53 protein-coding genes (1 of these 53 only partly in view) are annotated in these 56,256 nt (G+C 66.6%); 18 read left to right on the forward strand and 35 right to left on the reverse strand.

The window, feature by feature from the left end; translation table 11 throughout:
• The 11 genes from GM672_RS11925 to GM672_RS11975 all read right to left on the reverse strand — a co-directional run.
• Positions 1–658 (reverse strand): lantibiotic dehydratase C-terminal domain-containing protein (locus GM672_RS11925; RefSeq protein WP_211517353.1); only part of this gene is annotated, 658 nt, incomplete at its 3' end.
• Complete coding sequence (locus GM672_RS11930) at positions 655–3,078, reverse strand: FtsX-like permease family protein (protein WP_155470751.1); 2,424 nt, start codon at positions 3,076–3,078, stop codon at positions 655–657. The genes GM672_RS11925 and GM672_RS11930, both read right to left, overlap by 4 nt.
• Before the next feature lie 11 nt (positions 3,079–3,089).
• Entirely contained in the window at positions 3,090–3,629 is a 540-nt protein-coding gene (locus GM672_RS11935; RefSeq protein WP_155470752.1) for a hypothetical protein, read from the reverse strand.
• A gap of 20 nt (positions 3,630–3,649) precedes the next feature.
• Complete coding sequence (locus GM672_RS11940) at positions 3,650–4,162, reverse strand: hypothetical protein (RefSeq protein ID WP_155470753.1); 513 nt, start codon at positions 4,160–4,162, stop codon at positions 3,650–3,652.
• Positions 4,159–5,289: a quinone oxidoreductase family protein gene (locus GM672_RS11945; protein WP_155470754.1), complete on the reverse strand. Its 1,131-nt coding sequence runs from the start codon at positions 5,287–5,289 to the stop codon at positions 4,159–4,161. Before GM672_RS11945 ends, GM672_RS11940 begins: the two co-directional genes overlap by 4 nt.
• Positions 5,289–6,719, reverse strand: a complete 1,431-nt coding sequence (locus GM672_RS11950; protein WP_155470755.1) for an MATE family efflux transporter — start codon at positions 6,717–6,719, stop codon at positions 5,289–5,291. The genes GM672_RS11945 and GM672_RS11950 overlap by 1 nt, the downstream gene beginning before the upstream one ends.
• Positions 6,716–9,214 carry a lantibiotic dehydratase gene (locus tag GM672_RS11955; RefSeq protein WP_229417695.1) on the reverse strand — a complete coding sequence of 833 codons (2,499 nt, stop codon included), beginning with the start codon at positions 9,212–9,214 and terminating at the stop codon, positions 6,716–6,718. The genes GM672_RS11950 and GM672_RS11955 overlap by 4 nt, the downstream gene beginning before the upstream one ends.
• Positions 9,214–10,446, reverse strand: coding sequence for a hypothetical protein (locus GM672_RS11960; protein ID WP_155470757.1), 1,233 nt, complete (start codon positions 10,444–10,446; stop codon positions 9,214–9,216). Before GM672_RS11960 ends, GM672_RS11955 begins: the two co-directional genes overlap by 1 nt.
• 1 nt (position 10,447) lies before the next feature.
• Positions 10,448–12,073, reverse strand: a complete 1,626-nt coding sequence (locus tag GM672_RS11965) for a YcaO-like family protein (RefSeq protein ID WP_155470758.1) — start codon at positions 12,071–12,073, stop codon at positions 10,448–10,450.
• Positions 12,070–13,641 (reverse strand): death domain-containing protein, encoded by a 1,572-nt coding sequence (locus GM672_RS11970; protein WP_155470759.1) that lies wholly within the window; start codon positions 13,639–13,641, stop codon positions 12,070–12,072. Before GM672_RS11970 ends, GM672_RS11965 begins: the two co-directional genes overlap by 4 nt.
• Positions 13,642–13,778: 137 nt before the next feature.
• The gene (locus tag GM672_RS11975; protein ID WP_155470760.1) at positions 13,779–13,937 is read right to left on the reverse strand and encodes a thiopeptide-type bacteriocin; all 159 of its coding nucleotides are present in this window, start codon (positions 13,935–13,937) and stop codon (positions 13,779–13,781) included.
• A 364-nt stretch (positions 13,938–14,301) separates the two neighbouring features.
• Between GM672_RS11975 and GM672_RS11980 the strand changes: the two genes are divergently transcribed.
• From GM672_RS11980 to GM672_RS11990, 3 genes are read left to right on the forward strand one after another with little or no spacing between them, the layout of a single operon-like run.
• Entirely contained in the window at positions 14,302–15,015 is a 714-nt protein-coding gene (locus GM672_RS11980) for a thiol:disulfide interchange protein DsbA/DsbL (RefSeq protein ID WP_155470761.1), read from the forward strand.
• Entirely contained in the window at positions 14,990–16,267 is a 1,278-nt protein-coding gene (locus GM672_RS11985; protein ID WP_229417690.1) for an efflux RND transporter periplasmic adaptor subunit, read from the forward strand. Before GM672_RS11980 ends, GM672_RS11985 begins: the two co-directional genes overlap by 26 nt.
• Before the next feature lie 33 nt (positions 16,268–16,300).
• Entirely contained in the window at positions 16,301–16,981 is a 681-nt protein-coding gene (locus tag GM672_RS11990) for an ABC transporter ATP-binding protein (protein WP_155470762.1), read from the forward strand.
• A 2-nt stretch (positions 16,982–16,983) separates the two neighbouring features.
• Here the strand turns inward: GM672_RS11990 and GM672_RS11995 are convergent, their stop codons facing one another.
• The 11 genes from GM672_RS11995 to leuS all read right to left on the reverse strand — a co-directional run bounded on the left by GM672_RS11995 (position 16,984) and on the right by leuS (position 32,601).
• The gene (locus tag GM672_RS11995) at positions 16,984–18,576 is read right to left on the reverse strand and encodes a tetratricopeptide repeat protein (protein WP_155470763.1); all 1,593 of its coding nucleotides are present in this window, start codon (positions 18,574–18,576) and stop codon (positions 16,984–16,986) included.
• Entirely contained in the window at positions 18,573–20,801 is a 2,229-nt protein-coding gene (locus GM672_RS12000) for a putative bifunctional diguanylate cyclase/phosphodiesterase (RefSeq protein WP_155470764.1), read from the reverse strand. Before GM672_RS12000 ends, GM672_RS11995 begins: the two co-directional genes overlap by 4 nt.
• Before the next feature lie 14 nt (positions 20,802–20,815).
• The gene (locus GM672_RS12005; RefSeq protein ID WP_229417691.1) at positions 20,816–22,954 is read right to left on the reverse strand and encodes an HDOD domain-containing protein; all 2,139 of its coding nucleotides are present in this window, start codon (positions 22,952–22,954) and stop codon (positions 20,816–20,818) included.
• A gap of 288 nt (positions 22,955–23,242) precedes the next feature.
• Positions 23,243–24,457, reverse strand: a complete 1,215-nt coding sequence (locus tag GM672_RS12010; protein WP_229417692.1) for a multidrug effflux MFS transporter — start codon at positions 24,455–24,457, stop codon at positions 23,243–23,245.
• Between the two features lie 154 nt (positions 24,458–24,611).
• On the reverse strand, positions 24,612–25,820 hold the full coding sequence (locus tag GM672_RS12015; protein ID WP_371867061.1) for a THUMP domain-containing class I SAM-dependent RNA methyltransferase: 1,209 nt from the start codon (positions 25,818–25,820) through the stop codon (positions 24,612–24,614).
• A 103-nt stretch (positions 25,821–25,923) separates the two neighbouring features.
• Entirely contained in the window at positions 25,924–26,523 is a 600-nt protein-coding gene (locus GM672_RS12020; protein ID WP_155470766.1) for a 2-hydroxychromene-2-carboxylate isomerase, read from the reverse strand.
• A gap of 13 nt (positions 26,524–26,536) precedes the next feature.
• Positions 26,537–26,965, reverse strand: coding sequence for a CopD family protein (locus tag GM672_RS12025; RefSeq protein WP_155470767.1), 429 nt, complete (start codon positions 26,963–26,965; stop codon positions 26,537–26,539).
• Positions 26,966–26,982: 17 nt separating this feature from the next.
• Positions 26,983–28,284 (reverse strand): glutamate-5-semialdehyde dehydrogenase, encoded by a 1,302-nt coding sequence (locus GM672_RS12030; protein WP_229417693.1) that lies wholly within the window; start codon positions 28,282–28,284, stop codon positions 26,983–26,985.
• A 2-nt stretch (positions 28,285–28,286) separates the two neighbouring features.
• Positions 28,287–29,303: a DNA polymerase III subunit delta gene (gene holA / locus GM672_RS12035; RefSeq protein ID WP_155470768.1), complete on the reverse strand. Its 1,017-nt coding sequence runs from the start codon at positions 29,301–29,303 to the stop codon at positions 28,287–28,289.
• Positions 29,304–29,308: 5 nt separating this feature from the next.
• Positions 29,309–29,956, reverse strand: a complete 648-nt coding sequence (locus tag GM672_RS12040) for an LPS-assembly lipoprotein LptE (RefSeq protein WP_155470769.1) — start codon at positions 29,954–29,956, stop codon at positions 29,309–29,311.
• Positions 29,957–29,958: 2 nt separating this feature from the next.
• Positions 29,959–32,601 carry a leucine--tRNA ligase gene (gene leuS, locus GM672_RS12045; protein ID WP_155470770.1) on the reverse strand — a complete coding sequence of 881 codons (2,643 nt, stop codon included), beginning with the start codon at positions 32,599–32,601 and terminating at the stop codon, positions 29,959–29,961.
• 74 nt (positions 32,602–32,675) lie between these two features.
• Between leuS and GM672_RS12050 the strand changes: the two genes are divergently transcribed.
• The 6 genes from GM672_RS12050 to GM672_RS28330 all read left to right on the forward strand — a co-directional run bounded on the left by GM672_RS12050 (position 32,676) and on the right by GM672_RS28330 (position 36,265).
• Complete coding sequence (locus GM672_RS12050) at positions 32,676–33,404, forward strand: helix-turn-helix transcriptional regulator (protein ID WP_155470771.1); 729 nt, start codon at positions 32,676–32,678, stop codon at positions 33,402–33,404.
• 71 nt (positions 33,405–33,475) lie between these two features.
• Positions 33,476–33,841: a VOC family protein gene (locus GM672_RS12055; RefSeq protein ID WP_155470772.1), complete on the forward strand. Its 366-nt coding sequence runs from the start codon at positions 33,476–33,478 to the stop codon at positions 33,839–33,841.
• A gap of 59 nt (positions 33,842–33,900) precedes the next feature.
• Positions 33,901–34,134, forward strand: coding sequence for a ParD-like family protein (locus tag GM672_RS12060; RefSeq protein ID WP_155470773.1), 234 nt, complete (start codon positions 33,901–33,903; stop codon positions 34,132–34,134).
• Positions 34,127–34,915: a type I methionyl aminopeptidase gene (map, locus tag GM672_RS12065; RefSeq protein WP_155470774.1), complete on the forward strand. Its 789-nt coding sequence runs from the start codon at positions 34,127–34,129 to the stop codon at positions 34,913–34,915. Before GM672_RS12060 ends, map begins: the two co-directional genes overlap by 8 nt.
• Before the next feature lie 137 nt (positions 34,916–35,052).
• Complete coding sequence (locus tag GM672_RS12070; protein ID WP_155470775.1) at positions 35,053–35,943, forward strand: hypothetical protein; 891 nt, start codon at positions 35,053–35,055, stop codon at positions 35,941–35,943.
• Positions 35,944–35,950: 7 nt separating this feature from the next.
• The gene (locus tag GM672_RS28330; protein WP_170300034.1) at positions 35,951–36,265 is read left to right on the forward strand and encodes a hypothetical protein; all 315 of its coding nucleotides are present in this window, start codon (positions 35,951–35,953) and stop codon (positions 36,263–36,265) included.
• A gap of 20 nt (positions 36,266–36,285) precedes the next feature.
• Here GM672_RS28330 and GM672_RS12075 read toward each other — a convergent pair whose 3' ends face one another.
• Genes GM672_RS12075 through GM672_RS12105 form a run of 7 tightly spaced genes read right to left on the reverse strand, consistent with a single transcriptional unit; the run spans position 36,286 to position 40,571 of the window.
• Complete coding sequence (locus GM672_RS12075; RefSeq protein WP_155470776.1) at positions 36,286–36,834, reverse strand: YbhB/YbcL family Raf kinase inhibitor-like protein; 549 nt, start codon at positions 36,832–36,834, stop codon at positions 36,286–36,288.
• Positions 36,815–37,744, reverse strand: coding sequence for an AraC family transcriptional regulator N-terminal domain-containing protein (locus tag GM672_RS30160; protein WP_155470777.1), 930 nt, complete (start codon positions 37,742–37,744; stop codon positions 36,815–36,817). The genes GM672_RS12075 and GM672_RS30160 overlap by 20 nt, the downstream gene beginning before the upstream one ends.
• Before the next feature lie 7 nt (positions 37,745–37,751).
• Complete coding sequence (locus tag GM672_RS12085) at positions 37,752–38,078, reverse strand: barstar family protein (RefSeq protein ID WP_155470778.1); 327 nt, start codon at positions 38,076–38,078, stop codon at positions 37,752–37,754.
• Positions 38,078–38,500: an ExbD/TolR family protein gene (locus GM672_RS12090; protein ID WP_155470779.1), complete on the reverse strand. Its 423-nt coding sequence runs from the start codon at positions 38,498–38,500 to the stop codon at positions 38,078–38,080. The genes GM672_RS12085 and GM672_RS12090 overlap by 1 nt, the downstream gene beginning before the upstream one ends.
• Positions 38,501–38,512: 12 nt before the next feature.
• A complete protein-coding gene (locus GM672_RS12095) occupies positions 38,513–39,169 on the reverse strand; it encodes a MotA/TolQ/ExbB proton channel family protein (RefSeq protein WP_155470780.1) in 657 nt (218 codons plus the stop codon).
• Positions 39,169–39,978 carry a 4-hydroxy-tetrahydrodipicolinate reductase gene (gene dapB / locus GM672_RS12100; RefSeq protein ID WP_155470781.1) on the reverse strand — a complete coding sequence of 270 codons (810 nt, stop codon included), beginning with the start codon at positions 39,976–39,978 and terminating at the stop codon, positions 39,169–39,171. Before dapB ends, GM672_RS12095 begins: the two co-directional genes overlap by 1 nt.
• An 11-nt stretch (positions 39,979–39,989) precedes the next feature.
• Positions 39,990–40,571, reverse strand: a complete 582-nt coding sequence (locus GM672_RS12105; protein ID WP_229417698.1) for an outer membrane protein assembly factor BamE — start codon at positions 40,569–40,571, stop codon at positions 39,990–39,992.
• Between the two features lie 163 nt (positions 40,572–40,734).
• Between GM672_RS12105 and fur the strand changes: the two genes are divergently transcribed.
• Positions 40,735–41,163 carry a ferric iron uptake transcriptional regulator gene (gene fur / locus GM672_RS12110; protein WP_155470783.1) on the forward strand — a complete coding sequence of 143 codons (429 nt, stop codon included), beginning with the start codon at positions 40,735–40,737 and terminating at the stop codon, positions 41,161–41,163.
• Between the two features lie 78 nt (positions 41,164–41,241).
• Here fur and hrcA read toward each other — a convergent pair whose 3' ends face one another.
• Together hrcA and GM672_RS12120 are read right to left on the reverse strand one after the other, a co-directional pair.
• A complete protein-coding gene (gene hrcA / locus GM672_RS12115) occupies positions 41,242–42,258 on the reverse strand; it encodes a heat-inducible transcriptional repressor HrcA (RefSeq protein ID WP_155470784.1) in 1,017 nt (338 codons plus the stop codon).
• Between the two features lie 67 nt (positions 42,259–42,325).
• Positions 42,326–43,048, reverse strand: coding sequence for an HAD family hydrolase (locus GM672_RS12120; protein WP_155470785.1), 723 nt, complete (start codon positions 43,046–43,048; stop codon positions 42,326–42,328).
• A gap of 110 nt (positions 43,049–43,158) precedes the next feature.
• On the opposite strand from GM672_RS12120, the gene GM672_RS12125 reads away from it, so the two are divergent.
• The 3 genes from GM672_RS12125 (at position 43,159) to GM672_RS12135 (ending at position 45,957) form a co-directional block, all read left to right on the forward strand.
• Positions 43,159–44,580, forward strand: coding sequence for a metallophosphoesterase family protein (locus GM672_RS12125; RefSeq protein ID WP_155470786.1), 1,422 nt, complete (start codon positions 43,159–43,161; stop codon positions 44,578–44,580).
• Positions 44,581–44,705: 125 nt separating this feature from the next.
• Complete coding sequence (locus tag GM672_RS12130) at positions 44,706–45,314, forward strand: hypothetical protein (RefSeq protein ID WP_155470787.1); 609 nt, start codon at positions 44,706–44,708, stop codon at positions 45,312–45,314.
• A gap of 58 nt (positions 45,315–45,372) precedes the next feature.
• Positions 45,373–45,957: a hypothetical protein gene (locus GM672_RS12135; protein WP_155470788.1), complete on the forward strand. Its 585-nt coding sequence runs from the start codon at positions 45,373–45,375 to the stop codon at positions 45,955–45,957.
• Positions 45,958–46,169: 212 nt separating this feature from the next.
• Here GM672_RS12135 and rsmA read toward each other — a convergent pair whose 3' ends face one another.
• From rsmA to GM672_RS12155, 4 genes are all read right to left on the reverse strand, one after another.
• Positions 46,170–46,949 (reverse strand): 16S rRNA (adenine(1518)-N(6)/adenine(1519)-N(6))-dimethyltransferase RsmA, encoded by a 780-nt coding sequence (rsmA, locus tag GM672_RS12140; protein ID WP_155470789.1) that lies wholly within the window; start codon positions 46,947–46,949, stop codon positions 46,170–46,172.
• A 60-nt stretch (positions 46,950–47,009) separates the two neighbouring features.
• Complete coding sequence (pdxA, locus tag GM672_RS12145; RefSeq protein WP_155470790.1) at positions 47,010–48,062, reverse strand: 4-hydroxythreonine-4-phosphate dehydrogenase PdxA; 1,053 nt, start codon at positions 48,060–48,062, stop codon at positions 47,010–47,012.
• 4 nt (positions 48,063–48,066) lie between these two features.
• Positions 48,067–49,470, reverse strand: a complete 1,404-nt coding sequence (locus tag GM672_RS12150) for a peptidylprolyl isomerase (RefSeq protein ID WP_155470791.1) — start codon at positions 49,468–49,470, stop codon at positions 48,067–48,069.
• Positions 49,471–49,568: 98 nt separating this feature from the next.
• A complete protein-coding gene (locus tag GM672_RS12155) occupies positions 49,569–51,797 on the reverse strand; it encodes an LPS-assembly protein LptD (RefSeq protein WP_155470792.1) in 2,229 nt (742 codons plus the stop codon).
• Between the two features lie 102 nt (positions 51,798–51,899).
• Between GM672_RS12155 and GM672_RS12160 the strand changes: the two genes are divergently transcribed.
• The 5 genes in view from GM672_RS12160 to GM672_RS12180 are tightly spaced (at most 13 nt apart) and all read left to right on the forward strand, a layout consistent with a single transcriptional unit that may run on beyond the window.
• Entirely contained in the window at positions 51,900–52,994 is a 1,095-nt protein-coding gene (locus GM672_RS12160; protein ID WP_155470793.1) for an aminoglycoside phosphotransferase family protein, read from the forward strand.
• A gap of 13 nt (positions 52,995–53,007) precedes the next feature.
• Complete coding sequence (gene murU / locus GM672_RS12165; RefSeq protein WP_155470794.1) at positions 53,008–53,715, forward strand: N-acetylmuramate alpha-1-phosphate uridylyltransferase MurU; 708 nt, start codon at positions 53,008–53,010, stop codon at positions 53,713–53,715.
• A complete protein-coding gene (pepP, locus tag GM672_RS12170; RefSeq protein WP_155470795.1) occupies positions 53,712–55,064 on the forward strand; it encodes a Xaa-Pro aminopeptidase in 1,353 nt (450 codons plus the stop codon). The genes murU and pepP overlap by 4 nt, the downstream gene beginning before the upstream one ends.
• A complete protein-coding gene (locus tag GM672_RS12175; protein WP_155470796.1) occupies positions 55,064–56,191 on the forward strand; it encodes an FAD-dependent monooxygenase in 1,128 nt (375 codons plus the stop codon). Before pepP ends, GM672_RS12175 begins: the two co-directional genes overlap by 1 nt.
• A 10-nt stretch (positions 56,192–56,201) precedes the next feature.
• Positions 56,202–56,256: the start of a secondary thiamine-phosphate synthase enzyme YjbQ gene (locus GM672_RS12180; RefSeq protein WP_155470797.1), read on the forward strand. It continues 359 nt past the right edge of the window; the window shows 55 of its 414 coding nt (coding positions 1–55); it begins with the start codon at positions 56,202–56,204; its stop codon lies beyond the right edge, outside the window.

Raw genomic sequence — 56,256 nt, forward strand, 5'->3', positions numbered from 1 at the left:
CGCTGGCGGCACGCAGGCCCGGCATGGCGCCCTCCAGCGCGGCGCCCATCCGCGCCCGCAATGACGCGCCCAGGTTGCCCTGCCCGGCCACGTCGTGGCACGCCGCCAGATAGGCGTCGAGCAGGCCGGCCTGCGCCAGCACTTCGTAGTGCACCAGGCAGCAGCCGAGCAGGATTTTCTCCATCGGCGCGCCGGCATGCCCGCGCAGCAGCGCCAGGACGGCATTGCTGTCGTCGACGAAGTAGCGCTCGCACGGCGCCAGCCCGGCCGGGCCGCCGTAGCGCGCCACCTCCGGCTCATAGGGGATGTAATGCAGCTCGCCGTTGCCGTGCCAGTAGTGGCGCGGCTCGGTGTGCAGCTGCGAGGCGAAGCGCCGGTAATAGCTGTCCGGCTCCAGGTCGGAGGCGAAGGCGTTCCGGGCCAGCCACGCGCGCACGTGCGCTACCAGCGCCGGCGCTGCATCCGCGTTCCGGAAACGGATGCGCACGTGCGGCCCGCCCAGCCAGTAGCGGACGAAAAAGGCGTCGGCCAGGAACTCGCGCGGCATGCCGGCAAGGCACTCGCACAGGAAGGCATCGAGCCGCGAGAAGTCGTGGATGAACACGTGCAGCGACGTCCAGGCCGGCGCTGTATGCGCTTCCTTCAGTACGGCGTTCATGTGCGCAGCGCCGCATTGGGACGCAGCGCCAGCGCCACGCCGATGCCGCGCAATACCGACGCCAGCGCCACCAGCGCGGCGATGACGAAGGCCAGCACGACGGCCCAACCCCAGTTGGGGGTGTGGTCGACGAAGCCGGCCAGGTAGTGGCGTACCACCAGCAGCGCTGGCGGAATGCCCGCCACCGCGCTGATGGCGACCAGCAGCAAGGTCTCGCGGCCCAGCAGACGCACGATGTCGGCGCGGCCGGCGCCGAACAGCCGGTGCAGCACGATCTCGCGGGTGCGCCGCTGCACGCTGTAGGCCGACAGCACATACACGCCCATGGCGGCGATGGCGATCGCCAGCAGCGCGGCGCCCGCCAGCAGCTTGACGCTGCGCACGTCGTCCGCATAGTGCGCCGCCAGCAGCGATTCCTGCCGCGTCATCTGCAAGGCCTTGTCGGGCAGATAGCGGCGCCATGCCGCCTCCACGGCCGCCTCGACCGCCGTCGCGCTGCCCTGGAAGCTCACCGTCAGAACGGGCGTGCTGCGACTCAGGCGGAACGCCACCGGCGATGCTTCCTCGCGCAGGCTCTGGAAGCGCAGGTCCGGCACCACGCCGATGACCTGGTAGGCCTTGCCGTCGCCGTCGACCGTGCGGCCCACCGCATCCTGCGGCGTGGCGAAGCCCAGCGCACGCACGGCCGATGCCGACAGCACCAGGCCGGCCGCCTTTTCGTCCTCCTTCACCTCCGCATCGCGCCGTTCCTCATGCAGGCGCCCGGCCAGCGGCCGCACGCCGTACACGGACAGGAAGGTGGGCGAGATGCCCTTCCATTCGATCGTGATGGGCGCGGCGCCGTCGCGCCGGAGCGCGCCCTTCTGCACGATGTCCTGGCGGCCCACGGCTTCCAGGCTCTGGCCGACGCCGTTCACGCCCGGCAGGCGCTGCACCGCCTCGACGAAGGAGCGCACGCGCGGATCGGGCGCTGCGAACGGCGCTCCCGCGTCGATCACCAGTTTCGAGCGGGCGTCGAAACCCGGGCTGGCGCTCAGCACGTGGTACGTCTGCCATGCCACGCTGAGCGTGATGCTGGCCAGCGCCATCGCACTGGCCAGTTGCAGCACCGTCAGCGCACGCCGTGCGCGCAGGCCGCCGGGGGTTTCCTGGTCATGCCGCCCCGCCAGCGCGGCGGCCGGCTTGACGCGCAGTGCCACCCAGGCCGGATGCAGGCCGGCCAGCACGCCCGTCAGCAGGCCCAGGCCCAGGAAGGCCGCCACCGCGGGCAGGTCGAGGAAGGCGCCGATGGGACGATTCATCAGTTCGCCGAACAGCGGCATCAGCTGCCATGCGCACAGCAGGCCGATCACCGTGGCCGCCAGCGCGATCAGCACCGACTCGGCCAGGAACTGCGCCACCACCTGCCCGGCCGGCGCGCCCAGGACCTTGCTGATGGCAATCTCGCGCTGGCGCCGCAGCGTGCGCACCGTTGCCAGGTTGACGTAGTTGATCGCCGCCAGCAGCAGGATCAGCAAGGCCAGTGCGGCCACGGCGAACAGCACGGGGCGGTCGCCATGCAGCACGGCGCCCTTGGCCAGGTCCGGGTCGAGGTAGGCGTCACGCAGGCGCACCAGCGCGACATCCATCAGCTTCTTATCGCCCAGCTGCGCCAGGAAGGCCGGATCGAGCTGCTGGTGCAGGGGCGAAGCATCGGAGGCGCGCTGCAAGGCCGCTGTCAGCGCCGCCGGGTCGGCCCCGGCATGCAGCTTGATGTAGACGCGGCCGAACAGTCGGCCCCAGTTCTGCGTGGCGTCATCGCGGTCCTGGCCGCCCCACAAGGTGGAGCCGGCGCCGGCCAGCAATTCGAACGGTACGGTGCTGGCGCTGGGCGGGTCGGCCACCAGGGCGCCGACCGCATGGCGCTCGCCGGCCACCGTCACCAGCTCGTCCACCACGCCGGTGGCGCGGCCGAACAGCTTGTTCGCAGCCGTCACCGTCAGCACGATGCTGTCCGGCCGCCGCAACGCCGCAGTGGCATCGCCCTCCAGCGTGCGCACGCCCATCATGGCGACAAATGCCGGATCGACCAGCGTCACCTGGGCGGCATGGGCCTGGCCGTCGATGGCCAGCGATGCCGGCACCTGGGCATACATCGTCACGTCGGCCGGCAGGCGCTGCTGCAGGATCGTGCCGCGCAGGGCCTGGGTCGCCTGCTCCGACCATTCCTCCGGCACGCCGGGGAAATGGAAGCGGGTCTTGACCAGGTGGACCCGGTCCGGATCGGGATGGCTGGTGTCGTAGCTGAACGAATGCATCACGAAGCCAAGCAGCAGGAAGCAGGCGGCGAAGCCCAGGGCCAGGCCGGCGATGGCGCTGCCGGACCAGCGCCAGTCCTTGGCCAGCAGGCGCCAGCCCACGCGGAAATCGGAGAGTTGCATGATGGTCCCTTTCAATAACGCGATGCCGGCGTCCGGGCTGCCGCTACGGGTGCCAGCGAGATCTGGCCGGCGCCCAGCTGAGTGCGCAGCGCCACGCCGTCCGGCTTCAACTGCGAGTCCAGTTCGGCGCCGAACAGCCAGCTGCGGCGGACGCCGGGCAGGCCGAAGATGTCGCCAATGCCCACCCGGGCGTGGATCGACGCCAGCTGCTGCATCGTCGAGCCGGTGAAGTCGATCTGCCCGGCCGCCATGTTGACGGTCAGGGTGCTGCTCCACGCCGGGTTCAGGCGCAGCTCGCCGTACGGATCGTGCCGGCACTGCGCCGCATCGACCTGGATTTCGTAGGCGCCGCTGTCCCTGCGCACGGCCGTCAGGGCCGGCGTGCAGGTGCCGGGCACTTCCAGCGCCGCCACGTGGAAGGTATCGATCGTGTCGTCCATGCGGATGACGAAATGGCCCCGTCCCAGTTCGAATGTGACGGCCAGCGCGCTACCTGGCAGCGCTGCCGCGGAAATCAGGCCGGCCAGGGCGGCCGAAGTCGTGGGTTTCATGGTGTTCTCCTTCGATTGAATCAACGTACCGAGATGCCGCCATACGTGACGCGGATGGCCAGGGTGCAGCAGCCCCGGTCGCGCCGGGCCGACGCTTCGGCGCCGACCAGCCATTTGCGCTGCGTGTGCCACGGCAGGTCCGGGCGGCCGCCGCTGATGCCGCCCACGCGGGTGGCGAACTGCATGTCGCGGTAGTTTTCCAGCCCGGCGCCACTGAGGAACACGCCGCCGGCCGTCAGTTCCAGCTCGAACGACGTCAGCGCCGACATGCGCAGCGTGAAGATGGTGCCCTCATGCTCGCCGGTGCCGTGGCAGCTCTTGATGTGACGCGCCGTGGTGACGTTGTTCTCGCGCGTGATCGCCACCTCCGGCTGGCACTTGCCCTGGGCCCGGTAACTCAGTTCGAACGGGGCATCCATCGGCGCATCGACCAGCTCCAGCTCGACGCCGCCGGCATCGATGCGGATCGTCTGCGGCGCGGCCTGCGCCGTGGCCTGCACGGCCAGTGCCGAGCACATGATCCACCGGTTCATGGCTGCCCTCCCCTCTCGTCGGCTGCATAGGAAAACACCACCTTGCCCTGGCGGCCCGGCACCAGCCACGTGCGTTGCACGAAGCCGGCCAGCCCGCCTGGGCCCGTGACGCTGTCCAGCGGCACCGGCAGGCGGCCGGCGCCATGGTCGGCCAGGGCTTCGGCCAGGTCGCCCGTCGTGCCCAGGTTATTGCCGACCAGGCTGATGTTCTTGCGGATGATCAGGCTGAACACCTCCGCCAGCGGCAAGCCCTGTTCCATGAAGGCGTCCGGCTCCTCCTCGCTGAACTGCTGGTACACGCCGCAGGTGATGTAGCTGCCGCCGCGCTGCAGGTGCCGCACCAGCTTGCGCAGGTAGATGTCCATGAACGGATCGACGACAGCATCGAACTTGGCCATGCCGTGCGCGGCCAGGTAGTCCTGCAGCACCGGGTCCGCGTCCTCCGAGCGTGCCAGCACGCAGCAGTCCTTCACGCCCATGGCGCGCAGGCGCGGCACGGCAGCGGCCGAGGTCGTCAGCGCATGGACCGCATGGCCGCGCGCCACCAGCGCCTGGATCACGAACAGCGACGTGTTCGACGTCGCGGCCGTGACGGCGATCTGGGCACCGCGCGCCGGATGGAGCCGGCGCACCATCGAATACGCCGTCTGCGCGCCGACGCTGAACGCGGCGGCATCGGCAAACGGCATCGTGGCGGGAAAGCGCATCAGCTTCGCGCGCGGCAGCACCTGCAGTTCCTGCGAGCCGCGCTGCGTCGACAGGCCGGGATGGGCCGACGTGGCATCGACGGCGCCGTCGCCGAAGACCCGGTCGCCCGGCTGCAGATCCTGCACGCCGCTGCCTACCTTGACAACGGTGCCGGCGAACTCGGAACCGAGCACCAGGTAGCCGCCTTCGGGCCGACGCGCCGCCTGCAACAGGCGCCCCTTCTCGCGGTAGTTGCACGAGAACGCATGCACCCTGAGCAGCACGTCCTGCGCATGCGCCGGGTCGGCGGGATCGAAGTCGATGTCGGGCCGCTGCACCAGCGCGAAGTGCACCACGCTGCCGTGCAGCTGGGCGCTGCAGCCTTCCAGCGCACGCACCTGGCTTGCCGAGCGCTCGCCCATGGCGACCAGGGCGCGCATCACAGTGCTCCCGATGCGGCCAGCTTGCCTTCGCCCTGGCTGCCGGTGTCTTCACGGTCCTGCTCCCCGTTCCATTCGCGCGCCAGCTGTTTTTCCTTGCGCACGTAGTACAGGTAGAAGCCGACGAAAATCAGCACGCTGGACACCGATTCCGCATAAGCCGCCAGAGTGAGGCTGCCGCCGAAGGCCATGCGGATGACGATGACGGGCACCAGGTTGCACAGGTACATGGACCATATCGTCAGCAGCAAGGTACCGCGCGTGTCGCCCAGGCCGATGATGGCGAACAGGAAGGGGAAGGACGCCATCAGCACGGCCCAGGGAATCGACGTGATGCGCACGTAGCTGATGGCGCGCGCGGCGATCTCCGGGTCGCTGACGAAGAAGTGGATGAAGTGCGGCGCCAGCAGGATGAACGGGATCATCGGCAGCGCGGCCAGCACGAAGGTGGCGCCGGCCATCCAGCGCACGCCGGTGCCGATATTTGCCAGCTTGCGCCCGCCCGCGTTCTGCGCCGTGAACGGAATGATGGTCGTAATGGCGCTCATCAAGACGGTCTGGAAGAAACCCGTCACGTACTGCGTCACCGTCACCGCCTCCAGCGTGCCGGGCTCGTAGAACGAGAACAGCAGGAACAGCAGGTAGAACGACAGACTGAGCGAGAACGAATTCAGGGTTTCGGCGCCGCCGAGCTTGACCAGTTCGCCCCATTGCGTGAACAGCTTGCGCGGCACGAAGTCGATGCCCAGCTTGAACGGGAAGACTTCGTGCTTCGCCATGTCGCGGCGGAGCACCAGCAGGCTCACCAGGCGCGATACCATCAGCGCGACGGCGGACGCCTCCAGCGCGCCGATGCCGAGCGGACCGGCCAGCCAGATGAAGGCGGGGCACAGCAGCACGCTGCTGACGAACGTGACGACCTTGAAGCGCTGGATCACCGACACGGCACCAGCCATGCGTGCCAGCAGGCCGCCATAGATATGCAGGATGACGAGCAGGTAGCCCAGCCAGAACACGTTCAGGTAAGACAGCACCTGCTGCTTCACCAGCGGCTCGACGCCGAACGCGGCGATCAGGTACTGCGTGCCGAAACGCCCCGTGACGGCGATGACGAGGGCGATGATGGCTGCCACGCCGAAGCCGAAGTTGAGCAGGTAGTTCGCCTGCGCGTGATCCTTGCGGCCGAAGGCCTGGTTGGCATACACGTAGACGGCGGCCAGCAGGCCGGTGAACAGCGCCTCGAGCAGTGCTACGGCAGCCACGGCGATACGGAAGGTCGCCGGCAGCTGCTGCAGGTCCGTCATCGCCATCAGCCAGCCCAGCGCGACAAACATGCCGATATAGTCGAGCACCGACAGCAGCATCATCGGCACGGAAAAATTGAACAGGGATTTGCGGACGTCGTCCGCCGTAAAGTCGATATTGTTCATGGCAGGTCCCCAGCTTGGTCCAGCGATTCGAAAATGATTTCATGGGCATAGCGCGCGCCGCCGTGCCGGGCGCGGTCGTCCTGCGCGTCCGGCAGCATTTCCTCGATCGACAGCAGGGCGAATGGCGTATTGAAGATGCGCCCGATCATGCGCGTCATGATGGGCGAGGAAAAGTCGACGAACAGCGGCTTCTTGGCATTGCTGACATCGCGGTCGAGTACCTTATCGGCCTCGTGCCGGCGTATGAAGACGCGTTGCGGCATGCCATGGCTGCGGCGCCACGCATCCAGGCGCGTGAACCAGCCGAAGGCATCCTCGCCGGCGGCGCGTACCGGCAGGAGCGCCTTCGGCACCCACCACTGCTCGCGCGAGAGCACGATGTCGCGGTAGCGCACGCGGGCGATGCGCACGATCTCGCGCGGCTCGGCGTCGCTGACAACCTTGTGCACGCCGAAGCGGAACGCAAAATACCGGGGCGCGTCGGCCATGCCCAGGCGCAGCAGCGTTTCCAGGATCTTCGGATACAGCTCCTTCGTAAACAGGCCGCTCTGGCGCAGGGCCAAGGCTTCGCCCGTATGCCGGTCGATCAGTTGCGGATAAGGCGTGCCCTCCGGCCACGTCAGCGCCAGGTCGGCCAGGGCCAGGTCGCCCGGCCGCGCCGCCGTCGGCGTGTCGCGCCAGATGCGCCGCTTGCAGATGCGGGGCCGCAGCGCCGTGTTGAAGCCGAAGCTGTCGTAGAAATCGCAGGCCTGCTCCAGCACCTTGCCATAACTTTCCCTGCAGGCCTGCAGCACGGCGCCGTCGCCGGCAAACGTGAAGAAGCGGGAAAAACAACGCAGGTAGCCGCTGTCGATGTTATTGAGCACGAAGAAGTCGCCGCACAAGTGGCCGTAGGCCGCGAAAGGGCGCGCGCCGGCGTTGCCCGGCCGTGACGCCGGTACCGGATCGAGCACGATCTCCCCTTCGTCGCGGCGCTCCCAGATCTGCTGGTACAGGCGCAGGATGGGCAAGGTGCCGCGCGCCGGGCCGGTGGTCTCGGCCGCCATGCAGCGCTGCATGCGCTCGTGGAAGTCGAACACGTCGACCTGCTCGCCGGGCGGCATCGCGGCGCGCAGCGCGGCCAGCTGTGCGTCGCCGAAGCCGCTGTGGAAGTTGACGCCCAGGTAGTGCGTGACGAACTCGCCGATCTGGCGTGCGTAGCCTTCCAGCTCAGCATGGTCCAGCGGCGCCAGGTCGGGCAGGCTGCTGTCGTGGTACACCAGCCCGGCCGTCTTCACCAGCGGGCAGTCCAGCAGCGTGGCAAGGTGCGCCATGCCGGCATGGATGTCGTCCAGCGCGGCCAGCAGCGCAGGGCCGGCCGCGCCTTCCAGGCTGGCCACGGCGCCGGCCATCCGGTCCAGCGCCAGCGCTACGGGCCGCGCCGCCGCGTCGTCGCCGGCCACGCGCCGGGCCACGGCGCCAAACTGGTGCAGCAGGTCGCCGCCTTCGTCGTCCAGCTCGGGCGAAGCATGCAGCAGGCCCGAGACCAGCCACTTCTCCAGCAGCGCTGCCGCATCCGTGCCGGCCGGCAGTCGCTGCGCCAGTACGGACCACGGCAGCCAGCCTTGCGCATCGGCGCCTTCGGTAAACAGCGCAGTCGACTTCACGCGGGCGGTGACGAAGGTGGTGCGGTAGGCGTAGTACTTCGGCTGGTCCGTGAACAGGTAGCCGCATTGATACTGACCTTGCCCATCCGCCCGCGCGCTGCGGTTGCCGGTCAGGCGAAAGCGGAAATGGTCGCGGTGGCGCAGCACGAAGCGGTCATACAGCTTGAAGAAGCCGGCCCGGTCCAGGCTGTAGCGCCCGGCCGTGGCGCGCCCGTTCAACAGCGAAGCGCGGGATGCCGATGCGGGGGCGGCTGGTGCCAAAGGCGCAAACCCCACCGACGTGAAGGTGGAAAACGGGCTGACCTTCGTCACGGCCCGCGCCAGGTAGCGGTGGATCGTCTCTTCGTCGTTGAGCTTTTTCTTGTCGTCCACATCGGCGCTTGTGCTGTAGGCGCGCGCCGTCTCGTACAACTGCGCCCGCGTCATCGCCATGCCCTGCAAGAACAGGGGCTCGGTGGCGAGCGCCTGCGAGAACTTGCGCGCCGCGTGCAGTTCCCGGTCGAACAGCGCCGCCAGCGCCGCTTCCTGGCGCAGCACGGCGTTGGCCCGGTCCAGCCATGCCTGCAGTTGCTCATCGCCTGCCAGCAGGCCGGCGTGACGGGCGGCGATATCGGCCAGCGGCCTGCCGTTGAAGATGGCCCGGCGCAGGTCGATATAACGGCGGTAGCGGGCGCCGTCGGCGGCTGCCAGCTCGTGCAGGCGATCGCACACGGCGTCCTGCATCCCGGCCAGCACCGTGCGCTCGTGTGCCAGCGCCGTCGCTGCCGCTTCCACCGCGTTGGACCCGGTCAGGCCGTCCAGCGCATCGAGCGGCAGGTTATTGGCGCGCACCACGGCGTAAGGCACCATCACCGCAGCACTCCCCACGCTTCACGGCAGCGGTTACGCGCCACCATCAAGCCGTAATAGGCCCGCTGGCCGTCGGCCGGCGTCTGCAGCAGCGTGTCGATGCCCAGCTGATCGTAGCTGCGGAACGGACGGCCCACCAGGCCATGCCCGCTCAGGTGCCGTATCAGCTGCTGGTTCAGGTATCCGAGTGCCATGTTCATCTCCAGGAAAGTGTCGTCGTGACAGTGATAGGCCAGTTCGTCCACGCACAGGAACAGCACGGCGGGAACGGTGCGGAAATTGAAGTTGTCGTAGTTGTAGTGGCGTTCGCAGGCATCGACGGGGTCGCGCGCGTCGAGACAGGTCATGGTGCTGCCATCGATGCGGTAGACCCCGGCCGCCACGCCATCACCGGCGCGCAGGCAGAGCCGCACGCCGACGGCCGGCGCCCCCGGCAAGGTGGCGGCCAGCGCCGCCTGCGCCGCAGCCAGCGCGGCCAGCACCTCGTCCAGGCGGCGCTGGCCGAACACGCACGGTGCCGGATAGAAGCCGCCGTAGAAACGGCCGCTGTTGCGTTCGCGCGCATAGCCCTGGTGCGCCAGCAGCGCATCGCGCCAGTCGCCGGGCGCGCCGTCGTCGTGGACGTCGAGCCGGATCGCCTGGCCGCCCACGACCGGCACGATGCGCAGGCCAGCGTGGGGCGCCAGTGCCGCCAGCTCGGACAGGAAGTGGCCCGCCTCCAGCGCGAACAGCGATTTGCGGAATAGGTTGTACAGGGGTGCATAGCGGGTGAAGTCGCAGCGCAGTTCCAGCGCCAGCGGCGTGCCGGTTGCAGCGCTCGTGAACTCCGGCCGCAGGCGCAGCGTGCGCATGTCAACCTGCCAGCGCGCCGCGCCTTCCTGCAGCACGAAGCGCAGCGGGTAATACGCGCGGGGCGACGGGTAGCTGGCATGCACGCCATAGCCCGCGCACGGCGTGACGGTGGCCGGCTGGTGCACCTGCAGCAGCAGCGCCAGCAGCCGGTCGCGCATGCTGCCGGTCGGCGCCAGGCCCAGGACGAGGGCGCGGAACAGCGGCGCGATGTCGATTGCGATGTCGATCGCGGCGTCGTCGTGCGTATTGGCTGGCACGCCGACCTGGTAGGTGCGTTCGACCTGGTCGAGCGCCCGTGCGTCGACGCAGGCATCGGCCGGCGCCAGGTAGCGGAAGCTGAATTCGTCGATGGCGCAGCGGCCCGGATGGAAGGCGTTCATGTCAGCCCAGTGGATGCAGTAAGGGTTGGGACAGGTCGGCATCGGCGTCCACCCATGCGCAATGGCGCGCGGCGCGTGCCGGCCGGCCGGGCGGCAGGCACAGGGGCTTGTCGCCGAAGGTCAGCGGCAGCGTGCCGGGAATGAAGACGCGGGCCCCGTGCAGGCCGAGGGCGGGCAAGCCAGGCGGCGTGATGTCGGCCACCACGAGTTCGTATTCGGCACGGGCGGCGTGCGCGCACAGCATCTGCCAGGCGGCGGCGGGACCGCGCAGCGCCGTGTCCGCGCTGCGCGCGTGGGCGGCGGCGAAGTCCTGCCATGCCAGCGTTTCCGGTGCCGCGGCGAGGAAGTCGAAGTGGTGGCGCTGGCTGGCCAAGCCATAGAACTGGGCCTGGGCGCTGTCGCGCAGGTGGTCCAGCGCGTCGTCGCCATGGCGGCGGCGCTGCCGCGCCAGGTTGCGCTCCGTGACACCCACCAGCGAATGGGCTTCGCCCAGCGCGGCGGCCATCGCCTCTTCGGGGTCGGGGTGGCATGCCGCCGTCACGAAGGCGGCCAGTCGCCCTTCGCCGCGGCCCAGCAGCAGCACCATCACGGCCGGCAGCGCGACCTCGGTGGTGATGTCGAAACACAGTACGTCGTAGCCGGCCAGCGCCAGCTGGCAGTAACGCTGCCGCAGCGGCGCGCTGGCGATGCTGGCGGCAGCGAAGCGGGGTGGCGCCGAGCGGCTGTACCACGCCAGCAGCAGGCCATCGCGCTCGATCAGTTCCAGCGCGCCGAACAGCGCCGCCTCCTCGGGCGTGCTGCCCAGCGCGCAGCCGTTGCTGTTCTGGCCATGGCTGAACGGCCGCTCGGGCGCCAGCAGGTAATTGATCATCGGTAGCGGCAGCAGGCGTTCGACACCCGCGTGCACCAGACGGCATGGCAGCCAATGCATGGGCTGCCCTGCATCGAAGCCGGGGAACAGCAGCGCCATCTGCCCCGGCGGCACGCCGGTCACCTGGTCGGGACGCCACGCCGCTTCGCCCAGTTCCGCGTAGGTGGCATGGCGCGCGGTGGGCGGAATCGTGCTGCCGGCCCAGCGTTCGCAGTATTCCAGCACGGCACCGCGCATGCGCTGCAGGTCGGTGCTGCCGCGGCCTATACCCAGCAGGCCCGTGGCCGGCTGGTAGCAGTGATAACTGTCGCCGCCCGGGCTGGGCTGCAACACCAGGCCCTGGGCCGAAGCGTTGCCGAACACGCGCACGGCACCATCGAGATCGGCCGTGCCCGTGCGGCAGTCGCGCCGGCCGGTGGCAAGGCCCGTGGCGGTGGCGCGCGCTGCCGGTGCGGGGAAGTAGCGTTTGCTGAACGCGCCTTCCAGATACAGGTAGACGCAGCCCCATTCCGGTTCGTGCGCGGCGAGCCGTGCCAGCAGGGCCGCCAGTTGCGCCTGCAGCATGGCGTGCCAGCGCCACCGGCGCTGGAAGGCGGGAAAGACACTGAACTGGCCGGCGAATGCGTCGAGTTGCGCCTGGCAAGCCGCATCCGCGCCGGGCAGCAGCGCCAGCGTCGACGGCGTCGCCAGTACGGTCACGGCGCCGGCGGGCGCCATACGGCGCACGAACCCGGTCAGCAGCGCCACGTCGCTCACGATGCCTCCGTCGGCTGCGCTGCGTCGATCGGCTGCGCGGGCAGGATGATGTCACGCGCCGGGGCCTGCTCGACTTGCCACAGGGCGCGGTACAGCGCCAGCAGACCCGCTTCGCGCTGGGCCGCGCTGGTGTCGCCATCGTGCGGTAAATAGATGGTCGCGCCGCCCGCGCACAGCACGGCGCAGCGCGGCCATGCTGCCGTTGCCAGCGGCACGTCGGCCCAGCGCACCCGCGTCCCGTAGGCCGCGTTGATGCAGAAATTCAGGTATTGCTCGCGCGCGGACAGGGCCGGCGCGTCTCGCCATGCCGGTGGCGCCGCGCGCAACGGTGCCACGGCGCGCCGTGCGGTATCGAGCTGCGCCAGGTAGCGGCCGATCGCTGCCCGCTCGGCCGGGGCCGTGTTGCAGAACCAATGACCGTGGATGTCGGCCAGTTGCACCAGCGCCTCGGCCAGGCATTGCGTACGCGTCATGCCCGCGCTGGCCAGCGTGACGGGGGTGTCGCGGCCGGCCAGCCACGCTTCGCACGTATAGAGCTTGATGCTGCTGCCGTCCGGAGTGTGCTCGACGGGCGAACGCAAGGGCGACAGGGGCGTGCGTAGCAGCTCTTCGGCGCGCGCGGCCACGACGATCGCATCATCGGCGCCGGGCCGGCCTTCGGCGAAGGGCCGCAGCGGATACAGCCCGGCGCTGTTCATCGGCACGTCGGCGTCCAGGCCGAAGTGCAGGTAGCGCCCCGTCGGCAGGAGCCGCACGCCGCACAGGTGGTCGAAGCAGATCATTGCCGCCGTCGCACCCGCGCAGAGGCCTTCGGGCGGCGTCACCGGCGTTCCCGCATGGCGCGGCGCCAGCAGCGGCAGGTCGGCGCCGTGTAGGGCGCACAGCTGCCCGTGCGCCACCAGCGCGACCAGGTGCTGCGCCCCGGGTAACGCGGCCATCAGGTGTTCGAAAGGGTAAGCCGGGCCATCGGCGCACTGCACCACACAGTCGTACCCGGGTCCGGGTGTGGTGACGACGTCGAGCGCGGCATCAGGCCACCGGGCCAGGCCGGCAAAGACGGCCTGCAATTCGTTTGCTTGCCAGGCGTCGCCCAGTTGCAGCACGCTCAGGCGGCGTGCGCCCAGGCAGGCAAAGGTCTTGATCGCGCTCGTCAAAGCGTAATCGCCGGCGGCGAGCAGGATTCGTGCGTCAAGAAAGCAGCGAAACGCGGCGGCGCTGTCGTCGACAAACGACCGTAAATACAGCAGCGCATCCTGGGCCGGCGCCAGCTGCGATTCCGCCAGCGGCGATTCGATCCGCAAGGCGGCGGATTTGGAAACAAGAAACTGCAGGAACTTTAATATATAGCTCCGGTGCGCGGAAGGAATATCTTCCATTGCCGCACCCAGTGAGCGCTCGCCGTCCAGCAGGTCGCAGAACCGATAGATATTGCGGATGCATTCCGGCTGCAGGCGCACGATGTAATTGTCGCCGGCATATTTAATATGAATCCGGTCTTCGGCACCGCGCAGGAAAATGTCCGGCCGCAATATATAGATATCATCCGGCTGTAAATTCGTCGTCAGCATTTTCCGCTCCGTAATCTGCAATAGCGAACGCGACAATTAATGGAATGGGGGAATGCGCTGCGCTCGCGCCAGCGAGGCAGCGCTCGTTCCGGTTCGACATCATTATTGGACGACGCCCCGGAAAGCAGACACGGCTATCAGCAGCCGCGTGCCAGCAGGCTCTGCTTGCTGCAGGTGGAGCCCGCGCAAACGGTCGAGGAAGCACCCATTTCTTCCATGGCGGTAGCTTCGTTGGTTTCCAGGATTTCGAAATCGAAGTCGATGTCCAGGTCCACGGTGGTGTCAACGTTTTGCATTTTAAATCTCCTAGTAGTGGATAAAGTGAAGCACTCGATGAAGTGCAGGGGAATCGTAATTCAGGATTTTTTTGAAAACAAGCCAATATGCAAAACTTATACAAAGTTTCGAAAAATCGTGAAACACCCGGATGAAACAGGGGATTTACTGCAGAAAGGAAATATGTTTACGGCAGAGTGATAAATACGTGCATAACTCATACAAATTCATGAAATCCGGCGACCCGCGCGGTGCTAACCTGCCCTTCCATCAATAGGACGGCATTAATTACTTCCGCCCTGCCAGCAAGGTACAAGCGGGCTCTGGAATATCCGGATTACTGATTACTAATTGTTGAGTTAAATAAAGTTGATAGGATTTCCCATGCAACTTTCAAGACGACATTTCATCCCCGTGGCGGCCGTCATCGTCGGCGCCGCCGTCCTGCTGAACGTATCGAGCGCGCCTGCCGACCCGGCCCGCCCTTATCAGGTGCTGCAGGCCCCACCGCCGCCGCCCGGCCCCATCGAGGTGGTTGAATTTTTCTGGTACAGCTGCCCCCATTGCCACGAGTTCGAGCCGGCGCTGCGCGACTGGGCGGCACGCCACCGGCGGGACATCGTGCTGCGCCGCGTCCCCGTCGGCATGCGCCCGCAGCAATTGCCGCAACAGCGCATGTTCTATGTAATGGAAGCGCTGGGCATGGGCGAAGACGCCGACCGGGAGCTGTTCCGCCAGATCCACGAGGCGGGCAAGCCCCTCGACACCCAGGCGGCCCTCGCCACGTTCGCGGCCGGCGCCGGCGTTACGCCGCAACGCTTCAACGCCGCGTGGCAGTCACCAGGCGTGCAGCGCAGGGTCGACGAGGCCACCCGGCTGCATCAGGCGATGCACGTGACCATGGTGCCGACGGTGGTGATCGGCGGGCGCTATGTGACGTCGCCGGCGATGCTGAGCGCGACCATGCCGATGTGGGGCCAGACGGTGGCCGGCAGCCACGAGGCGACGGTGAAGATGATGGATACCCTGCTGCATCGGGCGCGGCAGGACAGCAAGGCGGGAGGAACGGGACATGAACGCACCGCGCGAAGCGATTGACATCACCGGCGCCGGCATGGATGTGCGGCGCCCGCAAGCGCGCCGGCCTTGGCGGCGCTGGGCCGCAGTGGCCGGCATCTGCGCCACGCTGGCGGCTGCCGGCTGGGCCCTGGCACCGCGCGGCGTGCGCGTACCCGCCGACAGCGTGCGCATCGCGACCGTGGAACGGGGCGTATTCACGGACGACGTCGTCGTACGCGCCAATGCGGAGGCGCTGAACCAGGTGCTGCTCGATGCGGTGGAAGGCGGGCGTGTGGAAGAGGTGTACGTGCGCGACGGCGCCCACGTGCAGAAGGGCGACCTGCTGTTTCGCCTGTCGAACCCGCAGCGGCGCATGGAACTGCTGCAGCGCGAATCGGAACAGGCGCAGCAGCTCTCCAACCTGGCCAACCTGCAGGTGACGTTCCAGGTCGCGCGCAACGAGCATACGGACCGCATCGCCGACCTGCAGTTCGACGTGACGCAAGCCGAGAAGCTGTATCGCCGCAACCGCGAACTGTCGGCCAAGGGCTTCATTTCCAACGTGGCGCTGGAAGAATCGGCCGACAAGCTGGAACAGGCGCGCCGCAAGCTGCAGACCGAACAGAAAGGGGGCGACCGTGAATTCGCCGTGCGCCAGCAGGCCATGAATACGATGATGGCGGCCACGCGCCGGCTGGAATCGGGCATGGCGCTGGCCCATGCCACGCTCGACGGCCTGGCCATGCGGGCGCCGGCCAGCGGCCGGCTGAGCGACTTCGCGCTGCAGGTGGGTGAGGCGGTGCGGGTCGACCAGCGCGTCGGCCGCATCGACGATGCCCAGTTCAAGCTGGTCGCGCACATCGACGAGTACTACCTGAACCGCGTGGCGCCGGGCCGGCGCGGCGTGGCCACCTTGGACGGCAGCGACCATGCCGTGGAGGTGAGCCGCGTGTACCGCCAGGTCAAGGACCGCCGCTTCAGCGCCGAACTGCTGTTCGCACGCCAGCCGGCCGGCCTGCAGCCCGGCATGAGCGTCGACGTGCGCCTGACCCTGGGCGAACCCAAGCCGGCGCTGGTGCTGCCGAACGGCCCCTACCTGAACGACAGCGGCGGCGCCTGGGTCTACGCACTGTCCGGCGATGGCACGGACGCCAGCCGCCGCCCAGTGCGCACGGGCCGGCGCAATGCCGGCCAGGTCGAAGTACTGGGCGGGCTGGCCGCCGGCGAGCGCGTCCTCATTTCCGCCTATGCGCCGTACGGCCAGGCCGAGCGCCTGCGGCTGCAACGGTAAACGCGGCATCCCCCTGACAAAACTGGAGCCACCATGATCAAACTGTCCCGCCTGAGCAAGGTCTACGCGACCGACGACGTGCTGACCACCGCGCTGTGCGATATCAACCTGACGATCGAGAAGGGCGATTTCGTCGCCATCACCGGTCCTTCCGGCTGCGGCAAGTCCACCCTCCTTGGCCTGCTCGGCTTTCTCGATGCACCCGATTCGGGCGAATACTGGTTCAAGGGCAGCAATGTGGCCGGCCTGCCCGAGGACCAGCTCAATGCCATGCGCCGCAGCGGCGTGGGCTTCATCTTCCAGAACTTCAACCTGATCGACGAGCTCAGTGTTTACGAAAACGTCGAGCTGGCACTGAAGTATGCCGGCACGCCCGCCCGCGAACGGCGCCAGCGTGTGGAGGGGGTACTGGAAAAACTCGGCGTGCTGCACCGGATGAATCACCGGCCCTCGCAACTGTCGGGCGGGCAGCAGCAGCGCGTGGCCATCGCGCGGGCGCTGGTGGCGGAACCGAGCCTGCTGCTGGCGGACGAACCGACCGGCAACCTGGACTCGGCCCATGGCGACGAGGTGATGCAGATCCTGTCGCGCATCAATGCCGAAGGAACCACCATCGTCATGGTGACGCACTCGCCGGAATACGCCGCGCGGGCGCGCCGCATCGTGCGGCTGCACGACGGCCGCATCCAGGACCGGCAGGCCAGGGCTGCGTGAAGTTACGCGGGCAGGTTCGCGCCCAGCGGCACCAGCGGCGCCCCCTGCAGGCGGGCAGCGGCGTCGCGCAGGTAGCGTGCGGCGCCCGCCTCGCCCTGCCGTTCGGCCAGGGCGAGCCAGTGGCAGGCCTGGGCCATGTCGGCCCCGGTGCCCTGCCCGGCGTAATACATCAGGCCCACATTGAACTGGGCGCGGGCATGGCCTTGCCGGGCCGCTGCCAGGTACCAGTGGAAGGCTTGGCCAAAATCGCGCGGCATGCCCTGGCCGTTGTCGCAGCGCAGCGCGAGCGCGAATTGGGCCAGCGTGTGGCCCTGCCCCGCCGCCTGCCGGTACCACTCGTTGGCCTGTTCCACGCTGGGCGCGGGGCCGTCGTCGCGGTCGTGCAGCAGGGCCAGGTTGTATTGGGCGGCGGCGTAACCCTGTTCGGCCGCGCGCTGGTACCAGCCCAGGGCCGTGCGCAGGTCCTGCGCCACGCCCCGCCCCGTCTCGAAACGCAGCGCCAGGTCGAACTGGGCGCGCAGGTGGCCTTGCCCCGCCGCCTTGCAGTACCAGCCGATGGCTTCGGCCTCGTCGCGCGGCACGCCCGCACCGCTGTCATGCAGCAGCCCCAGATGGTACTGGGCGGCCGGAAAGCCCTGCTCGGCGGCCTGGCGGTACCAGCGCGCCGCTTCGGCGTGATCCTGCACCACGCCCTGCCCATGATCGTAGCGCTGGCCCACATTGTTCTGCGCCGCCGCGTGACCCTGGGCCGCCGCGCGCAGGTACCACGCCAGCGCCTCGCCCTCGTCGCGCGGCACGCCATGGCCCGTGTCGAAAATCAGTGCGAGGTTGAACTGCGAGCTGACATGGCCCTGTTCAGCTGCCAGGCGGTACCAGTGCACGGCCTGGGCACCATCCTGCGGCACGCCGTCTCCCTTGTCGTAGCGCAGGCCGAGGCTGAACCGGGCCGGCGCGTGGCCCTGTTCGGCCGCCTTGCGGCACCAGGCCAGCGCCTCGGCCGGATCGGCCGGCGTGCCTTGGCCGCTGGCACAGCGCAGCGCCAGATTGAACTGGGCCCGCGCATAACCCTGCTCGGCCGCCTTGCGGTACCACGCCGTCGCCAGCACGGCATCCTGCGGCACGCCCTTGCCCGTGTCGTACATCATGCCCAGGTTGTTCTGGGCGCCGGCATCGCCCTGCTCGGCCGCCTTGCCGAACCAATGACGCGCCCGCACGGTGTCCTGCGCGACGCCGTGGCCCTTGGCGTACAGCCAGCCCAGGTTGTATTGGGCCGCGGCATAGCCCTGCTCGGCCGCCAGCCGGTACCAGCTGGCGGCCTCGACGAAATCGGCGGCCACGCCCTGGCCCTTCTGGTACATCACACCGAGGTTGTACTGGGCCTGCTCCAGCCCCGCGTTGGCGGCCTGACGGTACCAGGCCAGTGCCAGCTCATGGCTTTGCGGCACACCTTCGCCGTTGAAGTACATGAAGCCCAGCGTGTGCTGGGCCGCCGGCACACCCTGCTCGGCCAGCGCGCGGATGCGTGCAGCCTCGGTCAACTGCGCAGCCGACTGCGCGGCCGGCGTTGCGCCGGCCGGTACTGCCGCCTGGCTCATGCCTGCACGGCGATCATCGAGACGGGCGCCTGCGGCCAGGCCTGGTCCTGCGCGTGCAGCACGTGGATGAACGATGTCAGCGACATCGGCCGGAAGTACAGGAAGCCTTGCATCGTCGTGCAGCCGTTGGCCTGCAGGTAGCGCGCCTGCACTTCCGTCTCGACGCCTTCGGCCACCAGGTGCAGGCCCAGCCCGCGCGCGATCGAGATGATGGCCAGGATCACCGGGTAGTGGCCGTTCTCGTCATGGATCTCCTTGACGAAGCTCTGGTCGATCTTGATGGTGTGGATGGGGAAGCGGTGCAGGTAGGCCAGCGACGAATAGCCGGTGCCAAAATCGTCGATGGCGACGGACACGCCCAGCTGGCACAGCTTGTTGAGCTGCTCGATCGCATACTGGGGGTTGCGGATGCAGATGTTCTCCGTGATCTCCACTTCGATCTGGGCCGGCGCGATGCCGTAGCGGGTCAGCGCGCCGCGCATCTTCTCGAAGAAGTCGCCCCGGTCCAGGTACTGCGGCGACAGGTTCAGCGACAGGCGGATGGTCTCGCCGCCGGCCTGGTTCCACAGCAGCAGGTCGCGGCACAGCGCGCCCAGCATCCAGTCCGAGATCGGCAGCATCAGGCCGTTTTCTTCCGCGAACGGCAGGAACTCGCCGGCCGACAGCAGGCCGCGCTGCGGATGGTTCCACCGCATCAGGCCTTCGGCGCCGACGATGCGGCCCGTCGCCACGTCGATCTGCGGCTGGTAGTACATTTCCAGCTCGCCGTTCTCCAGCGCGCGGCGCAGCGCCTGCTCCAGCGCGATCTTCTGGTGCGACACGTCCAGCATCGAGTCGTGGTAGAAGCTGTGGCCGTTCTTGCCCAGCGCCTTGACCTGATACATGGCGATGTCGGCATGGCGCAGCAGCTCGTCGATGCTCTCGCCATCGTTCGGGTAGACGGCAATGCCGATCGAGGCGGAAATATGGACGATATGGCCGTCCAGGTCGAAGGGCCGTTGCAGGCATTCGAGGAACTTCTCTGCCACGCCCTGGGCATCGGCGCGGTCGCGCAGCTCCGGCAGCACGATAGTGAATTCGTCGCCGCCCTGGCGCGCCAGCGTGTCGCCCTTGCGCAGGCAGTCCTTCAGGCGCAGCGCTGCCTGCTGCAGCAGCTCGTCGCCCTTGACGTGGCCCAAGGTGTCGTTGACCAGCTTGAAGCGGTCCAGGTCGACGAACATCACGGCCAACTCGGTCTGCTTGCGCTTGGCCTGGATCACGGCCAGGCCGAGGCGGTCCTTGAACAGCATGCGGTTGGGCAGGTCGGTCAGGATATCGTGGTAGGCCTGGTAGGAGATCTGCTCCTCGGCGCGCTTGCGGTCCGTGATGTCGCGCGCCACGCCGTAGATGCCCGGCACGCCGTGCTTGCGCGCGTCAGGGCCCTCGCTGCCGTCCTTCACGTGCATGCCCAGCGCACCCAGCGAAATGGCCATCAGCGTATTGCTGAAGGTGCGCTCGGCGCCGTTGCTGCCGCCGTTGTTGCCATTGCACTTCAGCCGCAGTTCCACGCTGCGCGCGGCGCGGTCGTCCAGGCGGCGTTCGCTGAAGACGTACTTGGCCCGTTCCAGGTCTTCATCGTGCACGACGATCGAATAGTGCTTGCCGATCAGTTCCTCGCGCGAGTAGCCCAGCAGCTGGTAGGCGCGGTCGTTGATGAAGGTGAAATGGCCTTCATGGTTCAAGGTGTAGATGATGTCGGGCGAGCTGTCGACCAGGGTGCGGTACATCTTCTCGGAGTTTTCCAGGCGCTGGGCGATGCACTGGTTGTCTACCGCCAGGCGGCGCTTCTGCAGCGCGTTCTCCACGGTTTTCAGCAGCTCTTCGCGGCTGTAGGGCTTGCGCAGGTAGTCGTATGCGCCCCGCTTCAATGCGCCGATGGCCGCCTCGATGCCGACGTCGCCGCTCATGACGATCACGTCGCACTCGATGCCGCGCGCATTGATGTAGTCCATGATCTCGTGGCCGCTCATGTCCGGCAGGCGCAGGTCGAGCAGCACCAGGTCGAACTGCATGCGGTTCAGCTGCGCCAGCGCTTCGCTGCCGCAGGTGGCCGTGACGAGGTGGTAGCTGCGATCGCGCAGCAGTTCATACAGCGACGACAGCAGGCGCGGTTCGTCGTCCACCAGCAGGAGGCGCGGGAAGAAGTCCGGCGCCACGGCCGGACCGGCTGGAATATTCTCGTTCATCGTACCCTTACACTTCAATCCGTCAGGCGCGGTGCCGCGCCGGTGAGCTCGCCGTTGCTGCCGCGTGCAGGCAGCAGAATTTCAAAGCTGGTACCGCCCTTGCCGCTACGGCAGGTGATCTGGCCGTCGAGCTGCCGTACCAGGCCGTGGACGATCGACAGCCCCAGGCCATGGTGCTGGCCTTCCTTGCGGCTCTGCACGGCGCCGAACAGATTGGCCATGACTTCGGGCGGCAGGCCCCGGCCGGAATCGCTGACCGCCAGTTCCACGAACAGGCGGCGCTCGCGGTTGACGTGGCCGCGGTTGGCGATCTCGATGCGGCCCCCGTCCGGCATGGCTTCGATCGAGTTCTTGATCAGGTTGACGAGGATCTGCTTGAGCAGGTCGCTGTCGCCCGCCGCTTCGTTCGGTTCGTCCAGCATGCGCACCAGCACCTGCACCGACGCAGGAATGAAGTCGGTGGCGCGGAACAGGCGCAGCACTTCGTCCACCGTGCGCGCGATATTGGTGACGGCGGCCGGGTCGAGCGGACGCAGGTCGGCCAGGCCGCCGATCAGCTGGCCGACGCGGTCGATCTCCTCGTTCAGGATCGACATCTCCGACACCACCGGTTCGCGCCGCGCCAGCTTGGCGTCCAGCACGGACAGGTAGTTGCGGATGATCGACAGGGGGTTGTTCACTTCATGCACCACGCGGCGCGAGGCCTCGCGGTATTCGTCGGCGATGTGGGCGACCTGGCGCTGGGCCTGGCCGCGCCGGGCCAGCGCCGTCGCCAGCGCGTTGCCGGCCTGGTTGCCGAAGGCCTGCAGGAAGCGTTCGCGCTTGCCCATCGACGGCAGCTGCCAACCGCCCGCGCCGCCCACCAGCACACCCAGGCAGCGCGGCCCCGCCACCAGCGGCACGCAGACCAGCGCCTCGGTGTCGAGGATGCGGAACAGCTGTTCATCCGGGATGGCCAGCGGCTGGCCGCCCCGCGTGGCCAGCGCCACGTGGCGCTCCACCGCCGCGCCGGCGACGATGCCGCCCTTGTTCAGGGGGATGGCGAAGCCCGCCAGCCGTTGCTGGTGTTCGCCGGCCGGCACGCCCGCCAGCGCCTGCCCGGCCGGGTCTTCCAGCAGCACCACGGCGGTGGCGAAGTCGAACAGGATGCGGGCCGAGCGCGTGATCGCTTCTAGCATCGCCGTTTCGTCCTGCTGGCGCGCGATGGTCTGGCCCACTTCCGATACCAGCATCATGTTGCGCATTTCTTCCTGCAGGCGCTGCTGCACCGGATCGCCTGGCGGCATCACGGCCGGTGGCGCCACGATATCGTCGGCGCCGGCCAGGTCGATGCCCAGGTAGTCGGCCGCCTTCTGCACCTGGCGCGCGGCCGTGTGCATCACCGTTTCCAGCGCGGAGGGCGCGATGCCGCACAGCGCGGCGGCCTCGTTCACCAGTTCGGGGCGGTCGGCATGGTGGATCACCAGGTGCGCCAGGCGCACGATGCGGATCAGCGGGTGGGCCGATTCCAGCCGCGCGGCCGGTTCGTGGTGATACAGCACACTGTCGGCCAGGAAGGAATCGAGGTTCCACCGCTCGACCAGCCAGGCCCCTGCTTCGGTATGGGTGATCTGCAACGTACGCTGCTCGATGGCGCACAGGGCCTCGTCGTCGCGCGCCATGAAGTTGGTGGCGTACTCGCGCGGCGCCGTGGCCAGCAGGGCCAGGCGGCCGACATTGTGCAGCAGGCCGGCCAGGTAGGCTTCCTCGATCTGCGGGTAGTCCATCAGGCGGGCGACGTCGCGCGCGACGACGGCCGCGCCCAGCGCATGCTTCCAGAACCCGCGCAGGTCGCTGCCGCCCGAATGGGGGAAGCTGCTGAAAGTCTGGAACACGGATTCGCCGATGACGAGCGTCTTGATCATGTCGGTGCCCAGCGACACGAGCGCCTGCTCCAGCCCCGCGCCGCGGCCCTGGCGCTGGTAGGCCGAGCTGTTGGCCACGGCCAGGATCTTGCCTGTCATGCCGGCATCCTTGGCGATCAGCGCGGCCAGCTCGGGCATGCCGGCATCGTCCGCCTGCAGCAGCTCGATCAGCTTGATCAGGATCTGCGGCATGGCCGGCAGCCTGGCGATCAGCAGGCGGTTGCGGATATCGTGGTCTGGTTGAGGCATCGGATATCGGGACACTGGCGCCGGTGGACATCGATCATGAAAAAGGCGGCACAGCCTGTTGCGACGTGCCACCTGTCGTTATTACAAGGTTGTTACCAGGTTTACTGAGCTTGTTGCCTGCGTCGTTGCCTGCGTCGTTGCCTGCATCGTGCCAGCGTCGTTGCAAAACCGAAAACATTCGTTGCCAAAATATTTACATTAAGCAACTAAAGATTCATGGTAGCATAAATATACCTGTCCTTAGCGGGAAGGCAAAATTCATGACGAAATTTTTATCGTCGCGGGGCCTTATTGTTGTTTCGCCGTCTCCAGCTCCAGGCGCTGCCGGTAGCCCCGTGCCACCAGCCACATGGCCAGTGCCGTGGCTGTAAACACCAGCTGGCCCGTCGCCAGCCACAACACGGAACCTGCCAGTGCCGGCGCGATGACGCCCGCCACGATGGCGCCCATCAGGGTCGTCGCAAAGGACTGGCAGGAAGCGACCGTGCCGCGGATGTGGGGGAACAGGTCCAGCGCCATCAAGGTGGCGGCAGGCGCCACGACGGACATGCCGAAGGTGTAGAAGAACATCGGGATCACGCTCCACGGCACCGAGGGCGGCATGAACAGGTGATACAGCACATTGCAGCCGGCGGCGGCCAGCAGGAAGCAGAAGCCGATGCCGATCTGGCGCGAGAACGTGATCTTGCCGGCGATGCGGTTGGCCGCCAGCGCGCCCGTGAAGATGCCGGCCACGGATGGAATGAACAGCCAGCCGAACTGGTCCGGCCCCAGGTGCAGCTGCGTGGGCAGCATCACCGGCGCGGCCGTGATGTAGACGAACAGGCCCGCGAAGTTCAGCGCGACGACGCCCGACTTCAGGTGGAACAGGGGCGAGCTGAGGATCTGCCGGTAGCTGTCGACGAGGAAGCGGGGGTTGAAGGGCTGGCGCTTGTGCAGCGGCAGCGTCTCGGGCAGGCGCCGCCAGCAGACGATGAACAGCACCACGGCAAAGGCGAACAGGGTCAGGAAGATGGCGCGCCAGTCCGTGTACTTGACGATGAAGCCGCCCATGATGGGCGCCACGGCGGGCGCGATGGAAAAGATCATCGTCACCAGCGACAGCAGCCGCGCCGCCTCGGCGCCGTGATACAGGTCGCGGATGATGGCGCGCCCCACCACCACGCCGGCACCGGCCGATACTCCCTGCAGCACGCGGAAGAACCACAGGTAGTGGACGCTGTGCGCCGCGGCGCAGCCGACAGTGCCGATTGCGAACAGCACCAGCGACACGAGGATGACGTTGCGGCGCCCGAAGGCATCGGACAAGGCGCCATGCCACAGCACCATCGCGGCAAAGGCCAGCATGTAGGCCGTCAGGCTTTGCTGCACTTCCAGGCCGGTGGCGCCCAGCGACGCTTCGATATTCGGGAAGGCGGGCAGGTAGGCGTCGATGCAGAAGGGGCCCAGCATCGACAGTGCCGCCAGCACGATGGCCAGGCCGTTGCGGCCCAGGGGACGCATATGCGGCCTGGTGCGCGGGGGTACGGGGGGAACGGGGTCTGGCGGAATGTCGGCGGGAGTATCTGGGAGCATTGGTCTGGGTCGTGCTTGCGGTTCGTCGGGTCATCGATGAACAACCCGACGGCATGGCGGCTTACCGCCATGCCGGGACGGGTCAGTCCCCCTTGGGCAGCGCTTCGTCGCGGCGGTTGAAGCCGGCCACCATATCGAAGCGGAACAGGCGGCATTCCAGCGCGCCATTGAAGAACGGCGTCTTGCGCGATTCCTTCAGGCGCAGCAGCTTGGGCAGGCCCAGGTCGGCCGTGAACAGGTAGGCCGTCCAGCCGGCAAAGCGCTGCTTGAGCGTCTTGCTGAAATCGGCGTAGAACGATTTCGCCAGGTCGTCCTCGGGCAGGGTGCTGTCGCCGCGCACGCCGATCCGTTCGCCGTACGGTGGATTGGTCAGCAGGATGCCCGCCTGTTCGGTCGGCGCCTGCACCTGCTGCGCTTCGATCTGCTTGAGCGGTACTTCGAACAGGATACCGGCATTCTTCAGGTTATGGCGCGTCATTGCCACCATGTCGCCCGAGATGTCGGAGCCGAAAATGGTGGGTTCCGTGGGCAGCGGCCGCACCTTGATGGCCGCCTTCATGGCCTGCCACGGGGCCGGATCGAAGTCATGGAACTTCTCGAAGGCGAACGTGCGGCGCGCGCCGGGCGGCACGCCCTGAACCATCTGCGCCGCTTCGCACAGGATGGTGCCGGAGCCGCACATCGGGTCGAACAGGGGCATGCCCGGCTTCCAGCCCGACACGCGCAGCAGGCCCGCGGCCAGGTTCTCGCGCAGCGGCGCGTCGCCCGTCTCGGTACGCCAGCCGCGCTTGAACAGTGCTTCGCCGGAGGTATCGAGGTAGATGATGAACTGGCGCTGGTCGAGGAAGCCGGCGATGCGCATGTCCGGCTCGCGCGTGTCGACGGACGGGCGCTTGCCGTACATGTCGCGGAAGCGGTCGCACACGGCGTCCTTGATCTTGAGCGTCGTGAACTCGATGCTTTTCAGCGGCGACTTGATGGCCGTGACGTCGACGCGGATGGTGTGGTCGATGCCGAACCACTCTTCCCACGGCTGCGCCAGCACCAGGTCGTAGATGTCGTTCTCGTTCTGGTAATGGCACACGCCCATGCGCATCAGCACGCGCGAGGCGATGCGCGAATGCAGGTTGATGCGGTAGGCGTCATACAGGTCGCCCGAGCAGTGCACGCCGCCCGGCACCTGGTTGTGCACCTTCAAGGTCGGGCTGGCGGTGTCCTGCGCGATTTCGGCCAGCTCTTCGGCCAGCGCCACTTCCATGCCGCGCGGGCATGGGCAAAAATAGGAAGTCATGGGGGTACCCTTTATCCGTTGGTGAACATAAAAATGGGGACAGACCCCATTTTTGAAGAAACTATTGCCGAAAAAATGGGGTCTGTCCCCATTTTTGAAGCAACTAGCGGGCGATGGCGCGTTCGAGGAAGTCCAGGCGGTCCTGGCCCCAGAAGCTTTCGCCTTCGTAGATGTACCACGGCGAGCCGAACACGCTTGCGGCCGTGCCCTCTTCCGTGTTGCGGTCGTATTCGGCCTGCACGCTGGCCGTCTGCGACGCTTTTTGCAGCTGCTGGCCATCGAGGCCGCAGCCGGCGGCGATGGCGGCCAAGGTGGCCTCGTCGCCGATGTTCTTTTCCTCGGCCCACAGGCCGCGCATGATGGCGTGGGCCAGGTCCAGCGCGATATCGCCGCCGTGGCCCAGGCGCGCGGCGATGATGGCCTTGGCCGCCAGGTCCGGCGAGACGGGGAAGAACTTCGGCTGCACGTTCAGCGCGATGCCGAGGTGTTCCGACCAGCGCGCCAATTCGGCCAGCCGGTAGGCCTGGCGCTGGGGCGCCCGCTTGGCCAGCGGCAGCCCGCCCGAGACGCCGAATACCTTGCCCAGGTCGAGCGGGCGCAGGTCGACCTGCACGCCGTGCCCGCGGCACAGCGCCACGAAGCGCTCATGGCCCAGGTAGGCCCATGGCGACTGAGGCGCGAAGTAGTACTGGCAGCTTTTCATCCGACACCTCCGTTCAGAACGGCTTGACCACCACCAGGATGACGGCGGCCAGCAGGATCAGCACCGGCACTTCGTTGAACCAGCGGTAGAACACGTGACCGCGGCTGTTGACGCCACGCTCGAATTTCTTCAGCAGCGAACCGCAGGCGTGGTGATAGCCGATGGCCAGCACGACGAACAGCATCTTCGCGTGCAGCCAGCCCGGCAGCTTCATGCCTTCCGGCCCGCTGTATTGCAGGTAGGCGAGGATCAGCCCGAACACGACGGCCGGCACGGCCAGCAGGGTCATGAAGCGGTACAGCTTGCGCGCCATCAGCAGCAGGCGCTCCGTCGTCGGCCCCGCGCCTTCCTGCGCCAGGTTGACGAAGATGCGCGGCAGGTAGAACAGGCCGGCGAACCACGAGGTGACGAAGACGATGTGCAGCGCTTTGATCCAGAGCATGGGGTTCCTTGGGAAGTCTATTGACGGATTTCGCCGTGGCCGAACACGACGTACTTCAGCGACGTCAGGCCTTCCAGCCCGACCGGGCCGCGCGCGTGCAGCTTGTCGTTCGAGATGCCGATTTCCGCGCCCAGGCCGTATTCGAAGCCGTCGGCAAAGCGCGTCGACGCGTTCACCATCACGGAGGCCGAATCGACTTCGCGCAGGAAGCGCATGGCGGCGCTGTAGTCTTCCGTGACGATGGCTTCCGTGTGCTTGGACGACCAGGTATTGATGTGATCCATCGCCGCATCGATGCCGTCGACGATCTTCACGGCCAGGACCGGCGCCAGGTATTCGGTGGCCCAGTCTTCCTCCGTGGCGTGGGCTAGGTGCGGGTAGCCGGCGGCGGCCAGGATCGCATGGGCTTCCGGGTCGGCGCGCAGCTCGACCGATTCGGTCAGGTAGCGCCCGGCCAGCTGAGGCAGCACGGTGGGGGCGATGCCCCGCTCGACCAGCAGGGTCTCCATCGTGTTGCAGGTGCCGTAGCGGTGGCACTTGGCGTTGAAGCCGATGTCCAGCGCCTTCTGCAGGTCCGCCTTGGCGTCGATGTAGACGTGGCAGATGCCGTCCAGGTGCTTGATCATCGGTACCGTCGCCTCTTCCATCAGGCGCGCGATCAGGCCCTTGCCGCCGCGCGGCACGATGACGTCGACATACTGCGGCATCGTGATCAGGGCCCCCACGGCGGCGCGGTCGGTGGTGTCGACCACCTGCACGCCGTCGGCCGGCAGCCCGGCGCCTTCCAGCCCGGCCTTGACGATCTTCGCCAGCGCGCGGTTGCAGTGGATCGCTTCCGAGCCGCCGCGCAGGATGGTGGCGTTGCCGCTCTTGATGCACAGGCCCGCCGCGTCCACCGTGACGTTCGGACGCGCTTCGTAGATGATGCCGATGACGCCCAGCGGCACGCGCATCTGGCCCACCTGGATGCCGCTCGGACGCACTTTCAGGTTCGAGATTTCGCCGACGGGATCGGGCAGCGCGACGATCTGGCGCAGGCCTTCGATCATCGTCGTAATGGCCTTGTCCGACAGGGCCAGCCGGTCCAGCATGGCCGGCGCCAGGCCGTTGGCGCGGGCAGCGTCCAGGTCGAGCTGGTTGGCCGCGCGCAGGGCTGGGGCTTCCCGTTCGATGGCGTCGGCGATCAGCGCCAGCGCGCGGTTGCGGGTGGCCGAGTCGGCACGCGCCATGGCGCGCGAGGCGGCGCGGGCGCGGCGGCCCAGGTCCTGCATATAGTGTTCAATACCGGCTTCGATATTTTGTTCAGTGCGAGAGTTCATCGTCATCCCCGTGCTACCTTCAACGCCAGCTGCAGCATGGCGTCCCACTGGTCGCCGGCGAACGCCTTGCCGCGCAACCCCTTGACCATCTTGTCGACCTGGGCCGCCTGTTGCAGCGCCCCTTCCAGCGTGGCCAGCGACAGCCGGCGCAGGGCCGGTTCCATCATGCGCTCGCGCGGCCCCCAGATACGGTATTCCTTCAGCAGCGCGCCCAGCGGGCGGCCCTGCGCCATGCCTGCCTTCAGTTTCAGCAGGGTGCGGATCTCCTCGGACACGGCCCACAGCACCAGCGGCAGCGCCTCGCCCTCGCCCTTCAGGCCTTCGAGCATGCGCACCAGCCGGGCCGGATCGCCCGTCAGCATCGCCTCGGACAGCTTGAAGACATCATAGCGCGCCACGTTCAGCACGGCATCGTGCACCTGTTCGAAGGTCAGCTTGCCCGGCTCGTGCAGCAGGCCCAGTTTCTGGATTTCCTGGTGCGCGGCCAGCAGGTTGCCTTCGACCCGGTCGGCGATGAAGTCCAGGCTCTGCCGGTCCACGCTCTGGTTCTGCTGCGCCAGGCGCATCGAAATCCAGTTCGGCAGCGCCGCGCGCTCGACGGTGGGAATCTCGATATACACCGCAGCCTGCTGCAGCGCCGTCACCCAGGCCGCCTTGGCGGTCTGCCAGTCCAGCTTCGGCAGGGTGATCAGGGTGAGGTTGTCCGGGCTCAGGTCCTTTACATAGGCCTGCAGCGCGGCGCCGCCGTCCTTGCCTGGCTTACCGGTGGGGATGCGCAGTTCGATCAGCTTCTTGTCGCCGAACAGGGACATGGCCTGGTTCGCCGCCAGCAGCTCGCCCCACTTGAAGCTGCGTTCCACGCTCAGCACATCGCGCTCGGAATAGCCTTGCGCGCGGGCCGTGCGCCGGATCTTGTCGGCCGCCTCCAGCGCGAGCAGGTGCTCGTCGCTGGTGATGACATACAGCGGCGACAAGGGTTTGGCCAGGTGGCCGTCCAGCGCTTCAGCCCGCAGTTGCATGATGCTTACTGCTTGGCTGGAACGGACGCCGGTGGCACGGTCGCCGCGGGCGTCGGCTCGGACGTGCCCGGCATCAGCAGCGCGCTGCCCGGACCGGGCGTGGCACTGGCAGGTGCGGGAGCACCGATCTTGATCGCGGCCATCCGGCGCATCATCTGCTGCACCAGGTCCGTCTGCATGTCGCGGTACAGCAGCGCCTCTTCCTGTTCCTTCGCCAGCAACTGCGTCTCGTTGAAGGTGATGGGGCGGGTCAGGGTGATCTGCGTGGGGCCCAGCAGCTCGGCGCCGCTGTTGTCGCGCACGCGGAAGACGATGTTATAGCTCAGCAGGTACTCGCCCACGCGGCCCGCGCTGTTCAGCGACAGGATGGTTTTCGTGCGCGTCTTTTCCGGGTCCGTGATGACGTCGATGATGCCATCGGCGGCCTTCGGATCGCCCACGATAACGGTATTGCCGTTGACGCGGATATTGCGTTTCAGGTCGATCGCCAGCGGCGACGACTCCGGCAGGCCGACATACATCGATTTGAACGGCAGCGTGTAGCTGCCGCCCGAGCCGCGCAGGTGGAAGCCGCAGGCAGTCACGCTGCCGGCCAGCGCGGCCAGCAGCACGGCATTGCGGGCCATCCTGGTCAGGGTCATTGAATGGGTCATGCTCATACCACGATGTTGACCAACTTGCCCGGCACGACGATGATCTTCTTCGGCGTGCCCTCGATGAACTTCTGCACGCTCTCTTCGGCCAGCGCGGCCGCTTCGATGGCAGCCTTGTCCAGGCCCTTGGCGACCTTCACCGAGCCGCGCAGCTTGCCGTTCACCTGGATCATCATCTCGATCTCGGACTGCTCCAGCGCGGCCGGATCGACCTGCGGCCAGGCCGTATCGAGGATGTCCTTGTGCGCGGCGGCGTAGCCCAGTTCCGACCACAGCGCATGCGTGATGTGCGGCGCCACGGGATTCAACAAGCGCAGGAAGATCGAGAAGCCTTCGGCGATGACGGCGCTCGATTCAGCACTGTCGTCCAGCTTGGCCGACTCCAGCGTGTTGAGCATCTTCATGCAGGCCGACACCACGGTGTTGTACTGGATGCGCTTCAGGTCGTAGTCGGCCTGCTGCAGCACCTTGTGCAGCTCGCGGCGCAGGGATTTACCGGCGTCCGTCGTGGCGTTCGACGTTACTGCGGCGCCAGCGGCGGCAATGCGGTCCTTCTGCGCGTAGCCGTAGGCCCACACGCGGCGCAGGAAGCGGTTGGCGCCTTCGACGCCGCTGCCGGACCATTCCAGGGTCTGCTCCGGGGGCGAGGCGAACATCGTGAACAGGCGGGCCGTATCGGCGCCGAACTGCTCGATCTGGGCCTGCGGGTCGATGCCGTTGTTCTTCGACTTCGACATCTTTTCCGTGCCGCCGATCAGCACCGGCTGGCCGTCGGCCTTCAGCAGCGCCGACACGGGGCGACCCTTGTCGTCCGTCGTCAGTTCCACGTCGGCCGGGTTGAACCAGGTCTTCTTGCCGCTGACTTCCTCGCGGTAGTAGGTCTCGTTGAGCACCATGCCTTGCGTCAGCAGGTTCACGAACGGTTCGTCGAATTTCACCAGGCCGAAGTCGCGCATGACCTTGGTCCAGAAGCGCGCGTACAGCAGGTGCAGCACGGCGTGCTCGATGCCGCCGATGTACTGGTCCATCGGCATCCAGTAGTCGTTGCGGCTGTCGACCATGGCGTCGTTCGAGTTCGGCGACGTATAGCGCATGTAGTACCAGGACGAATCGACGAAGGTGTCCATCGTGTCCGTCTCGCGACGGGCCGGCTTGCCGCAGGTGGGGCAGTCGCAGGCCAGGAAGGACTCGTGCTTGTTCAGCGGGTTGCCCGTGCCGTCCGGGACGCAGTCTTCCGGCAGCACGACCGGCAGGTCTTTTTCAGGCACCGGTACGGCGCCGCAGTCGGCGCAGTTGATCATCGGGATCGGCGTGCCCCAGTAGCGCTGGCGCGAGATGCCCCAGTCGCGCAGGCGGAACGTCACCTTCTTCTCGCCCAGGCCCAGGGTCGCCAGGTCGGCCGCGACGGCATCGACGGCTTCCTTGTAGCGCAGGCCGTCGTACTTGCCGGAGTTGATGACGACGGAAACGTCCTTGTCGCCATACCATTCCTGCCAGGCGTCCAGCGAGTACTCCTTGCCTTCGGCCGAGATCACCTGCTTGATCGGCAGGTCGTATTTTTTCGCGAATGCGAAATCGCGCTCGTCGTGCGCCGGCACGCCCATCACGGCGCCGTCGCCGTACGTGATCAGGACGTAGTTGCCGACCCAGACTTCGATCTGCTCGTTCGTCAGCGGATGGGTGACGAACAGGCCCGTTGGCATGCCCTTCTTTTCCATCGTGGCCATGTCGGCCTCGATGACGGAACCCATCTTGCACTCGGCGATAAAGGCCTGCAGTTCAGGATTGTTCCTGGCCGCATGCGTGGCCAGCGGATGCTCGGCCGCCACGGCGCAAAAGGTCACGCCCATGATCGTGTCCGGGCGCGTCGTGAAGACATACATCTTGCCTTCGCCGATCGGCTGCTCGTTCTCGTCCTTGATCTGGTGCGGGAAGGCGAAGCGCACGCCGGTCGATTTGCCGATCCAGTTCGACTGCATGATGCGTACGCGTTCGGGCCAGCCAGGCAGCTTGTTGTCGACGAAGTCGAGCAGCTCCTCGGCGTAGTCCGTGATGCGGGCGTAGTACATGGGGATTTCGCGCTTCTCGATCAGCGCGCCGGAGCGCCAGCCACGGCCGTCGACGACCTGCTCGTTGGCCAGCACGGTCTGGTCGACCGGGTCCCAGTTCACGGTGCCCGTCTTCTTGTAGATGATGCCTTTTTCCAGCATCTTCAGGAACATCCACTGGTTCCACTTGTAGTATTCGGGCTTGCAGGCAGTCATTTCGCGCGACCAGTCGATCGCCAGGCCCATCATTTCCATCTGCGCGCGCATGTGCGCGATATTCGAATACGTCCACTGCGCCGGCGGCACGTTGTTGGCCATCGCCGCGTTCTCCGCCGGCATGCCGAAGGCATCCCAGCCCATCGGCATCAGCACGTTATAGCCGTTCATCCGCAGGTAGCGGTACATCACATCATTGATCGTATAGTTGCGCACGTGACCCATGTGCAGCTTGCCCGATGGGTAAGGCAGCATCGAGCAGGCGTAATACTTTCCCTTGGGGAAACGCGGGTCGTTTTCGACGGCTTTATAGGCGTCGATGGCCTTCCAGTGGGATTGGGCAGCTTTTTCGACGTCGGCGGGACTGTATTTGTCTTGCATGATGGATGCACAATAGTGAATATGAACCGAACATTATACTGGTTAGCTGCCGGCGGCAGCACGCCGCCCCGCTGATGGCCTATCAGGAATTTTCGCCCCACCCCGCGCTGCGCCCGTACGTGGCCTGCCTGTGGGCATCGCAGGCGGCCGCCGGACCGTCACGGCACCGCGTGCTGCCCGACAATTGCGTCGACATCCTGTGGCAGGACAGCGGCGCCGAGCCATTTGCGGTCGGCATGATGAGCGCGCCGATCTGGGTGCCGACGGTCCGGCCCGTGCGCACGGTGGCGGTGCGCTTCAAGCCGGCGGCCGCTTCCCTGTTCCTGGGCGTGCCATTGCATCCGCTGGCGGACACCCGCGCCGGCTTGCCCGAGCTGTGGGGCCGGGGCAATGTCGACCGCCTGAACGACGCGCTGTGGCAACCCGGCATGACGACCGCGGCGCAGCTACGCCTGGTCGAAGCGGCGTTGCTGGCCCGGCTGGCCGGCGCCGGTCCCGTCGTGCCATCGCTGGGTGCGCACGCCGTGGCGGCCATCGAGGCGTCGCACGGCACCGTGCGCATCGAGCAGCTGGCCGCCGCACTGGGCGTGTCGCGCCAGCATTTCTCCCTGCGCTTTCGCCAGCAGGTGGGCATCGCGCCGAAACTGTTCGCCCGCATCTGCCGCTTCCGCCAGGCCAGCGCACTACTGGTCGGGCCGGCCGACGTGGCGACCGTGTCGGCCCGGTGCGGCTACTTCGACCAGTCGCACCTGATCCGCGACTTCCACGATTTCGCCGGCACGACGCCGGATGCCTGGCGCTGACCTTCCATTTTTCCAATACGGGGCGGCCCCGGCGTGGCACGATGGCGCCATTACCCTTTCTGGAGAGCGTCATGATCAACGGTTTGCGCAGCGCGATTTATCCGGTCGCCGATCTGGCCGCCGCCAAGGCCTGGTACATTCAGGTGTTCGGCGTCGCGCCCTATTTCGACGAGCCCTTCTATGTCGGCTTCGCTGTCGGCGGCTTCGAGCTGGGCCTGCTGCCCGACGGCGTGCCGGGTACGACGGGCGTCCAGGTGTATTGGGGGGTGGACGATATCGTTGCCGAAGCCGAGCGCATCACGGCACTCGGAGCGAGCACTCACACTGCAATCGAGGATGTCGGCGGCGATATTCGCATGGTGCAGCTGGCCGACCCGTTCGGCAATGTGCTGGGGCTGATCCAGAATCCCCATTTCGATCCGGCGGCGATGCGCTGACAGGAACGGCGTCCCCGTGCTAATATACGGTTCGTATATAAACCGTATAAGGCACCATCATGGGTATCGTCAAGATTTCCGACCAGATGCATGAAAACCTGCGTATCGCCAGCGGCGCCCTGAGCCGCTCGATCAATGCGCAGGCCGAACACTGGCTGCGCATCGGCCTGCTGGCCGAAACCAATCCCGACCTGAACTACAGCGAACTGTGCCAGTTGCTGCTGCGTGGCGACACGGGCGGCGGGCCGCTGCGCCTCAGTCCCCTGAGCCGGGAGGCCCTGCACGATGCGTAAGAAGAGTAGCGATGCCATCCTGATCAAGTCGCCCGAGCAGGTTGAAATGTCGCGCGTGGCCGGCCAGCTGGCGGCGGACGTGCTGACGATGATCGGCCCGCACGTGCAGCCGGGCGTGACGACGGAATACCTGGACCAGCTGTGCAACGACTACATCGTCAAGGTGCTGCAGGTGATTCCCGCCAACGTCGGCTATGCCGGTTTCACGAAAACCGTCTGCACCTCCGTCAACGAAGTGGTCTGCCACGGCATCCCGTCGCCGAAGAAAACGCTGAAGGACGGCGACATCATCAACATCGACGTGGCCGTCATCAAGGACGGCTGGTTCGGCGACACCAGCCGCATGTACTACGTCGGCAATGTCGGCAAGGCCGCGCGCAAGCTGTGCGAGGTGACGTACGACGCCATGTGGGCAGGCATCCGCGCCGTCAAGCCGGGCGCCACGCTGGGCGACGTCGGCCACGCCATCCAGGTGCTGGCCGAAAAGGCCGGCTACTCCGTCGTGCGCGACTACTGCGGCCACGGCATCGGCATGGTCTACCACGAAGACCCGCAGGTGCTGCACTACGGCCGCCCCGGCATGGGCCTGGAACTGCGCCCCGGCATGGTCTTCACGATCGAACCGATGATCAACGCCGGCAAGCACCAGACCCGCGCCCTGCCGGACGGCTGGACCGTCGTCACGGCCGACCGTTCGCTGTCGGCCCAGTGGGAGCATATGGTCACCGTCACCGAGACGGGCTTCGATGTGCTGACCTTGGCGCCGGGCGAGAAAGCCTGAGCCGCCAGGCGCAGGGAACCTGGAACTGTCCAGGTTTTCTTTCGTTCCATGCGGTGCTAAGCTGAGATGCCGATGGCAGAAGAATAGTCTCGTCGGATTTTCTCTGCCGCGTCCGGCTGCATTTGCCGCGAGGCCCCATGGCACCCCGATACCAGCACCACCACCGCACGCGCGACTTCGGCAGGGTCCTCGATCATGCCGAGCGCATCGTGCGCCTCGTCCTGTCCCTCGTCATCGTTACCCTGCTGCTCTGGCTATGCTGGACCGATCCTGTCCTGTCAGCCAATTCCCAGATTTACCTGAAGGCGCTGATGGCATTTGCCTTGGCTGTGTTGATGGCGTCGATGGCAGGCATGCTGGAAATCGAGGGCAAGTCCCCCGGCTGGATTTTCCGGGCAGCGGGCGGCTGTGCCATATTCGCGCTCGTCTGGTTCACACTGCCGGCGATCGTCGGCTCGCTGGAACGGCGCGCCGCGGCGGAACTACGCATGGAGTCCTTTGAACTATTCGATATCCGCAGCATGGAACCGCCGGGCGATCCGAGGGTGCAGGCAGTCGCAGGAGTGGCGGTAACGGTGCCGCTGGATATCAGCGCCACGTCGCGGTTCAACGTGGCGCAGCCAGCCTGGGTCCATGGGGCAATGCTGCACATACGTGTCGGCCACGATACGGTGAAACTGCCCTGGCTGTATTTCGTTCGCCATGTGCCGGGAAAACAGAACTCGTGGCTTTCCTCCGATCCCCTGACGACGGCGCAAACTTTCGCAGTTGCGGCGGAAACGCACCAGTACCGCGAAGTGCTGTTTGCCAGCAGCCCCCAGCAGCTTAACTGGGGGCAGGTCATTCGGCACATGGAGAAGACTGGCACGCTGGAATTGACAGTATTCTGGCAAACCCGGCAGGAGCGCGGCGCCGTCGGTATCGAGCAGTCCTGCCGCACTGCGGTCAAGCCGGACCGAGCTACGGTTCGCGCCGTGCTGCGCCGGTTCCGGAACCCCGGCAGGTACGTATTTAATTGTGCTACGTGAGGTCATCATGAACAATTTCGCTGCCAGCATATTGGCCCTGGTAATACTCAGTGTGTTGACGCCTGGCAGCGCACAGGACGCGCCCGAGCCCAGGCAGGCAGAGGGGAAACGTCAGGCGAACGTTCAAGCCGATCGCCAGGAGAAGGCGACAGAGAAGCCGGACGCAACGGCTGCCTGTGTAAAAGAGGAAAATTGCGAGTTTCACCGCAAGAAACCGAAATATAAAGGTGGACCGTGTCAGGGCGGCATGTGTCCGCCTGGTAAGCCCGAAAAGCCCACGCACGATCCACTGGTCCAACCGCAGCAACCCAGGTCGCGCTGAGGGCGCGCCAGGCGAACGAGCTAGCGGCCGTAACGGACCGTCAACGCGGCGCTGCCAAGGCTGTTGGCGTGGGTCATGAAGCCGATCAGCGCGGGCGATGCGTCGGCCGGGACGTCGAGCTTCTCCACTTTCAATGCATGCACGGTGAAGATGTAGCGGTGCGCCTTGTCGCCCGCGGGCGGGCAGGCGCCGCCGAAGTCGTGGGTGCCGTAGTCGTTACGGCCGTGCCGGGCGCCTGCCGGCAGGCTGCCCTGCTTGCCGGCGCCGCCCGGCAGCGCGGTGACGGTGGCGGGCAGGTCGTAGACCACCCAGTGCCACCAGCCGCTGCCGGTGGGCGCGTCCGGATCGTAGGCGGTGACGACGAAGCTTTTCGTGCCCGCCGGCGCATCGCGCCACGCCAGTTGCGGCGACACGTTGTCGCCCGCGCAGCCGAAGCCCCGGTACACCTGCCGCGCCGGCAAGGTGTCGCCATCGGCCAGCTCCGTGCTGCGCAGTTCGAGCGCCTGGGCGCCGGCCGTCAGCGCCAGCAGCGCGGCCGTGCAGAATGCCTTATTGACTCCCTTGTTCATGCTGTTCTCCCTGTCGAAACGATGGGAGCATGATGCCGTGGCACGCCTGCGCAATGCGCTCAATCGGCGGCGCGAAACGCTCAGGATCAGGCGTTGCCGACGGCGCCCGGCCCGACGCCGAAACGCAATGTGAACTGGCGCGTGAAGCTGGGCACCGAGCGGTAGCCGCAGGCCAGCGCGATGGCCTTGACGGGACGGCGCGTCGTCTGCAGCAGGGCCATGGCGTGATACAGCCGGGCGTCGCGCAGCACTTCGCGCAGGGACGTGTGTTCCTCGGCCAGCCGGCGCCGCAAGGTGGCGCCGCTGATGTGCAGGCTGTCCTCGAAATCGGCGGAGCACCAGTCGCGCCGGGCTCCGTGCCCACCTGCAAGCGGATGCGGGCTGCCACCGACAGGTCCTGCGCCAGGCGGAACTGGCTGTCGCCGCTTCGGTGCAGTGCCAGCAGCACGCCCACCAGCGCATGGTCGACCAGGGCCGCATCGGTGCCCGGGCGGTTCAGCAATTCGAGCAAATACCGCAGCGCTTCATGCAGCGGCGCCAGCGCCGCGCCGCCGTGGCTGGCGGCAGGGGCCGGCGGCAAGGCATGGGCTTCGAGCAGGCGGCGCGCCAGCTCCACGACGCGCCAGGGAAAGACGATGCACCAGGCCCGGTAGCAGTCCTGGCCCGCGATATTCTCGACGGTGCCGCGGCAGGCACGGTGCACCATCAGGTAGCTGCCCGGGCCGACATGCGTCGTCGCCTGCCCGGCAGTGAAGACCTTCTCGCCTTGCAGGGGGACGATCAGCGCGGGCTGGTCGAAGTCGACGGCGCGCAGGCTGTAGGTCTGCCGCGCCGTGATCAGCAGTTCGGGGCGGTGGGCCAATCCTGTCGCCAGCCACGCCGGCAGCGGCGGCATATGGCCCTCGCCCATGGCGGTCCTAGCGCAGCACCAGCTGCAGCGCCGGCTTCTCGCCGTAGTCCTCGTAGCGCTCGTTGATGCCGCCGACGCAGTATTCGATTTCGGCCAGCAGGTCGGGCGCCGCAGCGCGCAGGGCGCTGGTGTTGTCGATGACGATCTGCAGCAGCTCGTTGGGCTTCAGGCGGAACTTCGTCATGCCTTCGTCATCGCGCAGGTAGGACAGCGCATCGACCCAGGAATCCATCGAATCGCCGTAGTAGTCGGGCAGGCCGAAGGCCGCGCGGCTGGCGGCGTGGAAGCCTGCTTCATCGCGGATCGCCGCGCCGTCCAGGGTGACACTGGCCATTATTTCTGTTCCTTCGGATCGGTGACGAAAACCAGTTTCGTCAGGCCCTGCGCCTGCGCCGCAGCCATCAGCTGGGCCACCGCTTCATAGCGGGTGGCGCGGTCGGCGCGCAATTGCAGTTCGGGTTGGGGCGTGCGCACGGCGGCACCGGCCAGGCGTTGTGCCAGCTCGCCCGCCTTCAACGCTTCGTTGTTCCAGTAGACGGTGCCGGCGGCGTCGATGGCCACCGTGATGGTGCCGGCCGGCTGCGCCGCGGCAGCTGCCTTGGCCTTGGGCAGGTCCAGGCTGACGGCATTGGTAAACATCGGTGCCGACAGGATGAAGATCACCAGCAGCACCAGCATCACGTCCACCATCGGCGTGACATTGATGTCGGCCATCGATTCCTTCTGCCGGTGGTGGTTGAACGCGCCGAATGCCATCGCGGTCCTCCTTTAATTCCTGGTCAGGTAGGCGTGCAGGTCGTGCGCGAACGCATCGAGCTCGGACAGGGTCAGGCGGTTCACGCGATTGAAGCCGTTATAGGCCAGCACGGCGGGAATGGCCACCGCCAGGCCCACGCCCGTCATGATCAGCGCCTCGCCGACCGGGCCGGCGATGCGGTCGATCTGCACGGGGCCCGTGGAAGACACGGCGGCCAGCGCGTGGTAGATGCCCCAGACGGTGCCGAGCAGGCCGACGAAGGGTGCGGTGGAGGCGATCGATGCCAGCAGGGTCAGGCCGCTTTCGAGGCGCACGGTGGAGCGGTGGATGCCGTCGCGCAGCAGGCGCGTCATCTGTTCGGCGCGGCCCACCGTGCCGCCCAGCGAGGAAGCGCCGGCAGCGGGGGCTGGCGCCATTCCCTGTTCGGCCAGCGCCAGGTAAATGCCTTCGGGGTCGCCTGCCATGACGGCGGCCACGCCGTCCTGCAAGGTGGGCGCATCCCAGAAGCGGCGCACCACGTGGGCGCTGCGCCGCACGCGCCACGCCATCCAGCCCTTCGACAGGATGAAGAACCAGCTCGTCAGCGACATCGCCAGCAGCAGCCAGGCCACGGCATGGCTGATCGCGTCGCCGCGCTCCCAGTACGTGGCGAAGCTGAAGTGCTCCATCAGCCGTTCAGCGACAGCACGTCGAACATGTCGAACAGGCCCGTCTGTTTGTCGGCCAGGAAGCGCGCGGCGCGCAGCGAACCTTGCGCGTAACCGGCGCGGCTGCTGGACTTGTGACTGATCTCGATGCGCTCGCCCGTGCCGGCGAACAGCACCGTGTGGTCGCCGATGATGTCGCCGCCGCGCACGGTGGCAAAGCCGATGGTGGACGGATCGCGCTCGCCCGTGACGCCTTCGCGGCCATACACGGCGCATTCCTTCAGGTCGCGGCCCAGCGCGTCGGCGATCACTTCACCCATCTTCAGCGCGGTGCCGGAAGGTGCATCGACCTTGTGGCGGTGGTGCGCTTCGATGATCTCGATATCGTAGCCGGTGGCCAGGCTTTTCGCGGCCAGCTCCAGCAGCTTCAAGGTGACGTTCACGCCCACGCTCATGTTCGGCGCGAAGACGATGGCGGTCTTCTCGGCGGCGGCCGCGATGGCGGCCTTGCCGGCATCGTCGAAACCGGTGGTGCCGATGACGAGCTTGACGCCGTGGGCGGCGCAGTACTCCAGGTGCTTGAGCGTGCCTTCGGGCCGGGTGAAGTCGATCAGCACATCGGCGCCGGCCAATCCTTCGGCCAGGTCGGCCGTGACGACGACCCCAAGCGGCTTGCCCAGGAAGGCCGCAGCGTCCTGGCCGATGCCGGCGCTGCCGGCCAGGCCCAGCGCGCCGGACAATGCCAGGTCGCCGGATTCGCCGACCGCTTCCACCAGCATGCGGCCCATGCGGCCATCGGCGCCGGCCACGGCGATTTTAATCGTGTTCATGGGGCCTCCGCTCAGTTCTGCTTGACGTTGATTTCGACGGGCGCCCGATTGCCCGAATCCTGGCCGCCCGGCAGCGGCGCGCGCGCGGCGGCCGGCTGGTTCTCGCTGTCGCGCTTGGCATCCTTCTTGAACTTCTTGACCGGGCCGGCGATGCGCGCGATGTATTCCTGTTCCGTGGGCAGCTCGCCGCCTTCGAAGCGCGAGACCTTGCCTTCCTTGTCGAAGTAGACGACGACGGTGCTGGTGGTCAGCTCGCCGTTGCCGCGGGCCAGGCGGAATGGATAATCCCAGCGGTCGGCATGGAAGATATCGTTCAGCAGCGGCGTGCCGAGCACGAAGCGGACCTGGTCGCGCGTCATGCCTTCCTTCAGTTGCGCCAGCATTTCCTTCGACACGAAGTTACCCTGCTGGATATCCGGACGGTAAGGCGAGAAGAACCACATGAACTTGTTCAGCTTCGTCGTCGTCGTGGTCTGCGCGCCATGCTTGGCTTCCACCGTCACGTCCGGTTCGCGCTCAGCGCGGGCACCTTCCTTCGCGCCCAGCACGGTACGGCCGGCGCATCCGCCCAGCACGAGCGCCACGCCCGCCATCGCGGCCCACAGGGGGACGCGGCGTTTCAAACCGTGCAGGGTGGAGTGCAGCGTGGAGTGTGATACAGCCGGGGTGCAGCGCATAGATGACCTCAATTCAATTTGAGCAGAAGTGCCAAAACGCTATATCATAAAGCACTCCAGCCTAAATCGACTACCAAACATGAGTAACAGCCCTACAGACCTGAAGGCCAGCGGCCTGAAGGCGACCCTGCCGCGCCTGAAAATTCTGGATATTTTCCAGAACAGCTCGGTGCGCCACCTGACGGCGGAAGATGTCTACAAGATCCTGCTTTCTGAAAATATGGATGTCGGCTTGGCAACCGTCTATCGCGTTCTGACGCAGTTCGAGCAGGCCGGCCTGTTGAACCGCAACCACTTCGAAAGCGGCAAGGCCATCTTCGAGCTGAACGAAGGCTCCCACCACGATCACCTGGTGTGCCTGGACTGCGGCCGCGTGGAGGAATTCGTCGACGAGGAAATCGAGCAGCGCCAGCACCGCATCGCCCAGGAGCGCGGCTTCAAGATCGCCGAGCACGCACTGGCCATCTACGGCAACTGCACCAAGACGGCCTGCCCGCACCGCCACTAGAATCTTGCTTCAAAAATGGGGACAGACCCCATTTTTCAGGAAACTATTTCTTGAAAAATGGGGTCTGTCCCCTTTTCTTTAGTTGTGGCTCAGCGCGTTCGACAGCAGCCGCGACGTGATGTCGACGATGGGGATGACGCGCTCGTAGGCCATGCGCGTGGGGCCGATGACGCCCAAGGTGCCGACGATGCGCCCGTTTGCTTCATAGGGCGCGGTGACGACGCTCATTTCGTCCATCGGCACCAGGTTCGACTCGCCGCCGATAAAGATCTGCACGCCCGAAGCCTTCGACGACACGTCCAGCAACTGCATCAGCCCCGTCTTCTGCTCGAACATGTCGAACATCTGGCGCAGCGAACTCATGTTCGACGACAGGTCGCTGACGGACAGCAGGTTGCGCTCGCCGGCGATGACCATGTCGTCCACGCTTTCGGCCATGGCGGCGCTGCCAGCTTCGACAGCGGCCTGCATCAGCCTGCCCATATCGTCGCGCAGCTGGCGCACTTCGCCCTGCATGCGGTTGCGCACGTCGTCGAAGTGCAGGCCGCTGTAGTGCTGGTTGATGAAGTTGGCCGACTGCTGCAGTTGCGAGGGCGTGTAGTCGACGTCGGTCAACAGCAGGCGGTTCTGCACGTCGCCACCGGGGGCGACGATGACGAGCAGGATGCGCTTTTCACCCAGGCGCAGGAACTCGATCTGCTGGAACACGGATTCGTGGCGGGGGCTCAGCACGACGCCGGCGAACTGCGACAGCGACGACAGCATCTGGGCCGCATTCGCGATCAGCTTCTGCGGCGCCTGGGCCTGCGTGCGCAGGGTCGAGCCGACGGCGTTCTCGTCCAGGGTCTGGACCGTCAGCAGGGTATCGACAAAGATGCGGTAGCCACGGGGCGTGGGGACACGACCGGCCGACGTGTGGGGGCTGGACACATAGCCCAGCTCTTCGAGGTCGGCCATGATGTTGCGGATCGTCGCCGGAGACAGGTCAAGGCCGGAAATCTTGGACAGCGCGCGCGAGCCGACGGGTTGACCATCGGCAATATAGCGCTCCACCAGGGCTTTGAGCAGGGTTTGGGCACGGGGTTCGAGTTGCATAGTTCAATCTTCAGACGTACACAGTATTATGCACGGCCGGGACCAGCGGACCGGCTTTCCATGACATTCAATCGGCTAACTGTTGTTCCAGCCACGCAATCAACTCATCGAAACTGCTGCAGATCGCATCGGGCGCGATGCCCATGTCGACGTGGGCGTTGCTGCCGGTGCGGTTCATCCACACCGCCCGCAAGCCCGCCTTTTGTGCGCCTTCGACATCGAGGCGCAGGTCGTCGCCCACGTACACGGCTTGCCGGGGCGCCACGCCGAGCGCTTCGCAGGCGGCCAGGAATATCGCCGGGTCCGGCTTGGCGATGCCGAAGCGGCTGGCCGCGAGCGACACCTTGAAATGGTGGGCGAGGCCGATGACTTCAAGGTCGGCATTGCCATTCGAAACAGAGCCAAGGATGACCTTGTCCGACAGTCGCAGCAGCCCGGGCAGCACATCGTCATACAGCTTGACGGTGTTGCGTGCCGAATGGAAATGCGTCATGGCACCGTCCACATGGGCCAGGTCCTCGCCCACATGCTCGAACGCCGCCTGCAGCGCGGCCCGGCGCAGCTTGGCCAGGTCCAGGTGGTGAGCGGGATCGGCAGCCAGCAGCGCCATCCGGCGCGCCCGCATCTCCTCGATGGTGAAGGCCTGTGCCACCTTCGGTGCGTGCTCGGCCAGCCACGCATGCAGGGTCAGCTCCGCCTCGGCAATGACGGGGCCGATGGGCCACAAGGTATCGTCCAGGTCGAACAGGATGGCGTGGGGACGCTCGTTCGGTGATTGAATCTCGTTCATGGCCCCATTGTCGCATGCCTGAGCGCCGCCATCGTACCGCTCACGGCAGCAGGAAGCGCAGGTAAAATTAGCGAAGTGCTAACTCGAATTGCTGACTCATGGAGCCTGCCATGTACTTTCCTGCCCGCATCGCCACCCCCTTGCTGGCCGCCACCCTGGCCGGCTGCGCCACCCTCGCTCCGCCAGCCCCGCCCGTGCTGTCGGCGTATATCGTCGTGGGCGAAGGCGGCGCGGCCACGGTGCGGGTGTTGAGCGATGCAGCGACATGCCCACCGATCGATATCGACGGCCGCGCGCAGCCGATGCAGCTGCGCGCGCCGGCCAGCACGGTGGCCCAGCGCCCCACGGCTTCCAGCCCGGCCGATTCGAAGCCTTCGGCCTTCCCGCTGCTCACCTGCGAGCTGCCATTGCCGCCCGGCACGCGCACGGCCACGGTGCAGGGTCAGGCCTTGCCCGTGCCCCAGGGCGAGCCGCGCCGCATCGTCGTCATCGGCGACACGGGCTGCCGGATGAAAAAAGCCGACAATGCCTTCCAGGCCTGCAACGACGCGGACGCGGCGCCGTTCGCCACCGTGGCCGCGTCCGCGGCCGCCTGGCGCCCGGACCTGGTGGTGCACGTGGGCGATTACCACTACCGTGAAAACCCCTGCCCGGCGGGCAACGCCGGCTGTGCCGGCAGCCCGTGGGGCTATGGCTGGGACACGTGGCGCGAGGATTTGTTCCGTCCGGCCGCGCCGCTGCTGCGGGCCGCGCCCTGGGTGGTGGTGCGCGGCAACCATGAAAGCTGTGCGCGGGGCGGCCAGGGCTGGTGGCGCTTCCTCGATCCCCGGCCCCTGCAGCCGGGCCGCGACTGCAACCGCGCGGCCGACGACGACACGGGCAACTACAGCGATCCGTATGCCGTGCCCCTGGGGCCGGAAACGCAACTGCTGGTGGTCGACACGGCCGCCACCACGTGGAAGGGCCTGGCGCCGGGCAGCACCGGTTTCGAGCGTTACCGCGACGCCTACACCAGGGCAGCCGCGCTGGCGGCGCGGGTGCCGTATAACCTGTGGGCCAACCACCACCCCATCCTGGGCTTCGGCGCCGACCTGGACAAGAACGGCCAGCGCTACCTGCAACTGGGCGACAAGGGCCTGCAGGACAGCTTCGGCTCGGTCGATCCCCTGCTGCTGCCGCGCAACGTGCAGGCCGTGCTGTCCGGCCATGCCCACCTGTGGGAACAGGTCAGCTTTTCCAGCCCCCACCCGAGCCAGTTCATCACGGGCTTTTCCGGCACGGCCGAGGACACGGTGCCCCTGCCGGAAGCGCCGATGGATGTCCAGCCGGCGCCGGGCGCCATCATCGATTCCTTCAGTTCCTGGGTGGGCGGCTTCGGCTTCATGACGATGGAACGCACCGGTCCCGGGGCGTGGCACGTCGAGGTACATGACCGCAATGGTGTCGTGCAGAATCGTTGTGAACTGACGGGCCGCCGGTCCCGCTGCGATTTGACGCAAGTGCGGACGCAAGTGCGGCCACGGGCGCACTGAGGGCGTCACATGTCGTTACAAGGATTTGTCGAGCCGTCACTTATTAAATGCACTAAAATAAGCGCCGACCCATGCCCCGCGCCGCGGTACTGCATCCAGCTATCTGATTTTGGAGAGATTTTTCTATGAAGAGTATGACCCTGCGCGCGAGCGTAAGCGCACTGTGCGCCGTAATGCTGGCGGGCTGCGGCGGCAGCGACGACGGTAACCTGGTCCTGCAGGTAACGGTCACCGGCCTGACCAAGACGGGCTTGATCCTGCAAAATGGCAACGAAACCATCACCATCAACGGCGGCACCGGTGGCGCCACGCAGAAAGCCACCTTCCCAACCTTGATTCCCGAAGACAGCACGCTGGCCGTCAAGATCGCGCAGCAACCCCTTGCGTCCAACTGCAAATTCGCGGACGGCACGAACGGCGTCAAGGCCAATTACTACTCGGCACTGCGGGTCGAGATAAATTGCACGACGAACAGCTACACGCTGGGCGGCACCGTCAGCGGTCTCACCTCGGCCGGCCTGAAGCTCAATAATGGCGCAAACGTGCTGGACGTTCCGGCCGGCGCCACGAGCTTTACCTTCTCGGACAAGCAACAACAAGTGGCTGATGGCGCCATTTACGCCGTGACCGTCGCCAGCAATCCGGCCGGCCTGGTGTGCGACATCGCCAATAATGCGGGCGTGATGCCTTCCGGCCCCGTCACCAATATCGCCGTCACCTGCCGCCAGCCCTGAACCGGCTGAAACCGGACCCGGCGCGCCCGAAGTGGCGCGCTTCTTTTTGGAGAATGCAATGAAAGCAAAGTTTCTGGCCCCGATCGCCCTGGTGCTGGCCGTGGCCGGCTGCGGCGGCAAAGCCTCGTTTACCGTCGGTGGCAGCATTGCCGGCCTGACGAATTCCGGCCTGGTCCTGACCAATAACGGCGAGCGCATTACCGTGCCGGCTGGCGCAACCAGCTACAGTTTCCCGACTTCTATCGAGTACGGCAACGAATACACGATTGCCTTTGAAAAGCAGCCGGATCACCAGACTTGCATCGCAGCTGCCGGCAACAGCACGCTGAAAGGCGCGGCCGGCTACACCGAAACCATCAACGTTCCGCTGACCTGCTCGATCAACACTTTCAAGCTGAGCGGCACTGTCACCGGCCTGACTGCCGCTGGCCTCGTCATCGCCAACGGCAACGGCAGCGAACTCCCAATCGCCAAGGATGCGAAGGATTTCGCCTACCCCGATTCGATCGCGTCGCAAACGACGTATGGCCTGGCCGTGATTACGCAGCCGGCCGGCCTGACCTGCACCGTTACCAACGGCACGGGCACGATGCAGGATGCTCCCGTGACGAATGTCGTGATCGCGTGCAAGCCCAACGCCTGATATTCATGACAGGAATGATGGCCATTCGCAAAATAAAGTAGATCAATATGCGGCGGCGCATCATAATGTTTCCTGTCTCCTCCACTTCTTTCTGAGAATTGGATTTAGCCGGCTCCCTGAGCCGGCTTTTTTTTGCCTGCGATTTCGCCCCGGCCACGAAAAAACCGCCGGGACCTCGCGGCACCCGGCGGTTCTTGTAGAGCTGCGCTCGCCTACGCGGGCGCCTTCAGGCTGTTGGCCAGCGCCACATAGGCTTCCATCGGCACCGTTTCCGGGCGAGTGGACGGGTCGATGCCGGCATCGATGATCTGCTGTTCCGTAAACATGCCGGCCAGGCAGTTGCGAATTACCTTGCGGCGCTGCGAGAATGCCTTCTGCACCACCGCTTCAAGCGTGGCGGCGTCGCAGGGCAGCGGGTCGGCAATGGGGATCATGCGCACGATGGCCGATTCCACCTTCGGCGGCGGATCGAAGGCCTCGGGCGGGACGATGAACATCAGCGACATGCGATAGCGCCACTGCAGCATGACGGACAGGCGGCCATAGGTCTTGCTGCCCGGTTCGGCCACCATGCGCTCCACCACTTCCTTCTGCAGCATGAAATGCTGGTCCTCGATCTGCCGGGCGAAATCGGTCAGGTGGAACAGCAGCGGGCTGGAGATGTTGTACGGCAGGTTGCCGACGACGCGCAGCTTGCGCCCTTCCGGTACGGGGATGGTGCCGAAATCGAACTTCAGCGCATCGCCCGAGTGGATCGTCAGCTTCTCGCGCGGGAAGCGCTTTTCCAGCCGCGTCACCAGGTCGCGGTCCAGCTCCACCACATGCATGTGGTCCAGCGACTTGAGCAGCAGGTCCGTCATCGCAGCCAGGCCAGGCCCGATTTCCACCATCGCATCGCCCGGGGCCGGCGCGATGGCTTCGATGATGTCGGCGAGGACGCGGTTATCGTGTAAAAAATTCTGGCCGAAGCGTTTGCGGGCTATGTGTTTCATCTGTCTTCTTCAAAAATGGAGTGGCCGGGCCGGCCGGTGCGATGCAGTGCGAGCGACGATTCAGGCCTGGCTGGCCCGGACCATGGCGAGGGCGGTCTCGATGGCCTGCACCATGCTGCCGCAGTCGGCCACGCCCAGGCCCTGCGCGGCCAGGTCGAGCGCCGTGCCGTGATCGACCGAGGTGCGGATCAGGGGCAGGCCCAGCGTGATATTGACGCCGCTGCCGAAGGTGGCGAACTTCAGCACGGGCAGGCCCTGGTCGTGGTACATCGCCAGCACGCAGTCGGCGTCCTGCAGGTACTTCGGCTGGAACAGCGTATCGGCGGGGTAAGGCCCACGCGCGTCGATGCCGCGTGCCCGCGCCGCCGCCAGCGCCGGGCCGATGGTGTCGATTTCTTCCCGGCCCAGGTAGCCGTTCTCGCCGGCGTGGGGGTTCAGGCCCGTGACGAGGATGCGCGGCGCGGCGATGCCGAACTTGGCGCGCAGGTCGGCATCGATGATGTCGAGCGTGCGGCCCAGGCTTTCCTGCGTCAGCGCGGTCGAGACGTCCTTGAGCGGCAGGTGCGTCGTCGCCAGCGCCACGCGCAACTGCGCCACGCCCGTGACGGCGGCCGGCGCGCCGGCCAGCATCATCACCACCTGCGGCGTGCCGGTGCGTTCGGCAAAATATTCCGTATGGCCGGAGAACGGCACGCCGGCATCGTTGATGGTGCTTTTCTGCAGGGGCGCCGTGACGACGGCGGCGAACCAGCCGGCCCGGGTGCCTTCGATGGCGGCATCGAGCGTGGCCAGCACGGCGCGGCCGTTTTCCTTGTCCAGGGTGCCCGGCACGACGTGCGCGGCCAGCGGGATGTCGATGGCGCACAGCCGCTCGGCGCCGAAATGGGGCACGCCGCTGTTGCGCACGGCCTGCAGCGACAGGGCGCTGATGCGCATCGCCGGGTCGAGCGCATGGGCCGTCATCGCCAGGAAGGCGGCGTCGCCCAGCAGCACGCAGTTGACCTGTTCACGCAGGGCCCACGCGGCACGGATCGCGATTCCCGGTCCGATGCCGGCCGGCTCGCCGGTCGTGATGCAGATCGTCGGCCGCTGACGTGCTGGTCCCTGCGCCATGGCCTTACTTGGCTTCCTTCAGGTCTTCGGCGCGGTACTCGACGTAGGCACGGTCGCGCACTTCGCGCTGGAAGTCCTCGGCCGCCTCGACCATCTTGCGCTCGCGCAGCGCCATGCGCGCCTCGTTGCGCTTCTTGTCCTTCGACTCGTCCTCGGACTTGCGCTCGATGACCTGGATCAGGTGGTAACCGAAGCTGGTCTCGACGGGACCGCTGACTTCACCGGGCTTCAGTTCGTTCATGGCCTGCTCGAATTCGGGCAGCGCGTCACCCGGCACCAGCCAGCCCAGGTCGCCACCCTTCTTGCCCGACTCGTCGTTCGAGTACAGCCGCGCCAGTTCCTCGAAGGTGGCGGCCTTGTTGTCCAGGCGCTCCTTCAGTTCCAGCAGGCGGCGCTTGGCATCGGCCGCGCTCAGCGACGGCGTGACCTTCAGCAGGATGTGGCGGGCATGGGTCTGCTGCACGGCCGCCTCGGCCTGGGCCTGGGCCACACTGCGCTTGTCGGCCAGCTTCAGGATATGGAAGCCGCCCACGCTCTTGATGATCTGTGTGACCTGGCCCGGCTGCAGCTTGACCAGTGCCTCGGCGAATACGGGCGGAATACGGTCGGTCTGGCGCCAGCCCACCACGCCGCCCTGCAGCGCATCGGCCGCGTCGGAATAGGTGGCGGCCATCTTGGCGAAGTCGGCGCCCGTGCGCAGCTGGCGCATCACTTCCTCGGCGCGCTTCTGGCGCTGGGCGATCACGTCGGGCGAGGCATTTTCGGGAATGCGCACGAGGATCTGCGAGATGTTGACTTCGAACTGTTCGGCAGCCGCCGCTTCCTGGGCTGCCAGGAAGCTGTCCACTTCCGCTTCGGAGACCTGGATCTTCTGGTCCACTTCATGTTCGCGCAGGCGCGTCATGATGATTTCGTTGCGGATGTCCTCGCGGAAGGCGGCGTAGGAGCCGCCCTGCTTCTCGATCTGGTCGCGCAGCTGCTGGACCGTCATCTTCTGCTCGGCGGCCACGCGCACCATGGCGCGGTCGAGCATCGTGTCGTCGACGCGCACGCCCATCTCGCGCGCCATCTGCAACTGGGCGCGCTGGACGATCATGTGCTCCAGGATCTGGCGCTGCAGGTCCGGCAGCGACGGCATCTGCGCGTTCTGCGCCTTCATGCGCTGCGTGATCGTGTTGATTTCCTGCGCCAGCTCGCGTCGCGTGATGACTTCGTCGTTGACGACCACGGCGATCGAGTCGATCTCGGTGTTCTTCGATTGTCCCGGCGGGGTGAAGCCCCCGGGAGCGGCGGCAGCGGATGCAGGCGCGGCCGGCTTGGCGTCCTGGGCCGACGCGGCGCCACCGGCAGCCATGGCGCACATCAGGATTGCTGCGAGTGTGATCGGGTGCTTACTGGACTTACGCATATCGGAAACGCTCATTGAGTCGGTGGAGAATCAGGAAGAATAATCGTGAAGAATAACAGGTATGCGGCCGCGGGCGCCAATTGCAGGACTCGGCGGCATCAGCGGCGGGTGACCTCGTTCATGCGCTGGTAGCCGGGGATGCTGTTCTTCATCACTTCCAGCGGATTGCCGATGCCCAGCTTGGACAGGCCCGTCAGCTCGAGCTGGAAGAAGAACTGCGTCGACGTCTTGTTCGCCGTCGTCACGAAGCGCTGCGCGCCGGCACGGAATACCCAGCAATCGCAGTTGTACTCGACGCCGATCAGGCTTTCCAGGATGCGGTGATCCTGCAGCGAGTAGCTCATGCGGCCGACGCCGAACCACTTCTGCGTGATCGGCCACTGGGTCGAGAAATCGACGTTCTTGAAGTTATCGCGCAGGAAGCGGTAGCCGGCGTTGAAGACCTTCTTCTGCCCCGGCTGGAACTGCACGTTCAGGTTCGAGCTGACCACGCTCTTGTCGTCCGGGTTGTACTGCACGGCGCTGTCCACACCCCAGGTATCGGAGATGCGGCCGGTGGCCGCCAGCAGCAGGTCCGAACGGCTGCCGGCCGAGTTGGCGGTGGAACCGTCCAGGGTCACACGCGGCTCGTGGAAGTAGAAGCGCTGGCCGAACGCCAGGCGCAGGCGCTCGGCGCCCGACTCTTCCAGGAAGCGCGACACGATGGCCGCCGTCATCTGGTTGGCATCGCTGATGCGGTCCGAGCCGACGAAGCGGTTCTCGCTGAAGATCTGCGAGAAGTTGAAGGTGGCGTCGGCCGTGTCGAAGTTGGGGATATTGCTCTGGTCCCGGTACGGCGTGTAGACGTAGAACAGGCGCGGTTCCAGCGTCTGCGTCACGGCGCGGCCGAACAGCCTGGTCTTGCGCTCGAATTCCAGGCCCGAATCGACCGAGAACGTGGGGATGGTGCGCGTCACCGAGCGGTTTTCCTCGCCCTTGTAGGCGTCCAGCTGGTAGGCGCTGGCGTTCATCATCAGCTTGGGCGTGATGAACCAGCTGGGGCTGATGATGGGGTAGCTCACCTGCGGCACCACCACCATCCGGCTGCCGTTGATCAGGGTCGGGTGGTGGAAGCGCGTGATCTCGCTGTCGACCGCCCAGTCGAAACCGGCGATGTCGTAGCGGGCGGCGTGGAAGTTAATCGCCGGCAGGCGGTCGTACGGGTGCGGCGTCTCGGTGGTCAGGTCCGGGTCCTGCAGCACCTGGTACTTCTGCACGCGCGCCGTCAGGCTCCAGTACTCGCCGCGGTAGTCGGTACGCAGTTCGCGCAGAAGCTGGCGCTCGGCGCTGCCTGCCACATTCTTCGAGAAGTCGTTGGGGTAGTTGTCGTCCGACGCGGCGCGCACGTTCCAGCCGAAGGACCAGTCCTTGGCCAGCGCCTGCGAGTGGCTGGACTGGATTTGCCAGCGGTCGAAACCGGCCTCCTTGTCATGCGGCAGGTACTCGATGAAGGTGCGGCCTTCGTAGCTGCCCGCGTCGGTCTCGCCGATATAGCGGCCTACGGCGCCCATCTGCAAGCCACGCCGCGTGATATAGCGCGGGTACAGGGTCAGGTCGCGGTTCGGCGCGATATTGAAGTAGTACGGCAAGGTCAGTTCGGCCGAACCGCGCGAGCTGAAGCCCGGCATGGCCGGCAGCCAGCCGGAGCGGCGCTCGCCGGACAGCGAGAACGACAGCGCCGGCGTGCCGATCAGCGGCACGTCCTTGAAATAGACCACGGTGCCGCGCGCGACGCCCGTCTCGCGGCCCATGTCCAGGTTCAGGGTGCTCGATTTCAGGTACCAGTCCGGGTTCGGGCCTTCGCAGGTGCTGTAGGTGCCGTCGACAACCACCGCCTGGTCCGGATTCAGGAAGTCGATGCGGCGCGCCGCGCCCTGGGCGTTATTCAGTTCGAGCTTGTAGGTCGGCTGCAGCATGTAGCCGACACCCGTATCCGTATTGATCTTGAATTCGTCGGCCGTGTAGTAGTCGCCGAAACGCCAGATGCGGATATTGTCCTTCGCTTCGAGCTCGGATTCGACCTGGCGGTAGCAGGCCGAATCGGCCGTCACGCGCATCTTGTCGCGCACGATCTCGACGTCGCGCTGCAGCACCAGTTCGCGTTCGGGCCGCCCGGTGATTTCCTCGGCGCGCAAGGTAACGGGCGCATCGGGATCGTCCACGCGCGGGGTGCCCTTGCCCTGGTCCGGCGCGGACTGGGCGTGTGCGGGTACCGCCGAAGCGGCGACCAGGGCTGTCAGTGCAAACGCCCAGCGTTGCTTGGATGGGGGGGCCAAAAACCAGCTCATGAAAGGAACGATACGCGAAGCACCATGACAGGCGATTTTTTGATTTGAATCCCTTATTATATGGGAATCTTCACCATCGACCGGATTCGTCAGGCTGTATTCATGTCTTTATTGTATAAATTATCACGCAACCGCGCCCCCAAGCTGGCCCCCGCCGGCGAGCAGAACACCGCCGGCGCCGACGCCCGCCTGGTCCAGTTGAAAGCCTGGCTGGAAGGCCTGAACCTGGTGCAGGTGGCATCGAGCCGCCCCGCGTCGGTCGACGCCAGCTTCCGCCGCTACTTCCGCGTCGACGTGCTGCCCGAAGCCCAGGGCCAGCATGGCGCCACCCTGGTGGCGATGGACGCCCCGCCCGAGCGCGAGAACACCGCTGCCTTCGTCAAGGTGGACGAACTGCTGGCGAACGCCGGCGTGACGGTGCCCGTCATCGTGGCGCAGGACCTGGAACAGGGCTTCCTGCTGCTGTCGGACCTGGGCACCACCACCTACCTGCAGGCCCTGAATCCCGATAACGCTTCGGCCCTGTATGCGCAGGCCCTGTCGGCGCTGGTGAAAATCCAGCAGTACAGCGAGCCGGGCGTGCTGCCCGAATTCGACCGCGCCTTCATGCTGCGCGAACTGAATATCTTCCCCGAGTGGTACATCGGCAAGCACCTGAACACGACGCTGACGCCGGCGCAGGACGCCGAACTGCAGAAGGTGTTCGAGGCCATTGTCGGCAACTGCCTGGCGCAGCCGCAGGTGTTCATGCACCGCGACTACCACTCGCGCAACCTGATGTGGATGGACGAGAACAACCCCGGCATTCTCGACTTCCAGGATGCCGTCTACGGCCCGATCACCTACGACGCCGCCTCGCTGCTGCGCGACGCCTACGTGTCGTGGGACGAGGAGCTGGTGCTGGACTGGGTGATCCGCTACTGGCAGCATGCGCGCGCGGCCGGCCTGCCCGTGCACAAGGACTTCGACACCTTCTACCGCGACTTCGAATTCATGGCCCTGCAGCGCCACCTGAAGATCCTCGGCCTGTTCTGCCGCCTGAACTACCGCGACGGCAAGCCGCTGTACCTGGGCGACCTGCCCACCGTGATGGAATATGTGCGCACCACGGCGAACCGCTACCGCGAACTGAAGCCCCTGATCAAGCTGCTCGATGTGCTGGAACAGCGCCAGCCTGACGTCCGCTACACCTTCTAGAAGAGACGCCGCCATGAAAGCCATGATCTTCGCCGCCGGCCGCGGCGAGCGTATGCGTCCCCTGACCGATACCTGCCCGAAGCCCCTGCTGAAGGTGCGCGGCCGCCCCCTGATCGAATGGCATGTGCTGAACCTGGTGCGTGCCGGCATGAAGGAAATCGTCATCAACCACGCCCACCTGGGGCATATGATCGAAGCCCACCTGGGCGACGGCAGCCGCTTCGGCGCCACCATCCATTATTCGGCCGAGGCAGAGGCGCTGGAGACGGCCGGCGGCATCGCCAATGCGCGTCACTTGCTGGGCGAGGAGCCGTTCTTCGCCGTCTCGGGCGACATCTACTGCCCCCATTTCGACTTCAGCCAGGTCACCGACGTCCTGCATGACAAGGACATGTGGGGCAATCCCTACCCGGATGACAAGCGCGACATCGCCTGGATCTGGCTGGTGAAGAATCCCGATTTTCATCCGAAGGGCGATTTCGCCCTGAACCTGTACACGGTGTCGAACACGGGCCAGCCGACCTACACCTTCGCCAACCTGGGCGTCTACCGCATGTCGATGTTCGACGGGATCGCACCGGGCCAGCACGCCGGCCTGGGCAAGCTGCTGCGCGAGTATGCCGACCAGGGCCGCATCGGCGGCGAACTGTATGAAGGCGACTGGGACAACGTCGGCACGCCCCAGCAGCTCGAACAGCTCAACGCGGGGCTGCGCGCATGAACGGGAGCGTCGCCTCAAGCGCTCCGTACGCCGACCGCCGCGCGCGCCTGCTGGCGCACATGGAGCCGGGCAGCGTGGCCGTGCTGGCCACCAGCCTGGAGGTGGCACGCAATGCCGACAGCGACTACCCCTACCGCCACGACAGCAGTTTCTATTACCTGACCGGCTTTGCGGAACCGGAGGCCGTGCTGGTGCTGGCCGGCGCGCGCGGCGAGCAGCCGGCCCGCGCCATCCTGTTCTGCCGCGAGAAGAATCCCGAGCGCGAAATCTGGGACGGCCTGCGGCACGGCCCCGACGCGGCCCGCACGGCGTTCGGCTTCGACGCCGCCTACCCGGTCGATGCGCTCGACGAACAGATGGCCACGTTGCTGGCCGACGTGCCTGCCTTGTACTGCAAGCTGGGCCGCGACGAAGGCCTCGACACGCGCCTGCGCCACTGGCTGAACAGCGTGCGCCGCCAGGGCCGCGCCGGCATCAAGGCGCCGCCCGTGCTGCGCGATATCGTGCCGCTGATCGACGAAATGCGCGTCGTCAAGGATGCGGGCGAGCAGGCCACCATGCTGCGGGCCGGCGAAATCTCCGGTGCCGCGCACGTGCGCGCGATGCGGGCCGGGCGGCCCGGCATCTTCGAATACGCGCTGGAAGCGGAGCTGCTGTACGAGTTCCGCCGCAACGGCGCCCAGTTCCCCGCCTACACGCCCATTGTCGCCTCGGGCGCCAACAGCTGCATCCTCCATTACAACAGCAACGACCGCCAGATCCGCGACGGCGAACTGGTACTGATCGACGCCGGCTGCGAGCTCGATGGCTATGCCTCGGACATCACGCGCACCTGGCCCGTCAACGGCCGCTTCAGCACGGCGCAACGCACCCTGTATGAACTGGTGCTGGCGGCACAGCAGGCCGCGCTCGATGCCGTGCGCCCCGGCCAGACCTTCCACTCGGTGCACGACGCCGCCGTCAGGGTGCTGGCGCAAGGCATGCTCGATACGGGCCTGCTCGGCCGCGACCGGCACGGCAGCGTGGACGACGTCATCGCCAACAAGGCATTTACGCCGTTTTACATGCACGGCACCAGCCACTGGCTGGGCATGGACGTGCACGACACGGGCGCCTACCGCCTCACGGACGAACCGGACAAGCCCTCGCGCCCCCTGCAGGAAGGCATGGTGCTGACGATCGAACCGGGCATCTACGTGCGCCCGGCCGAAGGCGTGCCGGAAGCGTATTGGAACATCGGCATCCGCATCGAGGACGATGTCGTCGTCGCGCCAGGCGGTCACACCATGCTGACCGGCGCGGCGCCGAAGACGGTGGCCGAGATCGAAACCTTGATGCGGGAGGGATGATGCATACCCAAACCGAAATCGCCATCTGCGGCGCCGGCCCGGCCGGCATGGCCCTGGCCGCGCTGCTGGTCAAGCGCGGCATGGCGGGCGAACGCATCGTGCTGGTCGACGCCAAGTCGCTGGAGGCGGCCAGCGCCGATCCCCGCTCGCTGGCCCTGTCCTGGGGCAGCCGGCAACTGCTGGAGCAGGTCGGCGCCTGGCCCTTGCCGGCCACGGAAATCCACCAGATCCACGTGTCGCGCAAGGGCCAGTTCGGCCGCAGCATGATCACGCGCGACGAACAGGACGTTCCCGCGTTGGGCTACGTGACCCGCTATGGCGACGTGGTGAAGGTGCTGGCAGGCGTGTGCGAGCGCCTCGGCGTGCGCTCGCTGCGCCCGGCGCGCGTGACCCGCATCGACGAGGCGCCGGAACAGGTTCACCTGGTACTGGCCGACGGCGGCAGCGTCGACGCCGCCATCGTGGTGCAGGCCGAGGGCGGCCTGTTCGGCGAACAGGCCGACAAGGCCGTGAAACGCGACTACGGCCAGACCGCCATCATCGCCCAGGTGAGCACCAGCGCGCCGGTTGCGCACCGGGCCTACGAACGCTTCACCGGCGAAGGGCCGCTGGCCCTGCTGCCGCAGGACGACGGCTACGCGCTGGTCTGGTGCGTGCGCCCGGAAACGGCCGAAAGCCTGCTGGCCCTGGGCGATGCCGCCTTCCTGAAAAAGCTGGGCGAAACCTTCGGCGAACGGCTCGGCACCTTTACCGGCGCGACGCGCCGCCTGGCCTTCCCGCTGGGACTGAACGCCGGCATGCCGGGCAGCGCCCGCATCGCCGCCATCGGCAATGCCGCCCAGACCCTGCACCCGGTGGCGGGCCAGGGCCTGAACCTGGGCCTGCGCGACGCCGCCGTGCTGGCGCGCCTTCTGGCCCAGGACGCGACGCCGGACATGCTGTCGCAATATGCCGCCCTGCGCCGCCAGGACCGCGACGTGACGGTGAAACTCACCGACACGATGGCCCGCATCTTCGCCAACGATTCGCCCATCCAGGCGCTGCTGGGCGTGTCGCTGGCGGCCATCGACGTCATCGCGCCGGCGCGCAGCCTGCTGGCCGAACTGATGATGTACGGCCGGCGCTAGCCGGGGGCACATGGCACACCAGGCCATCCTCGAATTTTCCACTGCCGGGCGCGGCACGCGCGACA

This window comes from Pseudoduganella buxea, assembly GCF_009720835.1.
GTDB lineage: Bacteria > Pseudomonadota > Gammaproteobacteria > Burkholderiales > Burkholderiaceae_D > Rugamonas > Rugamonas buxea.

Coding starts and splice junctions, on each gene's coding strand:
- GM672_RS11930 (WP_155470751.1), bottom strand. CDS start 3,078: ATGCAACTCTCCGATTTCCGCGTGGGCTGGCGCCTGCTGGCCAAGGAC.
- GM672_RS11935 (WP_155470752.1), bottom strand. CDS start 3,629: ATGAAACCCACGACTTCGGCCGCCCTGGCCGGCCTGATTTCCGCGGCA.
- GM672_RS11940 (WP_155470753.1), bottom strand. CDS start 4,162: ATGAACCGGTGGATCATGTGCTCGGCACTGGCCGTGCAGGCCACGGCG.
- GM672_RS11945 (WP_155470754.1), bottom strand. CDS start 5,289: ATGCGCGCCCTGGTCGCCATGGGCGAGCGCTCGGCAAGCCAGGTGCGT.
- GM672_RS11950 (WP_155470755.1), bottom strand. CDS start 6,719: ATGAACAATATCGACTTTACGGCGGACGACGTCCGCAAATCCCTGTTC.
- GM672_RS11955 (WP_229417695.1), bottom strand. CDS start 9,214: ATGGTGCCTTACGCCGTGGTGCGCGCCAATAACCTGCCGCTCGATGCG.
- GM672_RS11960 (WP_155470757.1), bottom strand. CDS start 10,446: ATGAACGCCTTCCATCCGGGCCGCTGCGCCATCGACGAATTCAGCTTC.
- GM672_RS11970 (WP_155470759.1), bottom strand. CDS start 13,641: ATGCTGACGACGAATTTACAGCCGGATGATATCTATATATTGCGGCCG.
- GM672_RS11975 (WP_155470760.1), bottom strand. CDS start 13,937: ATGCAAAACGTTGACACCACCGTGGACCTGGACATCGACTTCGATTTC.
- GM672_RS11980 (WP_155470761.1), top strand. CDS start 14,302: ATGCAACTTTCAAGACGACATTTCATCCCCGTGGCGGCCGTCATCGTC.
- GM672_RS11985 (WP_229417690.1), top strand. CDS start 14,990: ATGAACGCACCGCGCGAAGCGATTGACATCACCGGCGCCGGCATGGAT.
- GM672_RS11990 (WP_155470762.1), top strand. CDS start 16,301: ATGATCAAACTGTCCCGCCTGAGCAAGGTCTACGCGACCGACGACGTG.
- GM672_RS11995 (WP_155470763.1), bottom strand. CDS start 18,576: ATGAGCCAGGCGGCAGTACCGGCCGGCGCAACGCCGGCCGCGCAGTCG.
- GM672_RS12000 (WP_155470764.1), bottom strand. CDS start 20,801: ATGAACGAGAATATTCCAGCCGGTCCGGCCGTGGCGCCGGACTTCTTC.
- GM672_RS12005 (WP_229417691.1), bottom strand. CDS start 22,954: ATGCCTCAACCAGACCACGATATCCGCAACCGCCTGCTGATCGCCAGG.
- GM672_RS12010 (WP_229417692.1), bottom strand. CDS start 24,457: ATGCGTCCCCTGGGCCGCAACGGCCTGGCCATCGTGCTGGCGGCACTG.
- GM672_RS12015 (WP_371867061.1), bottom strand. CDS start 25,820: ATGACTTCCTATTTTTGCCCATGCCCGCGCGGCATGGAAGTGGCGCTG.
- GM672_RS12020 (WP_155470766.1), bottom strand. CDS start 26,523: ATGAAAAGCTGCCAGTACTACTTCGCGCCTCAGTCGCCATGGGCCTAC.
- GM672_RS12025 (WP_155470767.1), bottom strand. CDS start 26,965: ATGCTCTGGATCAAAGCGCTGCACATCGTCTTCGTCACCTCGTGGTTC.
- GM672_RS12030 (WP_229417693.1), bottom strand. CDS start 28,284: ATGAACTCTCGCACTGAACAAAATATCGAAGCCGGTATTGAACACTAT.
- holA (WP_155470768.1), bottom strand. CDS start 29,303: ATGCAACTGCGGGCTGAAGCGCTGGACGGCCACCTGGCCAAACCCTTG.
- GM672_RS12040 (WP_155470769.1), bottom strand. CDS start 29,956: ATGACCCATTCAATGACCCTGACCAGGATGGCCCGCAATGCCGTGCTG.
- leuS (WP_155470770.1), bottom strand. CDS start 32,601: ATGCAAGACAAATACAGTCCCGCCGACGTCGAAAAAGCTGCCCAATCC.
- GM672_RS12050 (WP_155470771.1), top strand. CDS start 32,676: ATGGCCTATCAGGAATTTTCGCCCCACCCCGCGCTGCGCCCGTACGTG.
- GM672_RS12055 (WP_155470772.1), top strand. CDS start 33,476: ATGATCAACGGTTTGCGCAGCGCGATTTATCCGGTCGCCGATCTGGCC.
- GM672_RS12060 (WP_155470773.1), top strand. CDS start 33,901: ATGGGTATCGTCAAGATTTCCGACCAGATGCATGAAAACCTGCGTATC.
- map (WP_155470774.1), top strand. CDS start 34,127: ATGCGTAAGAAGAGTAGCGATGCCATCCTGATCAAGTCGCCCGAGCAG.
- GM672_RS12070 (WP_155470775.1), top strand. CDS start 35,053: ATGGCACCCCGATACCAGCACCACCACCGCACGCGCGACTTCGGCAGG.
- GM672_RS28330 (WP_170300034.1), top strand. CDS start 35,951: ATGAACAATTTCGCTGCCAGCATATTGGCCCTGGTAATACTCAGTGTG.
- GM672_RS12075 (WP_155470776.1), bottom strand. CDS start 36,834: ATGAACAAGGGAGTCAATAAGGCATTCTGCACGGCCGCGCTGCTGGCG.
- GM672_RS30160 (WP_155470777.1), bottom strand. CDS start 37,744: ATGGGCGAGGGCCATATGCCGCCGCTGCCGGCGTGGCTGGCGACAGGA.
- GM672_RS12085 (WP_155470778.1), bottom strand. CDS start 38,078: ATGGCCAGTGTCACCCTGGACGGCGCGGCGATCCGCGATGAAGCAGGC.
- GM672_RS12090 (WP_155470779.1), bottom strand. CDS start 38,500: ATGGCATTCGGCGCGTTCAACCACCACCGGCAGAAGGAATCGATGGCC.
- GM672_RS12095 (WP_155470780.1), bottom strand. CDS start 39,169: ATGGAGCACTTCAGCTTCGCCACGTACTGGGAGCGCGGCGACGCGATC.
- dapB (WP_155470781.1), bottom strand. CDS start 39,978: ATGAACACGATTAAAATCGCCGTGGCCGGCGCCGATGGCCGCATGGGC.
- GM672_RS12105 (WP_229417698.1), bottom strand. CDS start 40,571: ATGGCGGGCGTGGCGCTCGTGCTGGGCGGATGCGCCGGCCGTACCGTG.
- fur (WP_155470783.1), top strand. CDS start 40,735: ATGAGTAACAGCCCTACAGACCTGAAGGCCAGCGGCCTGAAGGCGACC.
- hrcA (WP_155470784.1), bottom strand. CDS start 42,258: ATGCAACTCGAACCCCGTGCCCAAACCCTGCTCAAAGCCCTGGTGGAG.
- GM672_RS12120 (WP_155470785.1), bottom strand. CDS start 43,048: ATGAACGAGATTCAATCACCGAACGAGCGTCCCCACGCCATCCTGTTC.
- GM672_RS12125 (WP_155470786.1), top strand. CDS start 43,159: ATGTACTTTCCTGCCCGCATCGCCACCCCCTTGCTGGCCGCCACCCTG.
- GM672_RS12130 (WP_155470787.1), top strand. CDS start 44,706: ATGAAGAGTATGACCCTGCGCGCGAGCGTAAGCGCACTGTGCGCCGTA.
- GM672_RS12135 (WP_155470788.1), top strand. CDS start 45,373: ATGAAAGCAAAGTTTCTGGCCCCGATCGCCCTGGTGCTGGCCGTGGCC.
- rsmA (WP_155470789.1), bottom strand. CDS start 46,949: ATGAAACACATAGCCCGCAAACGCTTCGGCCAGAATTTTTTACACGAT.
- pdxA (WP_155470790.1), bottom strand. CDS start 48,062: ATGGCGCAGGGACCAGCACGTCAGCGGCCGACGATCTGCATCACGACC.
- GM672_RS12150 (WP_155470791.1), bottom strand. CDS start 49,470: ATGCGTAAGTCCAGTAAGCACCCGATCACACTCGCAGCAATCCTGATG.
- GM672_RS12155 (WP_155470792.1), bottom strand. CDS start 51,797: ATGAGCTGGTTTTTGGCCCCCCCATCCAAGCAACGCTGGGCGTTTGCA.
- GM672_RS12160 (WP_155470793.1), top strand. CDS start 51,900: ATGTCTTTATTGTATAAATTATCACGCAACCGCGCCCCCAAGCTGGCC.
- murU (WP_155470794.1), top strand. CDS start 53,008: ATGAAAGCCATGATCTTCGCCGCCGGCCGCGGCGAGCGTATGCGTCCC.
- pepP (WP_155470795.1), top strand. CDS start 53,712: ATGAACGGGAGCGTCGCCTCAAGCGCTCCGTACGCCGACCGCCGCGCG.
- GM672_RS12175 (WP_155470796.1), top strand. CDS start 55,064: ATGCATACCCAAACCGAAATCGCCATCTGCGGCGCCGGCCCGGCCGGC.